This window comes from Nostocoides japonicum T1-X7, assembly GCF_001046855.1.
Taxonomy (GTDB): domain Bacteria; phylum Actinomycetota; class Actinomycetes; order Actinomycetales; family Dermatophilaceae; genus Nostocoides; species Nostocoides japonicum.
In genome coordinates, this window is record NZ_HF570958.1 from 735,714 (window position 1) to 787,796 (window position 52,083).

At 71.7% G+C, this 52,083-nt stretch carries 46 protein-coding genes and 4 tRNA genes; 28 read left to right on the forward strand and 22 right to left on the reverse strand.

Annotation, left to right across the window (positions count from 1 at the left end; translation table 11 throughout):
* Positions 1-710: 710 nt before the first annotated feature.
* Entirely contained in the window at positions 711-1,361 is a 651-nt protein-coding gene (locus tag BN12_RS03285) for a hypothetical protein (RefSeq protein ID WP_048550045.1), read from the reverse strand.
* A gap of 136 nt (positions 1,362-1,497) precedes the next feature.
* Between BN12_RS03285 and BN12_RS03290 the strand changes: the two genes are divergently transcribed.
* Together BN12_RS03290 and BN12_RS26660 are read left to right on the forward strand one after the other, a co-directional pair.
* A tRNA-Lys gene (locus BN12_RS03290) sits at positions 1,498-1,570 on the forward strand.
* 230 nt (positions 1,571-1,800) lie between these two features.
* Complete coding sequence (locus tag BN12_RS26660; RefSeq protein WP_407667776.1) at positions 1,801-2,205, forward strand: transposase; 405 nt, start codon at positions 1,801-1,803, stop codon at positions 2,203-2,205.
* On the opposite strand, the gene BN12_RS03300 is transcribed toward BN12_RS26660, so the two are convergent.
* The gene (locus BN12_RS03300; protein WP_200901132.1) at positions 2,147-2,614 is read right to left on the reverse strand and encodes an Lrp/AsnC family transcriptional regulator; all 468 of its coding nucleotides are present in this window, start codon (positions 2,612-2,614) and stop codon (positions 2,147-2,149) included. The genes BN12_RS26660 and BN12_RS03300 overlap by 59 nt on opposite strands.
* Before the next feature lie 88 nt (positions 2,615-2,702).
* On the opposite strand from BN12_RS03300, the gene BN12_RS03305 reads away from it, so the two are divergent.
* Positions 2,703-3,659 carry an EamA family transporter gene (locus tag BN12_RS03305; RefSeq protein WP_083454917.1) on the forward strand — a complete coding sequence of 319 codons (957 nt, stop codon included), beginning with the start codon at positions 2,703-2,705 and terminating at the stop codon, positions 3,657-3,659.
* Between the two features lie 233 nt (positions 3,660-3,892).
* Here the strand turns inward: BN12_RS03305 and BN12_RS03310 are convergent, their stop codons facing one another.
* The 4 genes from BN12_RS03310 to BN12_RS03325 form a co-directional block, all read right to left on the reverse strand.
* Positions 3,893-4,846, reverse strand: coding sequence for a phosphotransferase (locus BN12_RS03310; protein WP_048550050.1), 954 nt, complete (start codon positions 4,844-4,846; stop codon positions 3,893-3,895).
* 206 nt (positions 4,847-5,052) lie between these two features.
* A complete protein-coding gene (locus BN12_RS03315; protein WP_235432282.1) occupies positions 5,053-5,790 on the reverse strand; it encodes an SDR family oxidoreductase in 738 nt (245 codons plus the stop codon).
* Positions 5,791-5,960: 170 nt separating this feature from the next.
* Positions 5,961-7,244 carry a flavin-containing monooxygenase gene (locus tag BN12_RS03320; RefSeq protein WP_048550054.1) on the reverse strand — a complete coding sequence of 428 codons (1,284 nt, stop codon included), beginning with the start codon at positions 7,242-7,244 and terminating at the stop codon, positions 5,961-5,963.
* Positions 7,245-7,276: 32 nt separating this feature from the next.
* Positions 7,277-8,017 carry an SDR family NAD(P)-dependent oxidoreductase gene (locus tag BN12_RS03325; RefSeq protein WP_048550057.1) on the reverse strand — a complete coding sequence of 247 codons (741 nt, stop codon included), beginning with the start codon at positions 8,015-8,017 and terminating at the stop codon, positions 7,277-7,279.
* A 147-nt stretch (positions 8,018-8,164) separates the two neighbouring features.
* On the opposite strand from BN12_RS03325, the gene BN12_RS03330 reads away from it, so the two are divergent.
* On the forward strand, positions 8,165-9,130 hold the full coding sequence (locus BN12_RS03330; protein ID WP_048550060.1) for a LysR family transcriptional regulator: 966 nt from the start codon (positions 8,165-8,167) through the stop codon (positions 9,128-9,130).
* A gap of 124 nt (positions 9,131-9,254) precedes the next feature.
* Here BN12_RS03330 and BN12_RS03335 read toward each other — a convergent pair whose 3' ends face one another.
* Both BN12_RS03335 and BN12_RS03340 read right to left on the reverse strand, forming a co-directional pair.
* Entirely contained in the window at positions 9,255-10,256 is a 1,002-nt protein-coding gene (locus BN12_RS03335) for an NADP-dependent oxidoreductase (protein WP_048550062.1), read from the reverse strand.
* On the reverse strand, positions 10,253-10,732 hold the full coding sequence (locus tag BN12_RS03340) for a MaoC family dehydratase (protein WP_048550064.1): 480 nt from the start codon (positions 10,730-10,732) through the stop codon (positions 10,253-10,255). The genes BN12_RS03335 and BN12_RS03340 overlap by 4 nt, the downstream gene beginning before the upstream one ends.
* Positions 10,733-10,916: 184 nt before the next feature.
* On the opposite strand from BN12_RS03340, the gene BN12_RS03345 reads away from it, so the two are divergent.
* The 4 genes from BN12_RS03345 to BN12_RS03360 all read left to right on the forward strand — a co-directional run bounded on the left by BN12_RS03345 (position 10,917) and on the right by BN12_RS03360 (position 14,524).
* A complete protein-coding gene (locus tag BN12_RS03345) occupies positions 10,917-11,726 on the forward strand; it encodes an SDR family oxidoreductase (protein WP_048550066.1) in 810 nt (269 codons plus the stop codon).
* Positions 11,723-12,370: an HAD family hydrolase gene (locus BN12_RS03350; RefSeq protein ID WP_048550068.1), complete on the forward strand. Its 648-nt coding sequence runs from the start codon at positions 11,723-11,725 to the stop codon at positions 12,368-12,370. Before BN12_RS03345 ends, BN12_RS03350 begins: the two co-directional genes overlap by 4 nt.
* Positions 12,371-12,411: 41 nt before the next feature.
* Positions 12,412-13,629: an acyl-CoA dehydrogenase family protein gene (locus BN12_RS03355; protein ID WP_048550070.1), complete on the forward strand. Its 1,218-nt coding sequence runs from the start codon at positions 12,412-12,414 to the stop codon at positions 13,627-13,629.
* A 121-nt stretch (positions 13,630-13,750) separates the two neighbouring features.
* The gene (locus tag BN12_RS03360) at positions 13,751-14,524 is read left to right on the forward strand and encodes a glucose 1-dehydrogenase (protein WP_048550072.1); all 774 of its coding nucleotides are present in this window, start codon (positions 13,751-13,753) and stop codon (positions 14,522-14,524) included.
* Between the two features lie 2 nt (positions 14,525-14,526).
* On the opposite strand, the gene BN12_RS03365 is transcribed toward BN12_RS03360, so the two are convergent.
* From BN12_RS03365 to BN12_RS03380, 4 genes are all read right to left on the reverse strand, one after another.
* A complete protein-coding gene (locus tag BN12_RS03365; RefSeq protein ID WP_048550074.1) occupies positions 14,527-15,807 on the reverse strand; it encodes an amidohydrolase in 1,281 nt (426 codons plus the stop codon).
* A 344-nt stretch (positions 15,808-16,151) separates the two neighbouring features.
* Positions 16,152-16,778 carry a DUF2461 domain-containing protein gene (locus BN12_RS03370; RefSeq protein ID WP_048550076.1) on the reverse strand — a complete coding sequence of 209 codons (627 nt, stop codon included), beginning with the start codon at positions 16,776-16,778 and terminating at the stop codon, positions 16,152-16,154.
* Positions 16,779-16,850: 72 nt separating this feature from the next.
* Positions 16,851-17,033, reverse strand: a complete 183-nt coding sequence (locus BN12_RS03375; RefSeq protein WP_048550078.1) for a YegP family protein — start codon at positions 17,031-17,033, stop codon at positions 16,851-16,853.
* Positions 17,034-17,173: 140 nt separating this feature from the next.
* Positions 17,174-18,433, reverse strand: coding sequence for a DUF445 domain-containing protein (locus tag BN12_RS03380; RefSeq protein ID WP_048550080.1), 1,260 nt, complete (start codon positions 18,431-18,433; stop codon positions 17,174-17,176).
* A 44-nt stretch (positions 18,434-18,477) separates the two neighbouring features.
* On the opposite strand from BN12_RS03380, the gene BN12_RS03385 reads away from it, so the two are divergent.
* From BN12_RS03385 to BN12_RS03405, 5 genes are all read left to right on the forward strand, one after another.
* Positions 18,478-19,914 carry a GuaB1 family IMP dehydrogenase-related protein gene (locus BN12_RS03385; RefSeq protein ID WP_048550082.1) on the forward strand — a complete coding sequence of 479 codons (1,437 nt, stop codon included), beginning with the start codon at positions 18,478-18,480 and terminating at the stop codon, positions 19,912-19,914.
* Between the two features lie 60 nt (positions 19,915-19,974).
* Complete coding sequence (locus BN12_RS03390; protein WP_048550084.1) at positions 19,975-21,036, forward strand: PHP domain-containing protein; 1,062 nt, start codon at positions 19,975-19,977, stop codon at positions 21,034-21,036.
* Positions 21,037-21,587: 551 nt separating this feature from the next.
* Positions 21,588-21,660: transfer RNA gene (locus BN12_RS03395), tRNA-Glu, on the forward strand.
* A 21-nt stretch (positions 21,661-21,681) separates the two neighbouring features.
* Positions 21,682-21,755 (forward strand) — tRNA-Asp (locus BN12_RS03400).
* Between the two features lie 435 nt (positions 21,756-22,190).
* Positions 22,191-23,408, forward strand: a complete 1,218-nt coding sequence (locus BN12_RS03405; RefSeq protein WP_048550087.1) for a globin domain-containing protein — start codon at positions 22,191-22,193, stop codon at positions 23,406-23,408.
* A 213-nt stretch (positions 23,409-23,621) separates the two neighbouring features.
* Here BN12_RS03405 and BN12_RS03415 read toward each other — a convergent pair whose 3' ends face one another.
* Both BN12_RS03415 and BN12_RS03420 read right to left on the reverse strand, forming a co-directional pair.
* Positions 23,622-25,403, reverse strand: a complete 1,782-nt coding sequence (locus BN12_RS03415; RefSeq protein WP_048550090.1) for an ABC transporter ATP-binding protein — start codon at positions 25,401-25,403, stop codon at positions 23,622-23,624.
* Positions 25,400-27,190, reverse strand: coding sequence for an ABC transporter transmembrane domain-containing protein (locus tag BN12_RS03420; RefSeq protein ID WP_048550092.1), 1,791 nt, complete (start codon positions 27,188-27,190; stop codon positions 25,400-25,402). The genes BN12_RS03415 and BN12_RS03420 overlap by 4 nt, the downstream gene beginning before the upstream one ends.
* Before the next feature lie 469 nt (positions 27,191-27,659).
* Between BN12_RS03420 and BN12_RS03425 the strand changes: the two genes are divergently transcribed.
* The 8 genes from BN12_RS03425 (at position 27,660) to BN12_RS03460 (ending at position 36,740) form a co-directional block, all read left to right on the forward strand.
* The gene (locus BN12_RS03425; protein WP_048550094.1) at positions 27,660-28,721 is read left to right on the forward strand and encodes a FecCD family ABC transporter permease; all 1,062 of its coding nucleotides are present in this window, start codon (positions 27,660-27,662) and stop codon (positions 28,719-28,721) included.
* Positions 28,718-29,803, forward strand: coding sequence for a FecCD family ABC transporter permease (locus BN12_RS03430; protein WP_235432283.1), 1,086 nt, complete (start codon positions 28,718-28,720; stop codon positions 29,801-29,803). The genes BN12_RS03425 and BN12_RS03430 overlap by 4 nt, the downstream gene beginning before the upstream one ends.
* The gene (locus BN12_RS03435) at positions 29,800-30,720 is read left to right on the forward strand and encodes an ABC transporter ATP-binding protein (RefSeq protein ID WP_083454380.1); all 921 of its coding nucleotides are present in this window, start codon (positions 29,800-29,802) and stop codon (positions 30,718-30,720) included. The genes BN12_RS03430 and BN12_RS03435 overlap by 4 nt, the downstream gene beginning before the upstream one ends.
* Complete coding sequence (locus BN12_RS03440) at positions 30,717-31,844, forward strand: ABC transporter substrate-binding protein (RefSeq protein WP_048550096.1); 1,128 nt, start codon at positions 30,717-30,719, stop codon at positions 31,842-31,844. The genes BN12_RS03435 and BN12_RS03440 overlap by 4 nt, the downstream gene beginning before the upstream one ends.
* Before the next feature lie 54 nt (positions 31,845-31,898).
* A complete protein-coding gene (locus BN12_RS03445; RefSeq protein WP_048550098.1) occupies positions 31,899-32,951 on the forward strand; it encodes an ABC transporter substrate-binding protein in 1,053 nt (350 codons plus the stop codon).
* Between the two features lie 43 nt (positions 32,952-32,994).
* The gene (locus BN12_RS03450; protein WP_048550100.1) at positions 32,995-34,050 is read left to right on the forward strand and encodes an ABC transporter substrate-binding protein; all 1,056 of its coding nucleotides are present in this window, start codon (positions 32,995-32,997) and stop codon (positions 34,048-34,050) included.
* Between the two features lie 81 nt (positions 34,051-34,131).
* Complete coding sequence (locus tag BN12_RS03455; protein WP_235432284.1) at positions 34,132-36,504, forward strand: DEAD/DEAH box helicase; 2,373 nt, start codon at positions 34,132-34,134, stop codon at positions 36,502-36,504.
* Between the two features lie 162 nt (positions 36,505-36,666).
* Positions 36,667-36,740: transfer RNA gene (locus tag BN12_RS03460), tRNA-Phe, on the forward strand.
* Positions 36,741-37,357: 617 nt separating this feature from the next.
* On the opposite strand, the gene BN12_RS03465 is transcribed toward BN12_RS03460, so the two are convergent.
* The 4 genes from BN12_RS03465 to BN12_RS03480 form a co-directional block, all read right to left on the reverse strand.
* A complete protein-coding gene (locus BN12_RS03465) occupies positions 37,358-38,155 on the reverse strand; it encodes a cation diffusion facilitator family transporter (RefSeq protein ID WP_083454381.1) in 798 nt (265 codons plus the stop codon).
* Positions 38,152-38,544: an ArsR/SmtB family transcription factor gene (locus BN12_RS03470; protein WP_048550102.1), complete on the reverse strand. Its 393-nt coding sequence runs from the start codon at positions 38,542-38,544 to the stop codon at positions 38,152-38,154. The genes BN12_RS03465 and BN12_RS03470 overlap by 4 nt, the downstream gene beginning before the upstream one ends.
* 60 nt (positions 38,545-38,604) lie before the next feature.
* Entirely contained in the window at positions 38,605-39,576 is a 972-nt protein-coding gene (locus tag BN12_RS03475) for an IS481 family transposase (RefSeq protein ID WP_083454382.1), read from the reverse strand.
* Between the two features lie 388 nt (positions 39,577-39,964).
* Positions 39,965-40,267: a metal-sensitive transcriptional regulator gene (locus BN12_RS03480; protein ID WP_200901299.1), complete on the reverse strand. Its 303-nt coding sequence runs from the start codon at positions 40,265-40,267 to the stop codon at positions 39,965-39,967.
* 175 nt (positions 40,268-40,442) lie between these two features.
* Between BN12_RS03480 and BN12_RS03485 the strand changes: the two genes are divergently transcribed.
* From BN12_RS03485 to BN12_RS03500, 4 genes are read left to right on the forward strand one after another with little or no spacing between them, the layout of a single operon-like run.
* Complete coding sequence (locus BN12_RS03485; protein WP_048550108.1) at positions 40,443-40,661, forward strand: heavy-metal-associated domain-containing protein; 219 nt, start codon at positions 40,443-40,445, stop codon at positions 40,659-40,661.
* Positions 40,658-41,584 carry a hypothetical protein gene (locus BN12_RS03490; RefSeq protein ID WP_048550110.1) on the forward strand — a complete coding sequence of 309 codons (927 nt, stop codon included), beginning with the start codon at positions 40,658-40,660 and terminating at the stop codon, positions 41,582-41,584. The genes BN12_RS03485 and BN12_RS03490 overlap by 4 nt, the downstream gene beginning before the upstream one ends.
* A 55-nt stretch (positions 41,585-41,639) precedes the next feature.
* Positions 41,640-43,949 (forward strand): heavy metal translocating P-type ATPase, encoded by a 2,310-nt coding sequence (locus tag BN12_RS03495; protein ID WP_048550113.1) that lies wholly within the window; start codon positions 41,640-41,642, stop codon positions 43,947-43,949.
* A 1-nt stretch (position 43,950) separates the two neighbouring features.
* Positions 43,951-46,068: a heavy metal translocating P-type ATPase gene (locus BN12_RS03500; protein WP_048550116.1), complete on the forward strand. Its 2,118-nt coding sequence runs from the start codon at positions 43,951-43,953 to the stop codon at positions 46,066-46,068.
* 76 nt (positions 46,069-46,144) lie between these two features.
* Here BN12_RS03500 and BN12_RS03505 read toward each other — a convergent pair whose 3' ends face one another.
* Positions 46,145-46,753: a TetR/AcrR family transcriptional regulator gene (locus BN12_RS03505; RefSeq protein ID WP_048555947.1), complete on the reverse strand. Its 609-nt coding sequence runs from the start codon at positions 46,751-46,753 to the stop codon at positions 46,145-46,147.
* Positions 46,754-46,884: 131 nt separating this feature from the next.
* Between BN12_RS03505 and BN12_RS03510 the strand changes: the two genes are divergently transcribed.
* From BN12_RS03510 to BN12_RS03520, 3 genes are all read left to right on the forward strand, one after another.
* Positions 46,885-48,321: an MFS transporter gene (locus BN12_RS03510; RefSeq protein ID WP_083454383.1), complete on the forward strand. Its 1,437-nt coding sequence runs from the start codon at positions 46,885-46,887 to the stop codon at positions 48,319-48,321.
* Positions 48,322-48,589: 268 nt separating this feature from the next.
* Positions 48,590-48,832 (forward strand): hypothetical protein, encoded by a 243-nt coding sequence (locus tag BN12_RS03515; RefSeq protein WP_048550120.1) that lies wholly within the window; start codon positions 48,590-48,592, stop codon positions 48,830-48,832.
* A 60-nt stretch (positions 48,833-48,892) separates the two neighbouring features.
* Positions 48,893-49,147: a hypothetical protein gene (locus BN12_RS03520; RefSeq protein WP_048550124.1), complete on the forward strand. Its 255-nt coding sequence runs from the start codon at positions 48,893-48,895 to the stop codon at positions 49,145-49,147.
* A 29-nt stretch (positions 49,148-49,176) separates the two neighbouring features.
* On the opposite strand, the gene BN12_RS03525 is transcribed toward BN12_RS03520, so the two are convergent.
* From BN12_RS03525 to BN12_RS03535, 3 genes are all read right to left on the reverse strand, one after another.
* Complete coding sequence (locus BN12_RS03525) at positions 49,177-49,902, reverse strand: F510_1955 family glycosylhydrolase (protein ID WP_157635323.1); 726 nt, start codon at positions 49,900-49,902, stop codon at positions 49,177-49,179.
* Positions 49,903-50,008: 106 nt separating this feature from the next.
* Positions 50,009-50,620: a DUF305 domain-containing protein gene (locus BN12_RS03530; RefSeq protein ID WP_235432286.1), complete on the reverse strand. Its 612-nt coding sequence runs from the start codon at positions 50,618-50,620 to the stop codon at positions 50,009-50,011.
* A gap of 100 nt (positions 50,621-50,720) precedes the next feature.
* On the reverse strand, positions 50,721-52,083 hold a 1,363-nt coding region (locus BN12_RS03535), incomplete at its 5' end, for a multicopper oxidase family protein (RefSeq protein ID WP_157635662.1).

Consider the following 52,083-nt stretch of genomic DNA (forward strand, 5'->3'; position numbering starts at 1 on the left):
GGGCGAGAGAGTGACCGTCCGGCGCGGGCGAGAGAGTGACCGCCCGCGCAGGAGAGGGTGGTGGTGCCGGGCCGGGAGCGCCTCACGGCGCGTGGCCGCTCGTAGCGGCTGAAATTGGGACCCGGGGCTGCCGCAGCCCGGCACCGCCCACGACTCTAACCCGATCGGGTGGTCCGATGTTCCCGGAAGGGCTGGTTGCCGCCCCCGATCGGGTGCGTGACGTCCCCACGTCACCCTTGCGGCAGGTGCGGGCATTCCGTGGTCGGAACGGCTCCGCGACCACGACAACCCCGCACCTGCCGACTTGATGCCGTCCCGACGCGACGCGTCGATTCCTTGTGGGGAAGATGGTTAGCGTCATAGCTCTAACCATCTTCCCCACAAGGAATCGGCAGCGCCGAACGACTCGGTCCGGTTCACGCCTCCTCCCGCACGTGCCGAGAAGATGTCGCCGAATCTCGACCTGGACAGCAACAACTCGGCACGTACGGGGTTGTCGTGGTCAGTCGGCCAACTCGACCACGGAAAGCCCACACCTGCCGGGCCTCCTCCCGCACGTGCCGAGAAGATGCCGCCGAATCCCGACCTGGACAGCAACGACTCGGCACGTGCGGGGTTGTCGTGGACAGTTGGGCAACTCGACCACGGAAAGCCCACACCTGCCGGGCCGGCTCCCGACCTGGAGAACCCCCACCTGGCCCTTCCTGGTGTCAGATGAGCTCACCGGCGCGCCACAACTGGGCGCAGGCGTGCAGATCGTGGCTCGTCTGGAGCATCGAGGCCGCTCGGCGGGTCAGCGAGCTCGCGGCGAGGCCGGCGTCGGTGGGGCCGTGCGCGTCCCCGGCGATGTCGGCCCGCCCCGCGGAGATCACCGCGCAGAACGCGGACGCACGGTCGAGGGCGATGGCGAGGTCGCCTTCGAAGACGCCGGCGAGGACGTCGTCGGTCAATCGGCGAACCTCATCCGCCCCGGGCGGCTCGGCGACGCCGGCGACGGCATGGCTGACGTCGGTGAAGCGGATGCCGGCCGCATACTCCCTGCTCACCTCGGTCGGTGACCGGCGCACCCACTCGCGGATGGCATACAGGCGCCAGAGCGCACCGGGCAGTGACCGGGCCGGCCGGTCGCTCCACAGGTCGGCGATCGTCGAGAGGCCGAGGTCGTCGACGAGGTCGACGAGCCGCCTGGTGATGGCGGGGTCGTGGGCGGCCCGTCCGGCACCGACGATGGCGGCGGCGGTCTCGTGGGCGGCCTCGGTGATCTCCGCGGGGCCGCGGGCGATGCCGCCGTACTCCTCGATGGCGTCCGGACCGAGCGGAGCTGGTCGACGGGGGACGGCGCGTCCGGGATCACTGGACATGTCGTTCAGTCTGGCACTCCCGCGCCGGTGCGCACTCTTTGGTCAGGAACAGCCTGGCGTCGTCATGGTCCTCCCGAGGCTCGGTCTGTCGCCGACGAGGGCCCGCGCCCCGGCCTGCCGTAGGCTTTCGGGCCGAGGGCCTCTAGCTCAACTGGCAGAGCTGCGGACTTTTAATCCGTAGGTTGTGGGTTCGAGCCCCACGGGGCCCACACAAACCTGCAGGTCAGGGGCCCTTCACGCGTGAAGCCGAGGGTTCGGAGGCCTCGGCGAACTGCACCAATCAATAATCTGCGGCGCACGTCTGCGTCGCTTGGCGTCTCTAGCGGTCTCGCCGACGCAGTCTTCCAGCGAGAGCCAGCAGGGCTGCTCGGGACTGCTTCACGGATAGGTGACACCGAGTCCGTGGTGCCGTGAGGTGCCGCGGGAGAGGATGCGCACCATGCCCAAGCCCCATCCGAAGGAGTTCCGCGACGACGTCGTCCGGGTCGCCCACCAGCATCAGCGGGGGGTGACGTTGATGCAGGTCGCGAAGGACTTCGGGATCTCCGAGTCCTGTCTGAGGAACTGGGTCGCCCACGCCGATCGAGACGCCGGGCTGCGCCCGGAGCAGGACCGCGCCGAGTCCCATGAGCGGCGGGGGGGCCAAGCGGCGACGTGGTCGACGAACTCGACCAGCAGCGCGACCACGTCATCGGTTGCTCGTGAGCCCATAGCGACCAGGTCCGACACACGGCTCCCCCGCATGGTCGGCCGGCCATCTCCGGGCACACCGGCCAGGCCCGGTGCTACCTGGAGAGCGGCAGGGGCCGGGGCGGGACAGGGGTGGAGACGACGAGAGAGGTGACCGTCTGCCCGTGGGCGAGGAACTGGTCGAGGACCGATTCGAGTCCTTCGACCGACGGGGCATGGACCTTGAGAAGGAAGCAGTCCTCGCCGGTGATGCGGTAGCACTCGCTGACCTGCTCGACGGACCGCGCGAGCGCGGCCAGCTTCTCGAGCCGTCCGGGTGCGGGCCGGATCCGGACGAACGCGGTGACCGGGAGCCCGAGGGACGCGGGGTCGACGTCCATGCGGAAGCCGGTGATCACGCCACTGGCGCGCATCCGCTGCACCCGCTCGGTCACGGCCGGCGCGGACATCCCGACGCGCCGCGCGAGCTCGGACATCGTGATCCGGGGGTCGGCGTGCAGCTCGGCGAGCAGGCGGGCGTTGACATCGTCGATCCGGTCATCATGGAAGCCACGGTCAGTCACGCATCTCACCTTCATATCGTTGAAGCAACGCAGTCTAGACCTACAGGATCCTATGGCATACCGAGCGTATGCCTTCGACAATGGGGAGATGGCCACCGACCGGGCCGCGACGGGCAGCGGACGACGCACCGGCCGAGCCGGCCTCGTGGAGCGGTTGCCGCCGGTGTCGTTCTTCGGGGTCAGCGCGGTCTTCCACTACCTGGGCCCCTCGCTCGCGGTGCTGCTGTTCGCCCATGTCGGGGTGCTCGGCGTGGCCTGGCTGCGGATCGCGTCGGCCGCGGTCGTGTTCGGCTGCTGGCGCTCACCGTGGCGGCTGTGGCAGCGCCTCGACATCTCCCAACGGCGCGTCCTCGTCGGGCTGGGTGTGGTTCTCGCCGCCATGAACTCGCTGTTCTACCTGGCGTGCGACCGGCTCCCGCTGTCCACCGTCGGGGCGATCGAGTTCCTCGGCACGGTCGCGCTGGCCACGCTCGGAGCCCGGACGCATCGCAACGCGCTCGCCCTCGCCCTGGCAGTCGGTGGCGTCTTCGTCCTCACCGACCTCCGCATCACCGGCGAGCCGCTCGGGTTCGTCTTCGCCTTCGGCAACTGCGTCCTGTTCATGCTCTACGTGATCCTCGGCCACCACATCGCCACGACCCCGATCGCTCCGATCCAGGACGCCCCTCGGCGTGACCCGATGAGCGGGATCGACCAGCTCGGGGCCTCGATGCTCATCGCCGCCCTCGCCGCCACTCCGATCGGCGTCGCGGCCGCCGTGCCCGCCCTCACGCACCCGTGGTGGCTCGCCTGGGGCGTCGGGGTGGGTGTCTGCAGCTCGGTGATCCCCTACGTCACCGACCAGCTCGCCATGGCCCGCCTGCCTCGCGCGACCTTCGCCCTCATGCTCGCCCTCCTGCCGGCGATGGCCACGGTCATCGGCCTCGTCGTCCTCGGCCAGGTCCCCGGGTGGCGTGACCTGCTCGGGATCGCCCTCGTCGTATGCGGCGTCGCGCTCCACCATGACGGGGTGCCTGCCCGTGACGAACAGCGACGGCCTGGTTGAGATGGACGATGGGGACCCGGCCGGCTGAAGGGCACCGGCGCCGCGGATCGCGGCGCCGGTGACATGGCCCTGACCACTGTGAGGGCAGTTGGCTGAGCACGCATGCGACTCGGACTTCGCGGTGCTGTCGATCTCCGCAGATCATGCGATCGCCGCGTCGGCACTGCCTCCGCATCACTGTGACCCATTCGACGGGATGATCGGCCAGGCGCTCGTCGAAGGCTTGACGGTGGTCAACCGTCGGCGAGTCTGCCGTCTCGCGCGCGCAGCCACAGCAGAGCCGCCACCGCCTGTCGACGCTGGAAGTCGCGCACGGTCGGCAGGCCGGGCGGCGCGGGAAGCAGGCAACGACTGGCGAAGAAGCCGGCGACCGCGGCGATGAGCGCATCGATCGCAGGGGCTTCCACATCGCGGGTGAGTGGGTGACGGCGCACGACATGTTCCGGGTCCAGCCCCAGCAGCGCGAAGCTGGGCAGTGCGAGCACCAGGTCGACCCAGGGCCCGCCGACGCAAGCCTCGGGCCAATCGACGACAACGACATCGCCGGTCGCGGTGATCAGCATGTTGTCGGCCCGTAGGTCGCCGTGGAGCAGGCAGGTCCCGGCGCTCGCTCGCGCCCAGGCCGCCTCCAGCTCGGCGAGCCGTGGGACCGTTCGCGGTATCCAGGAGCCGAGGTCGACCAGACCGGGCGGCACACCCTGGCGACAGAAGGCGGCCCAGTTGCCGAAATCGTCCGCGCAGGCCTCAGCGAAGGTGGGCGCCCGAAGCGGGGCCGGGTCCAACGACGCCGCCAAGCGCGAATAGACGTCCAGGACGGCGACCGCATCATCCGGGCGGCTGAGATCCGGAGGTCGACCGTCGACGTGCTCGAAGGCCAGCACCACCCAATCGGCCAGTTCGAACCACCACCGGAGCCGAGGAGCAGGGGCCGCGGACGGCAGTGCGGCACTGACGGTCGCCTCGCGACGGTACATCGCAGGTCCTTCAGGCGTGACCGCCGCGGAGATCGCCTTGACGAAGACCTGGAGACCGGAGTCGGACTCCAGCACGCTCGCCAGCCCCGGGGTGAACCCGCCCGGCATGCTTGTCGCGCTTCGGACGGAGCCTCCGAGCCGCTCCTCGACCTCGGCGCGGACCACTGCCGGCAGGTCCGCCCACGAGACCCGGTTGCGACCACCGACGACCATGGGCTGCTCCTTGCCTCGGGCGCTCCGTCAGGAGCGGTGACCATGGCTCCAGTGTCGCTCCCACGAGGTTCTCTTGTGGTGAGCCGAGGTCGCGGCGGCGAGCGGTCCTCCGACGACGAGGTGCCGGTTCACGGGGGCATACCCAGGAGGTCTGGTGATGGCGGCCGGCGCAGCGGCGCCACGAGATGGCCGACGCGGCGTTCCCGCTAGAGGCCGCCCGCGACGCGGATCGTGGCGCCGGTGACATAGCGCGCCTCGTCACCGAGGAGCCACGTGATCGCCGGAGCGATGTCGGACGGCTCGGCGGCGCGTCCCAGGGGAACCCGCGCGGCGACGCGGTCGGCCCGGCCGGGGTCGCCGGCGGCCGCGTGGATCTCCGTGCGCACGATGCCCGGCGCGACAGCGTTCACACGCACCCCTTCGGTGGCCAGTTCGCGCGCCAGGCCGACGGTGAGCGCGTCGACACCCGCCTTGGCGGCGGCATAGTGCACGTACTCGTGGGCGCTGCCGAGCGTCGCCGCCGACGACGAGACGTTGACGATGGCTCCGCCGCGCCCGCCGTGACGCGTCGACATGAGCTGCGCCGCCCGCCGGGCGCACAGCACCGTGCCGAGGAGGTTCACGTCGATGACCCGCCGGATCACCTCGACCGGTGTGTCGGCGAGATCGCCGATGTGCAGCGTGAGCCCCGCATTGTTGACCAGACCGGTCACCCCTCCGAAGCGCTCCACGGCCGCGTCGAACAACACCTCGGCGCCCGGCTCGGTGCTCACCTCGGCCCGCACGACGAGGCATTCCGCACCGGCCCGTCGAGCCGCGGCCGCGGTGCGCTCGGCGGCGTCCTCGTCGCTCAGGAAGCCGACGACGAGGGCATGACCGGCGGCCGCCAGCAGCTCGACGGTCGCTGCGCCGATGCCCCGCCCGCCGCCGGTCACGACGGTCACGGGCCGCCCGCCTGGTCCGGTCATGCGCTCCTCGCCCTCCGCGCGGACAACACCGCTCGCTCGGTCGCCATTGTCCACGATGGCGGTCCCGGCTCCCCGGGCTCCCGACGACGGCCCGCGACGGTCGGCGAGGGTCCCGGCGTCGGGCCGGATCAGGGGGCGACGGCGGCTCAGCCGGCGACGGTGGCGGGCTGGTGCTCGAGGGCGTCGAGGAGACGCTCGGTGTCGGCGAGCTGGCCGAGCCACACATCGCGGACGATGTCGATGCGGTCCTCGGGCTCCTGGAGGCTCCCGAGGTATGCCGCGATCCCGGCTCCCGCACCACCGACCCGTTCGTGCAGCCCGATCATGCGGGCGACGACCTTCGCCTGGACGCCGTAGATGGGGATCTGCGGCCCTCGTGGGGCGATGAGGCCGATGAAGTACAGCTTCTCCAGCCCCTCCGGGACGATGCCCGCGCCGTAGCGCACCGGCACCTCGCGCTGCCGGCGCAGGAGGGACTCGTCGAGGAACGGCACGCTCGCGTGGAAGCCCGTCGCCCAGAGGATCGTGTCGTAGTCCCGGGAGGTGCCGTCGGCGAAGTGGACCGTGCGCCCGTCGAACCGCTCGATCCCCGGGCGAACCGTGACCCGGCCGTGGTGGATCCAGTAGAGGAGCAGGTCGTTGACGACCGTCGCCCCCTCCGCGAGGCTGCGATGCTTGGGAACCGGCAGACCCGGGTAGTCCTTGTTCTCGCCGATCGACACGCGGGCGAGGAGCCGGGCGATGAGGTCCTGCTCGGACGGGGAGAACTCCGCGAGGAAGTCGAGCTGCTGCCGGGGGCGGCCGAAGTACATCTTCGGCTGGAAGTACCTCCCGTCGCGGACGACGATGTCGGCCTCGAGCCGGTGCTGGGCCACGTCGACGGCCAGGTCGCAACCGGAGTTGCCGGCGCCGACGACGAGGACTCGGGTGCCCTCGATGTCGTCGGTGTTGGAGTACTCGCTGGAGTGCAGCTGCTTGCCCGTGAACTCGCCGGGCACGTCGGGGATCTTCGCGTCCCACAGGTGGCCGTTGGCGACGAGGACGCCGTCGTACGTGCCCGTCCCGCGGCTCGTCGTGACGACCCAGCCCGCCGACCCGACGGGGCCCTCGGTCGGCACGGGGGTGACCGACTCGACCGCCGTGTCGAACTGGATGACGTCGTAGAGCCCGCGCTCCTCGGCATACGACTCGATGTAGGCGCGCACCTGGTCCCGCCGCGGGAAGTGCGGGTACTCGCCGGGCATCGGGAAGTCCTCGAAGTGGGTCATGTCCCGGGAGGTGATGAGGTGGAGCGCGTCATAGTCGGTATGCCAGTGGCCTCCGACGCGGTCGGTCTTCTCGAAGCAGTCGGCCTCGTGCCCGGCGGCGCGCAGCTCGTGCAGGGCGGAGACGCCGGCGGCTCCGGCGCCGATGACGCAGTAGCGGGGCATTCGAACGGTCCTTTCGGTGCGTGATGATGGGGTCAGCGGATGACGTCGCCGCCGCTGAGGACGACGGTCTCGCCGGTCATGAAGCCCGCGTCCGGGCCGGCCAGCAGCTCGACCCAGTGGGCGATCTCGCGCGGCCGGGCGACCCGGCCGAGGGGGATGGCGGCGGCCGCCTCGGCCATCCGGCCGGTCGCCGCATTGCCCGGTGTGTCGACCCACCCGGGAGCGATGGCGTTGACCCGGATGCCGCGGCCGGCCAGCTCGAGGGCGAGGGACTTGGTGAGCATGACGACCGCGGCCTTGGACGCGCCGTAGAGCAGCTGTCCACGCGAGACGGTGAAGGCGTCCACGGACGCGAAGTTGACGACGGCCGACCCCTCGCCGAGGTATGGCGATGCCTCGGCGGTGACGTTGAGGACGCCGAGGACGTTGACGTCGAAGATCCGGCGATAGGTCGCATCGTCGAAGGTGTCGAGCGTCGTCGGCGGATAGACCCCGGCGATGTTCGCGACGAGCTGGATCCTCGGAGAGGAGTCGCCATCCGTCGCCGCCGGTCGCGACGCTCCCCCGGCCCCGGCGAGGTATGCCGTTACGGCGTCGGCGACCTGGCGCCGGTCGGTGACATCGACGGCGACGGTCTCGAGCGTCCGGCCGCCCGTGGCATACCTCGTCGCCACCCGGTCGAGAGCCAGGACGTCCCATCCGCCCTCGGCGAGGACCTCGGCCGTGGCCCGACCCATGCCGCTCGCTGCTCCGGTGACGACGGCTGTCGGCATGGGTCTCCTCGGATGCGGTGGCGGCTCGGGTGGACTCCCGTTCAGGGCACGGTTGTCGGCTACCGGACAAGTATCGACGCGACGATGCGTGCCCGTCGATGGCGTTCTTCCGAGCCCAGCCCAAGGCTGCGCCTATAGCCTGGGGGGATGAGCGACGGCCCGACCCTGCGCCAGCTGTCGTACTTCCTCAGCTCGGTCGAGCACGGCTCGTTCTCGGCCGCGGCGGAGCACGAGCACGTCGCCCAGCCGAGCCTGTCCGAGCAGATCCGCCGCCTCGAGCGCGCCCTCGGCGCGACGCTGTTCGTCCGGACGAACCGGTCGCTCCGGCTCACCGACGTCGGCCGGCTCCTCGTCCCCCTTGCCGAGGCGACGCTGCGCAGCGCCGACCTCGTCGCCGCGACGGCCCGCGAGGCGACGACCCTCACCGGCGGCCTCGTGTCGTTCGGCACCTTCAGCAGCGCCCACCGCTACCTGCTCACGCCGCTCATCACCGAGTTCCACGAGCGCTACCCCGACGTGCGGATCCAGATCGTCGGACTCAACTCCTCCGAGGTGGCCCGGGCCGTCCGCGCGGGCGACCTCGAGGCCGGCCTCGTCCAACTGCCCGTCGACACCCAGGGCCTCGTCGTCGGCAGGACGCTGCTCGTCGACACCGTCGTCTACGTCAGCGCCGATGCCCGCCGGACACAGCGGCCGGTCACCATCGAGGACCTCGCCCGCGCCGACCTCGTGCTCTCCGAGGCCAGGTGGCGCGCGGACGACCCCCTCCGACGCAGCATCGCCGAGCGGGCTCGAGCCGCCGGGGTCGTCGTCGAGCCCTTCGTCGAGGTCGAGGTGCAGTCCGCCGCGATGGAGCTGGCGGCGAACGGGGTCGGCGACACGCTCGTCTCCTACCTCGTCGCCCGCTCCCACGAGAGCGCGAACCGGGTCACCTGGGCGACCCTCGACCCGCCCTTCGAGGAGCGCTTCGCCTTCGTGACCCGGGCCGGCGGCGGGCTGTCGCCGGCGACCCGGCAGTTCATGGTCCTCGCCCGACGGCACATCTCGGCCCTCCAGGAGGATGCCCTCCGCGCTCGCGCGAAGCACGCCACCGGCACGGGCCCGACCGACTGACGCCACCCGACCGGCGGACCTTGTGGGGAAGATGGCCAGAGCTATGACGCCAACCATCTTCCCCACAACGGCCCGAGACCCCGCACGGGGTCGCGTCGACCGGTCGCGGGGTGGAGGGAAAACGTCAGAGGGCGAGGACCAGCTTGCCGGTGTTGATGCCGCGGTAGATGCCGAGCAGCGCCTCGGGGAAGGCTTCCACGCCTCCCTCGACGATCGTCTCGCGGGCGACGAGGTCGCCGCTCCCGATGAGCCGGCCGATCTCGGCGACCCCCTCGGCATACCGGTCCTCGTAGTCGAAGACGAGGAAGCCGGTCATCGAGGCGCGGAACACCAGGAGGGACATGTAGCGGCGCGGCCCGGGCGGGAGACTCTCGTCGTTGTAGCTGGCGATCGCGCCGCAGAGGACGACCCGGGCGTGCATCCGCAGGTTGGCGAGCGCAGCGTCGAGGATGTCTCCACCGACGTTGTCGAAATAGACGTCGATGCCTTCGGGTGCAGCGGACCGCAGCGCCTTGAGGACGTTCGTCGACTTGTAGTCGATCGCGACGTCGAAGCCGATCTCCTCGAGCCAGGCGCACTTGTCGGGGCCACCCGCGATGCCGATGACGCGGCAGCCGTGGGCCTTCGCGAGCTGGCCGACGACACTGCCGACCGCGCCCGCGGCGCCCGAGACGACGACGGTCTCGCCGTCGCGCAGCCGCCCGACGTCGAAGAGGCCGAAGTATGCCGTCATACCGGGCATTCCGAGGGCCCCCAGCCAGGTGGCCGGCGGGGCGACGTCGAGATCGATGACGTCGACGCCCCGGCCGTCGGACACCGCATGGGTCGTGACGCCGAAGGTGCCGCGAACCCGTTGCCCCACAGGGAAGTCGGGGTGAGCGGACTCGATGACGGTGCCCGTCGCGGCCGCGCGCATGACGGCGCCGATCTTCACCGGCGGCACGTAGGAGCGGACGTCGCTGAGCCAGCCCCGCATCGCGGGGTCGATGGACACGTGGTCGATCTCGACGATGAACCGGCCGTCCTCGGGTGCGCCGAGCTCCTCCGTCGTCAGCTCCCACGTCGACTCGTCGGGGAAGCCGACGGGACGAGAGGCGAGACGCACCTGCCGCGCCGTGACGCTCACTCCGCGCTCCTCACGGTGAACCGGCCGATCGACTGCGCGACGCACACCGGCTTGTCGATCCCCTCGCATTCGAACACCTGGGTCGTCGTGACCTGGGCGGAGTCGTCGCCCACCCGGGTGACGTCGGTGATCGTCGCCCGCATCCGCACGCGGGACCCGACCGGTCGAGGATGGGGGAAGCGCACCTTGTCGTAGCCGTAGTTGAGGGCGTGCGCGAAGCCGTCGAAGGCCATCAGCTGCTCCGTCATCGCCGGCCCGAGCGAGAGGGTGAGCAGGCCGTGCCCGATCGTCCCGCCGAAGGGTCCGGCGGCCGCGCGCTCGGGGTCGACGTGGATCCACTGGTGGTCGCCCGTGAGGTCCGCGAACGCGTCGATGTCCTCCTGGGGCAGGGTATGCCAGTCGGTCGGCCCGAGCTCGGTGCCGACGAGCTCCTCGACGTCGGCGATGCTCGTCGGGCGCAGGGGTGTCGAGGTCATGGCGCTCCTTCGCGATGGATGGACGTCGTCCGGTCGTTGAACCTGAGGTTAGGTTCAGAATAGGGTCACAGCCTACGACGGCACCGCGAGCACGTGCGTCGGCTGCTCCCAGCGGGAGAACCGCGAGGCGAGCAGGACATGACGGAAACGGCTCGATCATCTCGAGCGGAAGGAGCGCCATCGCATGCGCCTCGACGGAAAGGTCGGCATCGTCACCGGAGCAGGGGGCGGCATCGGCGCGGCTCTTGCCGCACGGTTCGTCGCCGAGGGTATGCGGGTCGCCGTCACCGACCTCGACGAGGCGGCCCTCGCGGCGACGGCCGAGCGGATCTCCGCCGGGAACGCGGACTCCGTCGTCGCGCTCGCCGGCGACGCCTCCGCGACCGACCACATCGTCGCCGTCCGGGACCTCGCGGAGCGCACCTTCGGGACGCCGGTCGACCTGTATGCGGCGAACGCGGGCGTCATGGGGGGCCGGGAGCTCGGGACCCCCGAGCAGTGGGCCACCGCCTGGGACGTCAACGTCATGGCTCACGTCCGCGCCGCCGAGGTGATGGTCCCCGGCTGGGTGGAGCGGGGCAGCGGCTACTTCCTCGCGACGGCCTCCGCCGCCGGCCTGCTCACCCAGATCGGGTCGGCGATCTACTCGACGACCAAGCACGCGGCCGTCGGCTTCGCCGAGTGGCTCTCGGTCACCTACGGCGACCAGGGCGTCACCGTCAGCTGCCTGTGCCCGATGGGCGTCCGGACGGCGATGCTCACCGGGGGCGCCGAGTCGGACAACGCCCTCGACCGGCAGAGCACCCGGGCGGTCACCGAGGCCGGCGACGTCCTCGAGCCCGACGAGGTCGCGGAGATCGTCGTCGCGGGCCTCGAGGCCGAGCAGTTCCTCATCCTCCCCCACCCGCAGGTGCTCGAGTTCTTCCGCCGCAAGGCCTCCGACCACGACCGATGGCTCGCCGGCATGCGTCGCTACCAGGCGTCCCTTCGATGACGTCGTCCACCTCGGTCCGGGGCGTGCTCTTCGACTTCGGCGGGGTGCTCACGACGAGCGTCCTCGCGGGCTTCTCGAGGTTCGGCGAGGACCTCGGCGGCGACCGCGGTCTCGTCCTGCGGCTGCTGTCCCAGGACCCGGCGGCCTCACGGGCCCTCGTCGACCACGAGGAGGGGCGGCTCGACGACGAGGGCTTCGAGGAGGCGCTCGCCGCCGCGCTCTGCGACGCCGGGATCGCCGTCGGTCCAGCCGGCCTCCTCGCCCGGATGCAGGGGTATCTGGGGCGCGATGAGGCGATGGTCGCCCTCGTCGCCGAGGTCCGCGCCCACGGGGTGAAGGTGGGCCTCATCTCCAACTCCCTCGGCCGCGACTGCTACGCCGGATACGACCTCGACGACATGTTCGACGCGCAGGTGATCTCCCGGGTCGAAGGCGTCCGCAAGCCGTCGCGACGGCTCTACGAGATCGCCTGCCAGCGGCTCGGGCTCGCGCCCCATGAGGTCGCCTTCGTCGATGACCTGCGCCAGAACGTCGAGGCCGCAACGCGACTGGGTATGCGGGGCATCCTGCACCGCGAGGCGTCAGCCACCCGGACCGCGCTCGTCGACGTCCTCGGGCTCGCCCCGGCCGCTCAGGTCCTCTGACCATCACCCCACCGTCCCTCCCCGAACAAGGCAGTCACCCCATGGACTTCGCACCGGACACCCGAACCACCGAGCTCGTCGAGCGGCTCACGGCCTTCATGGAGGAGCGGGTCTATCCCGCCGAGTCCCGGTACGAGGAGGAGCTGGCCGCCGCCCCGGACGCGTGGTGCCCACCGCCGGTCGTCGAGGAGCTCAAGGCGGAGGCGAGGTCGCGCGGGCTGTGGAACCTCTTCCTGCCCGGTGAGGAGGGCGCGGGCCTGACGAACCTCCAGTACGCACCGCTCGCCGAGATCACCGGGCGCAGCATCCATCTCGCGCCGGTCGCGACGAACTGCGCCGCCCCGGACACGGGCAACATGGAGGTGCTCGCGCAGTTCGGCACCGCAGAGCAGAAGGAGCAATGGCTGGAACCGTTGCTCGACGGGCGGATCCGGTCTGCCTTCGCGATGACGGAGCCGGCCGTCGCGTCATCCGACGCGACGAACATCGAGACCTCGATCGTCCGCGACGGCGACGAGTACGTCATCAACGGCCGCAAGTGGTTCACGTCAGGGGCGATGAACCCGAACGCGGCGATCATGATCGTCATGGGCAAGACCGACCCGTCGGCGGACCGCCACCGCCAGCAGTCGATGATCCTCGTCCCGCGCGACACACCCGGTGTCGACGTCGTCCGCGGGATGCACGTGTTCGGCTACACCGACCGTGACCACGGCGGTCACGCGGAGGTCGTGTTCACCGACGTCCGCGTCCCGGCGAGCAACCTGATCGCCGGCGAGGGCGACGGGTTCGCCATCGCCCAGGCCCGCCTCGGGCCCGGGCGGATCCACCACTGCATGAGGGCGATCGGGATGGCCGAGCGGGGGCTGGAGCTCATGGTGCGCCGCGCCGCCGGCCGGGTCGCCTTCGGTGGGCCGCTCACCGACCAGGGGGTCGTCCGCGACTGGATCGCCGAGTCGCGGGTGCGGATCGAGCAGCTGCGCCTGCTCGTCCTCAAGACGGCCTGGCTCATGGACACCGTCGGCAACCGCGGCGCCCACACCGAGATCCAGGCCATCAAGATCGCCACCCCGTCGGCCGTCGAGTGGATCCTCGACAAGGTCATCCAGACCCACGGCGGCGGGGGCGTCTCCCAGGAGTTCCCGGTGGCGGAGTGGTTCGCCCACGTGCGGACGCTCCGGCTCGCCGACGGTCCGGACGAGGTCCACAAGAGCTCGCTCGCGCGACGCGAGATCGCCCGGGTCCTCGCCGCCGGCTGACCAGGGTTGCCGCCCGCCCGCCGACCCCTCCCTGGCGGTCTGGCACCCGATCGGGGCCTCTGCACCAACCAACCAACCACCCGACCCCCACCGCCAACCCGCAGCACCGACTGGAGACACCATGGACACCAGCACCCTCTTCTCGCTCGACGGTCGCGTCGCGCTCGTCACCGGCGGGTCCCGCGGCATCGGACGGATGATCGCCGAAGGCCTCCTCCAGCAAGGGGCTCGGGTCTACATCACCGCCCGCAAGGCGGAGGCCTGCGACGCGGCGGCCGCCGAGCTGTCGGCATACGGGCCGTGTGTGTCGTTGCCCGCCGACGTCTCGACGACCACCGGGATCGCCGACCTCGTCGCCCGGCTCGTGGAGCGCGAACCCGTCCTCGACATCCTGGTCAACAACGCCGGTGCCGCCTGGGGTGCGCCCATCGACGAGTTCCCCGAGAGCGGATGGGACAAGGTGATGGACGTCAACCTCAAGGCGCCCTTCTTCCTCACCCAGGCGCTCCTGCCGCAGCTGCGTGCCGCGACCCGGACCCGGCCGGCCAAGGTCATCAACATCGCCTCGATCGACGGCATCTCGCCCAACCCGTGGGAGACGTACAGCTACCACGCCAGCAAGGCCGGCATCATCCACCTCACGAAGAAGATGGCGCTCCGGCTGGCGCCCGAGGGGATCGTCGTCAGCGCCATCGCCCCAGGGGCGTTCGCATCCGACATGAACCGCGCGGCTCGCGACCAGGCGGACGAGGTCGTCGCCGGCATACCCGCCCGGCGCATCGGCGAGCCGGAGGACATGGCCGCGGCCGCCATCTACCTCGCCTCCCGCGCGGGGGACTACGTCGTCGGCTCGACGCTCGTCGTCGACGGGGGCGTGGCCTACGCCCGAGGCTAGGGCTACCCCTCCTGCGCGTGGAGGTGCTCGGCGAGGACGCGGACGTGGATACGCAGGCAGTCCACCAGGGCGGCGTCGTCGGCGTAGAAGCGAGGGCTGTGGTTCGGCGCGATCCCCCGACCGTCGGGTAGCGGCACGATCTCGGACCCCACCACCTCGGTGTCCTGGACCCCGTAGATGAGGTAGACCCCGCCGAAGGCGGCCGTGAACACCGAGACGTCGTCGTACCCGAGCGTCGGCGGGACCTCGACGACCCGGTCCCGGCCGACGACCCGGCGCACGGCGGGGAGCACGCGTGCCAGCCACTCCTCGGTGTTGTCGACGGGTGGGACGTCCTGGTCGAAGACGACGGTCGCCGTGCAGCCGTACGCGGCGGCGTGATGCTCCGCGAGCCGACGGAGGTTGGCCTGGACGGTGGCCATGTCTCCAGGCTCGATGCACCGGGTCGTGCCCCAGAGGGTGACCCGTTCGCCGACGATGTTGAACCGGCCCTGGTCCTCGACGTGGCCGATGGAGACGGTGATCGGGTTGTATGCGGGGACCTGGCGGTAGATCTGCCCCGTCGCGGCGATGATCTCGGCGGCGGCCGGCAGGGGGTCGATGCCGAGCCAGGGCGTCGACCCGTGGGTCTGCCGTCCCTCGACCGTGATCCGGACCCGGCAGGAGGCGGCGTACTGGTGGCCCGCCCGGTAACCGACGACGCCGCGCGGCAGGGGCGAGACGTGCCTACCGAAGACCATCGTCGGCACCGGGTCGTCGAAGGCTCCGGCGTCGAGCATGGCCCGGGCGCCGCCCGGCTCGTCACCCGGCGGGCCCTCCTCGGCGGGCTGGAAGACGAAGAGGACGGTTCCCGGCAGCCGGTCCCGGACGGCCGCGAGGACGTGCGCCGCCGCGAGGGCCGTCGCCATGTGGCAGTCGTGGCCGCAGGCGTGCGCTACGGGGAAGGGACCTCCGGGGTATGCCTCGTCGACCACCTTGGACGCGAAGCCCACCGCGGACTCCTCGAGGACGGGCAGCGCGTCCATGTCCGCGCGGAGGGCCGCCACCCGCGACCCCGGCAGCCCGCCTCGGAGCACCCCGACGACGCCGTGGCCCGCGATGCCGGTGCGGACCTCGTCGAGGCCCGCCCCTCGGAGCCGGTCGGCGACGAAGGCGGCCGTCTGCTCCTCCCGGTTCGACAGTTCGGGGTGGGCATGGAGGTGATGCCGCCACGCGACCATGTCGTCGGTCACCTGCACGACCTGCTGCTCCAGCGCGTCGAGCAGTCCGTCCGCCACGTTCATCTCATCGCCTTCCGGAGGGGTGTGGGCGTCGTCGCCGTGGCCGCATCCTCCCACCCGGCTCCGGCGCGCGACCCGCATCCCGCGTGGTGCAGAGGCCCCGATCGGGAGATGTGCACCAACCGAGCCAGCCGACCGGCCCCGGCCCTGGCGATCTGGCACCCAATCGGGGTCTGTGCACCAACCAGCCACCCAGCCGGGCCACATCCCCAGTGGTGCAGAGCCCCCGATCGGGAGATGTGCACCAACCGAGCCAGCCGACCGGCCCCGGCGCCTGGCGATCTGGCACCCGATCGGGGCCTGTGCACCAACCGGCCGACCCGCCCGAAGGGCGGATTCCGTGGTGGTCAGTCCTCGCCGACGTGCTGGTCGAGCCAGACGACGACCGGCTCCATGGCGCGCCACTGCCGGCGGACCTCGGTGAGGGTGCGACGCGTCGGCAGCCAGGCCGGGAAGCCGAGGTCGCGGCCGACCGTCAGCGCCTTGCGCCGGAGGAGGTCGGCTCGCGGGTGGTTCTTGTCGAACCCGGACGGCACGCGGGTGAGCATCTCGCCCCCGACCTCGAGCCGCCGGACCGCCCGATCGGCGAGCGCGGTCTCCAAGGCCGCGCCGGCGACGTCGTCGGCGACCGCGCGCCGCAGCCGGCCCACCTGCGCCGACGACATGTGCCAGTAGCCGCCCGCGACGAAGAGCCCGGCGGCAGACACGTGGAGGTAGCGGTGCGACTCGCCGAACCACGCGCCCTGGTGTGTCTTGTAGGGCGTCTTGTCCTTGGCGAACCGGACGTCCCGATAGGGCCGGAACACCTTGGCGGGGCCGAACTCGTCCTCGAGCTCGGCCCCGAGCGCCTCGATGGGCGCCCGGACCTGCTCGTCGTAGACGTGCTTGTGCTCGAGCCACCAGGTCCTGGAGTTGTCGGCCTCGAGGTCCTCGTAGAAGTCGAGCGCGGCGAAGGGGATCCCGTCGAACGGCATACGCCTATCCTCGCGCACGCCGCCGACGTCCCGGCCCTGGCCGCTGGCCTACGGACGCGGGGGGGGCCGGGCTCAGGACTCGGTCTCGACGACCTTCGCGCCGGGCGCGTTGTTCTGGACCGAGGCCACACCGTTCATCGCGGAGGCCTTGCTCTCGTAGGCCTCGCCGACCGCGATGACCTGGCCGTTGCTCGCCTTGAGCCGGAAGCGGTACTTGCCTGCCTTGTCCTTGTACACCTCGAACGTGCCGGCCATCTCGGGGCCACCTCTCGGTCAGGCGTCGTCGACGACGCCGTTGCCAATCGACGCTGGGAGCCTAGACCAGGAGGGCGCCGTCTGGCTCGGCGGCGCGCGAGCCGCGCGCGAGCCGTGCGCCGAGCAGCGCGCCGATCGGCTCAGGTGAACACCTGGGTCAGGGCATGGATGACGACACCGGCGAGGGCGCCGACGACAGTGCCGTTGATCCGGATGAACTGCAGGTCGCGGCCGACGAACAGCTCGATGCGCTGCGCGGCCTCCTTGCCGTCCCAGTGCTCGACGGTGAGCGTGATGACGCCCGCCAGCTCGTCGCCGTAGGTGTTCACGGCGAACGACACGACGTCGGCGAGGTTGCTCTCCAGCCGGTCCCGCCACGCCGGGTCCTCGCCCGTCAGGTGCTCGGCGACATGGGTGAGCAGCTCGTCGCCGCGACGCCACAGATAGGACGTGCGGTCGTCCATCGCCGCGGTGATCGACGTCCGCAGCGAGCGCCACAGGCTCAGCGTCGTCGGGCCGACCTGGGGGTGGGTGAGCAGGCGGGTCTTGAGCGCCTCGGTGCGCTCCATGACGACGGGGTCGTGCTGGAGGTCGTCGGCGAGCCGGCGGAGGAGGTCGTCGAAGGCGATGCGCGCCGGATGATCGGGACGGGCGCGGATCTCCCCGACCCAGTCGAGGACCTGGCGGTAGCTCCACGAGATGACGCGCTCGTCGAGCCACGGCGGCGTCCACCACGGGGCGCGCTCGCCCATGAGGTCGTGGAAGGTGCCGGGGTTCTCCTCGAGCCACTGGTGCAGCTGCTCGAGGGAGAGGTCGACGAGGCCGTGGTGGGCGCCGTCGGCGACGACCCCCTCGAGGAGCGACCCCGCGATGGGGCTCACCGGCTCGCGGACGAGGCGCGGGATGAGGAGGTCCACGACGAACGCCCGGACCTCCTCGTCGCTCAGTCGATCGAGGGCCGCCCGCGCCGCGCGGAGTCCCTCGGTCATCACCCGGTCGCGGTGCCGCGGGTCCTCGAGCCACCGGCCGAGGCGCCGCCCGACCTGCGCGGCCGCGAGTCGCTCGCGGGCGATGTCCTCGGTGAGGAAGTTCTCCGTCACGAACGTCTGGAGGTTCCGTCCCAGCTCGTCCTTGCGCTTGGGGATGATCGCGGTATGCGGGACCGGCAGGCCGAGCGGGTGCCGGAACAGCGCCGTGACGGCGAACCAGTCGGCGAGCGCACCGACCATGGCCGCCTCGCTCGCCGTGTTGACATACCCCCACAGCGTCTCGTCCCGCACGTGCAGCGTCGCGAGGTAGACGACTGCCGCGAGGACGAGGAGGGAGAGGGCGAGGGTCCGCATCCGGCGCAGGCCTCGACGGCGCCCCGCGTCAGCGGCGGTCGGCGCCATGAGGCTCATGCGTCCGATCCTGCCCCATCGCCCTCACCGTAGACTCGACCGACGTGCAGTTCCTCAACGGTATGCAGCCCCAGGTCGACCTCACGTACGACGACGTCTTCATGGTGCCGAGTCGCTCCGACGTGAGCAGCCGGCTCGACGCCGACCTCTCGACGGTCGACGGGTCCGGCACGACGATCCCGGTCGTCGTCGCGAACATGACGGCCATCGCAGGACGCCGAATGGCCGAGACGGTGGCCCGCCGAGGCGGCATCGTCGTCATCCCGCAGGACATCCCGACCGACGTCGTCGCCGATGTCGTCGCGGGGGTCAAGTCGCGACACCGGGTCGTCGACACCCCGATCACCCTCGACCCGGAGACGACGGCCGGCGAGGCCCTCGTCCTCATCGACAAGCGGAGCCACGGCGCCGCCATCGTCGTCACCGATGGCCGGCCCGTGGGGCTGGTGACCAAGCGGGACCTCGGCGGGGTCGACCGGTTCACCCAGGTCCAGGACGTCATGGTCCGCGAGGTCCAGTCCCTGCGGGACGGGCTCGACCCGAAGTCCGCCTACGACGAGCTGTCCCGGATCCGGCACCGGCTCGCGCCGGTCGTCGACGACGACGGCAACCTCGTCGGGATCCTCACCCGCGCCGGTGCGCTGCGCGCCGGTCTCTACGAGCCCGCGGTCGACGCGTCCGGACGGCTGCGGGTCGCTGCCGCCGTCGGCATCAACGGCGACGTCGCGCGCAAGGCGAAGGAGCTGCTCGACGCGGGCGCCGACGTCCTCGTCATCGACACCGCCCACGGCCACCAGGAGCGGATGCTCGACGCCCTCCGACTCGTCCGCGGCCTCGACCCGCGGGTCCCCATTGTGGCGGGCAACGTCGTATCTGCCGCTGGCACAAGGGATCTCATCGAGGCAGGCGCAGACGTCGTCAAGGTCGGCGTCGGGCCGGGCGCCATGTGCACGACGCGGATGATGACCGCCGTCGGCCGCCCGCAGTTCTCCGCCGTCCTCGAGTGCGCCACCGCGGCGCGCGAGCTGGGCCGGCACGTCTGGGCGGACGGCGGCGTCCGCCACCCGCGCGACGTGGCCCTCGCGTTGGCGGCCGGCGCCTCGAACGTCATGATCGGGTCGTGGTTCGCCGGCACCCACGAGTCGCCCGGCGACCTGTTCACCGATGGCGACGGCAGGGCATACAAGGAGTCCTTCGGGATGGCCTCCGCGCGCGCCGTCCGCAACCGCACGGCGGGCGACTCGGCATACGACCGCGACCGCAAGTCGCTCTTCGAGGAGGGCATCTCGACGGCCCGGATGTACGTCGACCCCGCCCGGCCGGGCGTCGAGGACGTCCTCGACCAGATCGTCGCCGGACTCCGCTCGTCGATGACGTATGCGGGTGCCCGGACCCTCGAGGAGTTCCACGAGCGGGCGGTCGTCGGGCTGCAGAGCCTGTCGGGGTTCGCCGAGGGACGGCCGCTGCACACCTCGTGGTGAGGCGGGGGTCGGCCGCTCACTGGCGCTCGACGGTCGGCGGGCTCTGGTAGGAACGAGGACATGGCCGCCGAACCGGAGCCGCTCACCGCGCCCGTCGACCCGATCGACGCGCTGCGGCGCACGGCATACCTCATGGAGCGGGCGCGGGCGGGGTCGTACCGCGTCGACGCCTTCCGCAACGCCCTCGCCCTCCTCAAGGCGATGCCGCCCGACGAGCTCTCCGCACGGCTCGAGCAGGGGACGATCCGGGACGTGTCGGGGATCGGCTCCTCGACCGGCGAGGTCATCGAGCAGGCGTATGCCGGTGAGCTGCCGACCCGGCTCGCTCGGCTCCAGGCCGAGGCCGAGGCGCCGCTGGCCGAGGGCGGCGCCGACTACTGGGCCGCGCTCGTCGGCGACTGCCACAGCCACTCGACGTGGTCCGACGGCGGCTCGCCGATCGACGAGATGGTGCTCGCGGCCATCGAGCTCGGACAGTCCTGGCTCGTCCTCACCGACCACTCGCCGCGGCTCACCGTCGCGCGCGGGCTGACGGCCGAGCGGCTGACCCAGCAGCTGGGGGTCTTGGCCGCCATCGACCGGTCGCTCGACGGGACGTTCCGGCTGCTGCCGGGCATCGAGGTCGACATCCTCGACGACGGGTCCCTCGACCAGAGCGACGCGATGCTCGCCCGGCTCGACCTCGTCACCGCGTCGGTCCACAGCAAGCTGAAGATGGACAAGGCCGCGATGACGCGCCGGATGGTCCGCGCCGTGTCCGACCCGCGGGTCGACGTCCTCGGGCACTGCACGGGACGCCTGGTCACCGGTGGTCGCGGGAAGCGGCCGCAGTCGCAGTTCGACGCCGAGGCCGTCTTCGCGGCGTGCGCCGAGCACGGGACGGCCGTCGAGATCAACTCCCGCCCCGAGCGACGTGACCCGCCCGACGAGCTCATCCTCCTGGCGCTCGAGCACGACTGCCTCTTCGCCATCGACTCCGACGCCCACGCGCCGGGACAGCTGGAGATGAAGCGGTACGGCTGCGAGCGGGCCGCCCGCCTCGGCGTCCCCCTCGACCGGATCGTCACGACGTGGGACGTCGACCGCCTCCTCGAGTGGTCCCGGCCCGGCAAGGGCGCCTGAGCCCTCCGACTCCTTCGGGCGCGGGCTCCGCCGCGGTCGAGGTATCCGATGACCCCGCCAGGTCTGCCTCTACCTCCACCGCGCCAACCCCCACCACGATCGAGGTAACCAGCGACCCTCGCGAGGCCTCTCCATACCTCCACCGCATCGACCCTGCCGCGATCGAGGTAACCAGCGACCCCCGCACGGCCTCCCCATACCGCCACCGCGCCGACCCCCGTCACGGTCGAGGCAACCAGCGACCCCCGGACGGCCTCCCCATACCTCCACCGCGCCGACCCCCACCACGGTCGAGGTAACCGGCGACCCCCGCACGGCCTCCCCATACCTCCACCGCATCGACCCCGCCGCGGTCGAGGTACGCGGCGATCTTCGGAGGGTCCCTGCACACTCGACCCGGGTGCGGCCGGCCCGGCTCGGGCGTAGCGTCCGCCGGGTCCGGGTCGTTTTGGCGGGAAGGTGGGACGTCCCCTATGCTTTCGGAGTCCTCGACGGATCCGGGCGCTGCTCGCTGCGCGGCGAGGGGCTCCGAACCGCCGGCGGGCGACCAGGTCCCCATCGTCTAGCGGCCTAGGACCCCGCCCTTTCACGGCGGTAGCACGGGTTCGAATCCCGTTGGGGATACGCAGTTCTGGCCTTGCACAAGGCCCCGTAGCGCAGTTGGTTAGCGCGCCGCCCTGTCACGGCGGAGGTCGCGGGTTCGAGTCCCGTCGGGGTCGCTCTCCGGAAGAGGGGTATCGGCTGACGCCGGTGCCCCTCTTCCCGTCCCCGCGACCCAGCCAAGCCCCACCCGTCGGAGTCGCTCTCCGGAAGAGGGGTATCGGCTGACGCCGGTGCCCCTCTTCCCGTCCCCGCGACCCAGCCAAGCCCCACCCGTCGGGGTCGCTCTCCGCGACCCAGCCAAGCCCCACCGTCGCGGTCACTCTTTCCTTCCCGCGCCCAGCCATGTCTGATCGTCGAGCTACCCCTCCACCGACGAATCGTAGATGGAGTGGCAACCCCACGTACCGCTCAGTAGGCGGGCTCGGCAACGAACACCACTCCGCTCTCGCCGTGAACGACCCGGACGACCCAACTACTACGTCGTGTAGCATGCGTCCGCTTGTGGCGGTAATGACGGTTTAGGACGATGTCGTCCGGAGTGAGGAGTGCGCATGAAGCTGACACCAGAATCGGAGCAGATCGTCGCGGCGACCGCGGCCGTCGTCGCCGAGCACGCCGACGAGATCACGAGAACCTTCTATCCGTCGATGTTCGCGGCTCATCCCGAGCTGCTGCGCGTGTTCAACCAGGCCAACCAGGCGATCGGCGAACAGCCGAAGGCGCTCGCCGCGTCCGTCGTCGCATTCGCGACCCAGCTCGTCGACCCGAACGCTCCCGACTTCACGCCGGTCATGAACCGGATCGCGCACAAGCATGTCTCCCTCGGCATCTCCTCGACGCAGTACACGATCGTCGGCAAGCATCTGCTCGGAGCCGTCAAGACGGTGCTCGGCGACGCCATCACGCCCGAGGTCGCCGCCGCGTGGGACGAGGTCTACTGGCTGTTCGGCTGCAGCCTCATCGCCGAGGAGGCACGACTCTACGCGCTGGCGGGCACCGACCCGGAGCACCCGTGGCGGGACTACCGGGTCGTCGAGCGCTTCGAGGAGTCCGACGACGTGTTCTCCCTGCTTCTCGCGCCGGTCACCGGCGAGGTCCCCGCCCACAGCACCGGACAGTACGTCGCCATCGCCGTCGACCTCCCGGACGGCGACCGGCAGCCCCGGCAGTACACCATCTCCTCGGGTCCCCGAGGTGACACCCTGCGCGTCACGATCAAGCGCGTGCGCGGGACGGACGGCGCTCCGGACGGGCGGGTGTCGACGTGGCTCCATGGGAATGCGAAGCCGGGGACGATCCTGCAGGTGTCGCAGCCCGCCGGCGACGTCGTCCTCGACGGGTCGGAGGCACCCCTCGTCCTCGTGTCGGCGGGCATCGGCATCACCCCGATCGCCGCCATCATGGAGGACCTGTCGCGTCGCCAGCCGGACCGCCAGGTGCGCCTCTTCCACGCCGACCGGTCGCACGAGCACCACGCCCTCTACTCGGGCCTTCGGCGCCAGGTTCTCGCCATGTCCGACGCCCGGGCCCAGAACTGGTACGAGGCCGACGCGGACAGTGCGCCGACGCTCCACCCCGCGCGGGAGGGGCTCATGGACCTGTCCGACATCGCCGTGCCGGCCGACGCGGAGGTCTTCATGTGCGGGCCGCTCCCCTTCATGCAGATGGCCCGGCGGATGCTCGTCGACAAGGGGATCCCTGGCGAGAGCATCCACTACGAGGTCTTCGGACCCGACCTGTGGACGCAGAACGCCGACAACGCGAACTGACGGTTCGACGGCAGCCGCCGTCACGGGCTGAGGCCGGGACGACCCGGCCTCAGCCGGGCAGCTCGGCGTCGGTCCGATGGCCCGGCCTCAACCGGGCGGCCCGGCGGAGGTCGATGCCGACCCCGGACGTATGCGGTGTCTCCACCGGTGACCCGGCGGTCCGGTGACCCGGTGGTCCGGTGGTCCGGTGGTCCGGTGGTCCGCCGGCCGGGATCAGCCGTCGGACCAGGCGTCCCACAGCCGGGCGTAGGCGCCGCCCGCGGCGATGAGCTCGTCGTGGGTACCGCCCTCGATGATCCGCCCCTCCTCCATGACGAGGACGAGGTCGGCGTCGGCCGTCTGCGCGAGGCGATGGGCGATGACGACGGACGACCGGTTCCGGGTCACCCGCGCCGCGGCGACGTCGAGGTCTCGGGCAGCGTCGCTGCCCGCCTCGGCGGTGGCCTCGTCGAGGACGACGACGGGCGGGTCGAGGAGGAGGATGCGGGCCAGCGCCAGCTGCTGGGCCTGGCCGGGGGTGAGGGCGTGGCCGCCGCCACCGACGACGGTCTCCGGGCCGTCGGGGAGCGTGGCGAGCCAGGCACTGGCACCGACCGTGGCGAGCGCCTTGTCGACGGCCTCGGCGGACGCGTCGGGCCGGGTGAGACGGAGGTTGTCCGCGATGGTGCCGATGAAGACGTGTGTCTCCTGGGTGATGAGGGCGACGTGGCGCTGGGGGGCGTCGAGGGTCGTCAGCGCGGTGCCGCCGAGGGTCACCGAGCCCGACCTCGGATCGCGGACTCCCGCCAGTAGGGTCGCGAGCGTCGACTTGCCCGATCCGCTCGTCCCGACGACGGCGACCTTCCGCCCCGGGGCGAGGTCGAGGCTGACGTCGTGGAGGACGTCGGGCCCGTCGGCATACCCGAACCGAATCCCACGAGCGGTGAGAGCGACCTCCCGCCGTGGCGCGACCGCCGGCCCACCAGGAGGACGAGGACGGGCCGGGCTGACGCCGGTCGGAGTCTCGGCGCCGGCGAGGGTGGTGATGCCGACGAGCCGACCCAGCCCGGCGGCGGCCTGCTGGATGCTGTCGAAGACGCCGAGGACGGTGTTGATCGGGTCGAAGAGTCCGGCGAAGAAGAGCGCCGCCGTCGTCGCGGCACCGATGCTCGCCTCGCCGGAGCGGACGAGGAGGAAGCCGACGAGCAGGATCGATCCGAGGCCGACGAGCTCGGCCGCGTTGAGCCGCCCGTAGAAGCGGGTCGCGGCTCGCGTCGCGGCGAACTCGTACTCCATGGAGTCGGCGGAGGCGCTCTCGATGAGCGAGCGCTGACGGCGTTCGAGGCGCAGCGCTCGCAGGGTGGGCAGCGCGGTGAACCCGGTGAGCAGAGCACCGGCCCGGCGACCGTCGGCCACCCGGCCGGCGGCGTAGATGGGGCCCGAGGTCCGCAGGTACCAACGCAGGGTATGCAGCTGGATCGGCACGGCGAGCAGCCCCGCGAGGGCGAAACGCCAGTCGAGGGTGGCCAGTCCGACGAGGGCGGACAGGATGGTCAGCCCCGAGCTGAGGAAGCTCCCGAGCGCGCCCGTGGCGGCGTCGGTGACGATCTCGACGTCCCCGGACACGCGCGACACGAGGTCCCCGGTGCCACTGGACTCGACGGTGTCGAGGGGCAGCTCGGCCGCGGTCCGGACCGTCTCCTCGCGCAGGTGCGCCACCGCGGGGACGACGACGCGCGCGAGGAGCACCGTCGACGCCCAGCCGGTGAGCGCCCCGAGCACGGCCGCCGCGACGAGGAGTGCCACCGGTCCTCCGAGGGCCGATGTTCCACGGTGGTCGACGATGGCCTGGGTGATCCAGCCGATCGCGACCGGCCCGGCCAGCGCGAGCGCGCTGTCGACGACCGTCACCCCGAGCGCCGCGAGCAGCCACAGCCAGCGGCCGGCCATGAGCCCACGGAGGTACCGGCGAACCTGTCGCCCGGACGCGACGGGCAGGAGCTGGACCGAGGTCATCGGGAGACCGCCGTCCGGTATGCCGCGCTGGCCCGGGTGAGGTCGGCGTGGGTTCCCTGCGCGGAGCCCATGGGGTCCCAGAGCACGACGCGGTCGCATCGGGACAGCCAGGCGGGGCTTGACGTGAGGACGAGTGTCGTCCGTGCCGCCCGCAGCTGCTGCACGCGCTCGGCGATGCCGATCTCGGTCGCCGCGTCGACGCCCGTCGTCGGGTCGTGGAGGACGAGGACGGGCGGATCGGCCGCGAGTGCGCGAGCCAGCGCGACCCGTTGGCGCTGCCCACCGGAGAGCCGCTCGCCGCGGTCGCCGACCGACGTGTCGAGGCCGTCCGGCACCGTCTGGACCACCTGGTCGGTGAAGGACGCGTGGATCGCCGACGCGACGGCGTCCTCGCCGACCGCTCGGACCCGGACGTTGTCGGCGATCGTCCCCGGGAGCAGCACCGCGTCGTGAGGGCAGACGAGCATCCGGCTGCGCAGGTGCTCCGGGGCCAGGGACGCGAGGGCGGCCCCGTCGAGCCGGGCGGTGCCCGCGGTGAGGGTCCGCTCCCCACCGAGCAGCGCGGCGACGGAGGCCGCGTCGACGGGGTCGGAGCAGACGAGCCCGAAGAGCTCTCCCGGAGAGGCCGACACGGTGAGCCGCGACGACCGGCCGACGACGACGTCACGGAGCTCGAGCACTCCCGAGTCGCGGGCCCCTGGCGTGACCGCGCGTGGGGGAGGGTCCACAGCCGCCGCGCCCTCGACATCGGCCGTGCCGGCGCGTGGGGAGCTGTCCAGAGGCGCGGCGAGGACCTCCTGGACGCGCCGCGCCGAGGCGAGGGCTCTGGCATACGTCGCGGCGGCCCCCGAGACCGTCTCCATGGGTCCGATGACGAAGCGGGCCAGCCCGAGAGCGGCGACGAGCTCCCCCAGCCCCAGCTGTCCGTCGAGCGCGAGCCAGCCACCGACGCCGGCGATGAGCGCCAGGTAGCCGCCGGCGAACAGGGCGGCGACGGAGGAGAGGCTGGCCTCCGACGACGTCGCATGGAGGGCGGCTCGGGCCGCCTCCTGGCTGACCCCGGCGTAGCGTTCCGTCGCGGCCCCGCCCGCACCGATCCCCTTGAGGACCCGCAGTCCACGGACGAGGTCCTCGGCGAGGACGGCGGCTCTCGCCTGCTCCTCCTGCTCGACGAGGCTGCGGCGTTCGAGCAGATGCCACACCCGCTGCTGCGCGACGAGCTGGGCGATCGTGCCCAGCACGATGATGAGGCCGAGCACCACGGAGACGCGCAGCAGGAGGACCGTCGAGGTGAGGAGCACGACGACCGCCGCGATCGCATACGCGAACTGGCTCGCGAAGGCGCCGACGCGGCCCGCGTCGCTCGAGGCCCGGCTCAGCAGCTCGCCGGGCGGCATCCGGGCGTCGCCCGTCGTGGCGACGACCCGCTCGGTGAGCCACATCCGCAGGCGGTGGGCGGCGTGCTGGCGCGCCCGGGTCGCGGCGCGCGCCCCGAACCGGTAGGAGAAGGACAGGAGGGCGAAGTCGGCGGCGAGGAGTCCGAGCCACAGCGCCATCGTCCTCGCGTCGGGACCCTCGACGGCCCGGCCGATCGCCGCTCCGACGATGACGGGCACGAGGGACTCGCCGATCTGATGGGTGCTGAAGAGCACGGCGCAGGCGACGAGATCCCGGCGCCGGGCGCGGATGGCGCGCCACAGCAGGCGGCGGGGTGACCCGGGTTCCGGGCTCCCGGGCGCCGGCAGAGTGGACGACGCCGTCGAGGTGCGCGCGACGGCGGACGGCATCGGCTCAGGCTAGGTCGGTGCAGATGGCGGAGTAAACGCCGTGGAGCGTCAATCGGTGTCGAGTACCCGCCACGGACCGACACGAGCCGCGCGCCAGGGACCGACCAGTGGTGCACAGGCCCCGATCGGGTGCCAGACCGCCACCAGCCGGGCCAGCCAGCCGGGTCCGGGACCGACCAGTGGTGCACAGGCCCCGATCGGGTGCCAGACCGCCACCAGCCGGGCCGACGGGTGGTGCACAGGCCCCGATCGGGTGCCAGACCGCCACCAGCCGGCCGGGCGAGCGGTGGCGGACCTCGCGTCCCGTGGCGGCCGGGCGACATCGATTGGCGTGCCACAGGGCTTGTCGGCGGGCCAGGCGCGGACTACCGTCCCTGAGGCAAGGCTTGCCTAACCTGTGAAGCTCCTTGCCGCGAACCTGACCGGGATCGGAAGACTGAGGACGCACGATGGCCCAGGCCACGCCGGCATGAGCGCCGGGCTCGACACGGCACCCGCGACCGGAGGGACGACGGCCCCGGCAGCGCGACGCGGCGTCACCGCCGCCCGCCTTCTCGGCCTCGTCGTCGCCGGCGGCCTGCTCCTGCTCGTCGTTCTGCTGAGCATCGCGGTCGGCGCCAAGCCGATCCCGCTCAGCGGGGTGATCCATGCCCTGACCCATGGGGAGGGCTCGGTCGACGGCGTCGTCATCCTCGACCTGCGCCTGCCCCGCACCGTGCTCGGGGTGGCCGTCGGTGCCGCCCTCGCCGTCGCCGGTGTCCTCATGCAGGCGCTGACCCGCAACCCGCTGGCCGATCCCGGCATCCTCGGCGTGAACGCCGGCGCTGCGGTCGCCGTCGTGTTCGCCATCTGGATCTGGCGGTTCAGCGACCTCACCGACTACGTGTGGTTCGCCTTCCTCGGGGCCGGCGCCGCGTCGGTGCTCGTCTATCTCCTCGGCTCGCGGGGCCGATCGGGCGCCACCCCGGTGCGGCTCGCGCTCGCCGGCACGGCGGTGAGCGCCGTGCTCGGTGCCGTCATCTCCTTCATCACCCTCCTCAACCCCCGCGTGTTCGACCAGTTCCGCTTCTGGGGTGTCGGGGCGCTCTCCGGCGTCGACGCGGACGTCATCTGGCAGGTCCTGCCCTTCCTCGTCCTCGGGACCGTCCTCGCGCTCGGCATGTCGGGATCCCTCAACGCCCTCGCCCTCGGGGACGAGACCGCGAGGGCGCTCGGCAGCAACGTCGGCCTGACCCGGGCGCTCGGCGCCGTCGCCGTCACGCTCCTGTGCGGCGCCGCGACGGCGGCCGTCGGACCGATCGGGTTCGTCGGCCTCACGGTCCCCCACATGGCCCGGGTCGTCACCGGCCCGGACCACCGGTGGCTCGTGCCCTACTCGATCCTCCTCGGCCCGATCCTCCTCCTCGGCAGCGACATCGTCGGTCGCGTCATCGCCCGCCCCGGCGAGATCCAGGTCGGCATCATCACCGCCTTCGTCGGCGCTCCCGTCTTCATCGCCCTCGTCCGCCGGCGCAGGATCCCCGAGCTGTGAGCGCGCCGACCGTCGCGTCCCCGCATACCGGGGACACCGTGCTCCGGGGCCGCGTCCTGCGCGACCCGGACGACCGGTTCTCGGTGCGCTGGCATCCCCGCACCCTGCTCGTATGCGGCGTGCTCACCGGGATCGTCCTCGTCGTCGCCGCGTTGAGCCTGTCGACGGGCGACTACCCCGTCCCGCTCCGGCGCGTCGTGGAGACCCTGCTCGGTGGCGGACGGACCATCGATCACTTCATCGTCGTCACGTTGCGGCTGCCCCGCCTCGTCGCGGGCCTGCTCATCGGCGCCGCCCTCGGCATGAGCGGCGCGGTGTTCCAGAGCCTGTCGCGCAACCCGCTGGGCAGCCCCGACATCGTCGGGTTCACGAGCGGCGCGGCGACCGGCGCGGTCCTGGAGATCCTCGTCTTCCACGGCGGGCAGTTCGCCATCGCCTCGGCCGCCATCCTCGGCGGGCTGGCGACCGCGATGGTCGTCTACCTGCTCTCCTTCACGCGCGGCAGGGTCGCCGGCTACCGGCTCATCCTCGTCGGCATCGGGATCGGCGCGATGCTCGACTCGGTCACGGCATACCTCCTCACCCGGGCCACCCTCTACGACGCGCAGAACGCCCAGGTCTGGCTCATCGGGAGCCTCAACGGCGTCGGCTGGGAGGTCGTCGTCCCCCTCGGACTCGCCCTCGTCGTCCTCACCCCGGTCACCGTCCTCGCCGGTCGCACGCTCGGCTGGCTCGAGATGGGCGACGACGTCGCGAAGGGACTCGGCATCCCCGTCGAGCGCACCCGGCTCGTCCTCGTCGTCACGGCCACGGCGCTCGCCGCCGCGGCGACGGCCGCGGCCGGCCCGATCGCGTTCGTCGCCCTCGCCGCGCCCCAGCTCTGCAAGCCCCTCACCCGCGCCTCCGGGGCCCAGATCGTCCCCGCGGGGATCATGGGCGCCGCGCTGCTCACCCTCAGCGACTACGGCGCCCAGCGCGTCATCCCGTCGACCCAGCTGCCGGTCGGCGTCATGACCGGCGTCGTCGGAGGCGCCTACCTGTGCTGGCTGCTCGCCCACGAATGGAAGACCGGACGCGCATGAAGACCCCTTCCCCCATCGCGACGAACCCGCCGACCCGGGCGGCCGACCCGGCCCCTGGTCGACCCCGCCGTGCGGACAAGCCGCGGTTGTATGCGGACGACCTCACGCTCGCCTACGACGAACGCGTCATCAGCACGGCGCTCGACCTCCTCGTCCCCGACGGCTCCTTCACCGTCATCGTGGGCGCGAACGGCTGCGGCAAGTCCACCCTGCTGCGCGCGCTGTCGCGGATGATCAAGCCGAGCCGCGGCGCGACCTACCTCGACGGCAAGGCCATCACCGCGATGTCCTCCAAGCAGGTCGCCCGCAAGCTCGGCCTCCTCCCGCAGAGTCCGATCGCCCCCGACGGCATCACCGTCGCCGACCTCGTCGCCCGGGGCCGGTACCCCCACCAACGGCTGCTGCGCCAGTGGTCCCGCGACGACGAACGCGTCGTCACCGAGGCGATGGCGGCGACCGGCGTCCGGGACCTCGCCGACCGCTACGTCGACGAGCTGTCCGGGGGTCAGCGACAGCGCGTCTGGGTCGCGATGGCCCTGGCCCAGCAGACCGACATCCTCCTGCTCGACGAGCCCATCACCTTCCTCGACATCGCCTACCAGGTCGACGTGCTCGACCTGTGCGCCGACCTGCACGAGCGGTCGGGCTACACCCTCGTCGCCGTCCTCCACGACCTCAACCACGCCTGCCGGTACGCCTCCCACCTCGTCGCGATGCGCGACGGCGCCATCGTCGCCCAGGGTGCGCCCTCCGAGATCGTCACCGCCGATCTCGTCGAGGACGTCTTCGGTATGCCGTGCGAGGTCATCACCGACCCACAGAGCGGGACGCCGCTCATCGTGCCGATCCACCGCCGCAATCGACGGCCCGACAACGTCAGGTCGATCAGCGAGCACAACCCGAAGGACCACGGATGACCACCACCCTGCTCTCGCCGCCGCACTGCTCCATGTCTCGCACGACGTCCCGCTCGATGCTCACGCCGAGGCCCGGCCCGGCATACGAGCGCCTCGGTGTCCGCTCACACCCGGACGCCCGTATCGACGTCGAGTTCGCCCGCATCGTCGACGAGCTGACCCGTCGGGGCTTCCTCGCGGGAGGGCTCTCCGGCGCGGCGGTCCTCGGCCTCGCGGCGTGCGGATCGGGCACTCCCGGCGACGGCGGGAGCAGCGCGACGACCCGCACGATCGAGACACCGGTGGGCACGAGCCTCACGGTGCCCAGCACGCCCAAACGCGTCATCGCGCTCGGCGCCTCGATCAGCAACCTGTGCGAGCTGGGGGTCCCGGTCGTCGGCACGTGGACCAACGCCGAGAACTCGGTGCCGGCCCGCTACCACGACCAGGTCGCCAAGCTGCCCAAGGTGCAGGCCGCCGACGGCACGATCGACGTCGAGGTGATGGCGGCGCTCCGGCCCGACCTCATCTTCGTCTGGTCGGGGATCCCGACCCTCTCCAAGGTCCAGCAGATCGCGCCGACCTTCGTCTACGACAGCTCGAGCACCATCACGTGGCAGCAGCGGGCCCAGCAGACCGCCTACGCCGTCAACCGCGTCAACGCCTTCGCGACGGCGCAGCAGAAGTACCAGGCGGAGGTGCAGCGGATCCGCACGACGTATGCGAGCCAGCTCACCGGTCACACGTGGTACGTCGTCACCCCCTGGGACGCGGCGAACTTCCAGCTCGAGGCGGTCACGACACCCGGGCCGGCCGCGCTCAAGGCTCTTGGCGCGAGGTTCGGCACGCAGCAGAAGAAGGCGGATGCCGCCGACAACGGCGGGGCCGAGCTGTCCATGGAGCTCATCTCCGACCTCTCGGACGCCGACGCGATCGTCCTCGACGACAACGGCTACGGCTCCACCGACGGCACGCTCGTCAGCGCCAACGGCCGCCACCTCGTCGGCCAGCCCACGTGGAAGAAGCTGCCCGCCGTCGCCGCGGGACACCTCGTCACCTTCAACGCCTTCAACATCGACAGCTTCACGAGCGGCACGGCATACCTCGACGCGATCGAGACCCTGTGCAAGAAGCTCCAGGCGTAGCCCCGCGCCCGCCCCCATCGCCCACCCCCTCGACAGCTCCACGAAGGGTCACCGATGACGATCACTCCCCTCGACCCGGCCGACACCGACCGTCGCTTCGCCGAGATCGTCGACGAGGTCACCCGCCGGGGCTTCCTCGGCGCGTCGATCGGTGCGGCGACCCTGGTGGGTGCCTCCGGATGCGGCGCCGACGGCGACACCACGAGCGGCAGCTCGGGGACCTGGTCCTTCACCGACGACCTCGGTCACACGATCACGCTGCCACACCGTCCGACCCGGATCGCCTCGATGTGGGACAGCATCACGGCGAGCCTCTGGGCCGCGGGCGTGCGCGACATCGTCGCCACACAGCTCGCGCCGACACAGGCGCACGTGCTGTCCGGCTCGCACGTCGCGACGAGCGGCATGGCCAAGGTGAAGAACGGCGACACTCCCGAGGTCCGGATCGAGGAGCTGGCGAAGGCGAACCCCGACCTGATCCTCGACTCCGCCGATGCCGACGGCACCCTCTCCTCCGCCTCGACGAACAGCCGGATCGCGCAGATCGCGCCCATCGTGGCGTTCAACGAGTCGACCGGTGACGTCGAGACGCAGATCCGCCGGTCGGAACGCTTCGCGGCCGCCCTCGGGATCGCCGGCGCGGACGACGCGGGGCGGGCGCAGTACCGGAGCGCGTTCGAGCGTCTGCAGCGAGTCACCGCCGCCAAGCCGACCCTGCGGGTGGCGTTCTGCTGGGGATACGACGACGGTCTCTACATCTACCCGCCGAACGACTTCAGCGTGTGGATCCCGACACTCCGGTCGGCGGGCGTGAACTTCATGCCCGCGAAGCCGACCGCGGGACCCGACTCCGGCGGCTTCCACGTCGTCGCGTGGGAGCGCGCCCTCGACCTGCCGGTCGACCTCCTGCTCGAGAAGGGCGGCCCCTGGCCCATCGACAACCCGGGATGGCGCAACATGCCCGCCGTCAGGGCCGGCCAGGCCTACGACACCGACGACTGGGGCGCGGCCGGGTGGGACGCCTACAGCTACGCCAACTACGCCACCCTGCTCGACCGGACGGCCGAGGTCATCGGTCGGTCACGCCCCGGCGTCGGCCCGCGGTGACCCTCACCCACCACCACCCGATGCACCGACGAAGGATCACGACATGGCCACTGCACTGCTCACCCGCCCCTCCGTCGACGAGGAGTTCGCCGCGATCGTCGACGAGCTGACTCGGCGTGGACTCATCGCCGGCGGACTCGGCGGGGCCGCGCTCCTCGGTCTCGGCGCGTGCACCGACGAGAGGTCCTCTGCCGCACCGTCGAGCAGCGAGCCGACGACGCGGACCATCGACACTGCATACGGGCCGGTCCAGGCTCCGGCGAACCCGAAGCGCATCGTGTGCGTCGACACGTACACCGTCAGCGCCCTCCTCGACGTCGGCGTCACGCCGGTCGGGGTCGGCGACGGGGGCGCCGACCTCATGCTCGCGGCATACGAGCCGACGTATGCGTCGATCCCGAAGGTCGCCTCCGCGGACGACGAGATCTCGCTCGAGAAGATCGCCGCACTGACGCCCGACCTCATCCTCGGCGTCGACTACCCCTACATCGCGAAGGCCCGCACGAAGCTCGCCGCCATCGCGCCGACCGCCATCTTCACGTGGGACAGCTCCGGCGACTGGGCGGCGATGGTCCGCTCCGCCGCGACCGCCGTCGGACGCGCCGGCCAGGAGGGCAGCCTCGAGGCCGGCTACCGCGCACGGGCGGCCGAGATCAAGAGCACGTATGCCGACGTCCTCGCCGCGACGACGGTCGAGCTCGTCACCGCGGGTGGCGGCCAGGCCTACGTCTGGCTGCGCGGGTCCGGCGTGGCAGCCGTCCTCACCGACGCGGGGGTGCGGCTCGGCTCCGCCTCCCAGGGCCCCGGCGTCAAGGCGACGTCGGATGACCAGGCGAGCGGGTTCAAGGCGCTGTCCTACGAGCAGCTCGACGTGCTGTCCGACGCGACCGAGATCATCACGCTCGCGACGCCCGACGGGGCGATCGATCCGGACAGCAAGGCGATGACCGAGCGTCCGGTCTTCACGCGGCTCCCGGCCGCCAAGGCCGGCCACGTCGACGCGCTCGTCAACTTCTTCCCCTTCAGCTACGGCCAGGCGAAGGCGGCGCTCGACGAGCTCGCCGGCGTCCTGGAGCGCCTGCGCACGAGCGCCTCGTAGCTTCGTCGCACCAACCCGTCGTCGAGGCTCCGCCTCCCGCACGAAGGCTGCCGTGTGCGGTCCAGGGTCGAGGATGGTGGTGTGTCCGAACGTGAACCGGGCGAGAGCCTTCCGCTCCTGCTGATGCCCTCTCCCGAGAAGGAGATCGCGGAGCTCCGCCGGGAGAACACGCGGCTTCGGCGACTGCTGACCCTCACCGAGCAGGAGGCGAAACCGGCTCGCGGCACCCAGACAGCATGGTTCGAGCGGTCGCCCGGCCCGGTCACCCGTGACTCGTCCCCGCGGGACAAGGTCGCGTTCTACGCCGCGCTGTTCACGGCTCGTCGCGACGTGTATGCCCTGCGGTGGGACAACACGCGCACGGGCTCCGGCGGCTGGCTTCCTGCCGTCGAGGGGCGCTGGCGCAAGGGCATGCCGGCCGAGCACCAACGCCTGCGGCCCCTGACGCCCGAGGTCATCGACGCCCACCTCCGTGGGGACATCCGGATCGGCCTCTACCCCATGCTCGCCGGCGACCGGACGTCGTGGCTGGCGGCCGACTTCGACGGGCAGTTCGCGATGCTCGACGCGTTGGCATACCTCAAGGCGGCCCGCGCCGTCGGTGTGCCCGCCGCTCTGGAGATTTCGCACTCGGGCGTCGGTGCGCACGTGTGGGTCTTCTTCACCGAACCCGTCCCTGCCGCAGCCGCCCGCCGGCTCGGCACGAGCCTCCTGCGTGAGGCCATCGCGCTGCGCGGTCGGATGGACCTGCGATGCTACGACCGGCTCTTCCCCTCGCAGGACGTGCTGCGCCCCGGCGGCATCGGGAACCAGATCGCCGCACCCCTCCACGGCACGAGCCGCAAGGAGGGACGGACCGTGTTCCTCGACCTCGCGACGCTCGAGCCGCACGAGGACCAGTTCGCGTATCTCTCCAGCCTCGACCGGCTCGCCCCGAGGCGGCTCTCGACACTCCTGACGACCCTTCGCGCCCCGGCCGTCGGAACGACCGTCGACCGCCTCCTCCGCGCGGACTCCACGCGCACCCAGCCCCCGGCCGCGCCGGTCGTCCATCTCACCCTCGACGGTGGCATACGGATCCCTGGCGAGGAGCTCAGTCCGGCCCTGTATGCGACGTTGAAGCACGCCGCATCGGTGGTCAATCCCGAGTTCTACGACCGCCAGCGCCGGCGACAGCCGACGTGGAACGTGCCGCGCTTCATCCACTCCTTCGACGAGACGATCGACGGCCGGCTCGTCCTGCCGCGCGGGCTCCTCGGGAAGGCGACACAGCTCGTGAGGGAGGCCGGCAGCGCCGTCGCCCTCGACGACCAGCGCGTGCCCGGCTCCCCCATCGAGGTGGCGATGACCGCCGAGCTCACGCCTCCTCAGCGGTCCGCCGTCACCGACCTCGTCGCCCGGGAGATCGGCGTCCTCGAGGCGCCGCCGGGGTCGGGCAAGACGGTCATGGCCTGCGCCGTCATCGCCGAGCGGCGCGTCTCCACCCTCGTGCTCGTCGACAGCAAGACGCTCGCCGACCAGTGGCGGACCCAGATCGACACGCTGCTCGGCATCAGGCCGGGGCAGCTGGGTGGAGGTCGCCGCAAGCTCACCGGTGTCGTCGACGTCGCAACCCTGCAGACCCTCGCCCGGCGCGACGATCTCGGTGACCGGCTCGCGGCATACGGTCTCGTCGTCGTCGACGAATGTCACCACGTGCCGGCGGCGGCGTTCGAGGCGGCCGTCCGCGGGATCCCTGCGCGGCACTGGCTCGGGCTCACCGCGACGCCGTACCGGCGGGACGGGCTCGACGACCTCATCGGCTTCCAGCTCGGGCCGATTGCGCACACGTTCGTGCCGGACGGCCACGACACGCTCGTGGGCTCGATGACGGGTCGCCCGACGCCGCGGCTCGTCGTCCATCCCACGACGTACCGGTACACCGGCGACGCCGACCTCTCGACGACGTCCGGCTTCACCGACGTCGTCGCCGCCCTCGTGGCGGACGAGGCGCGGAACACGCAGATCGTGTCGGACGTCGTCTCGGCCATCGGCCGTGGCCGGAACTGCCTCGTCCTCAGCCGCCGAGTGGCCCACGTGGAACTGCTCGCGCGGTTGCTGGCCGAGCGGGGTCTGGAGCCGGTCGTCCTCACCGGCGGCCTCGGTGTCCGGGCCCGAGCTCGGGCGCTGGGCCGGCTCACCGGTCCCGGGCCCCTCCTGCTCGTCGCCACGACGAGTGTCGTCGGCGAGGGGTTCGACGCCCCGGCGCTGGACACCCTGTTCCTCGTCACGCCCGTGTCACACAAGGGCGGGATCGTGCAGTATGCCGGTCGCATCCTGCGCGTCCACCCCGGCAAGGAGACCGCCGAGGTCCACGACTACCACGACGTGTCCACTCCGGTCCTCGCCGCGACGCTCGCGAAGCGGGCACCCGGCTACGTGAGCCTCGGCTTCCCGGATCCTCGGCGTGGGTGAGACTCGTCCTGCACCCTGGTGGGTCGGCCGTGGAACCGGACGCCTCGGCGCCCGTCGCGCTCCCTGGTCGCCGGTGACCCGTGGGCCTCGGTCTCGGCTATAGTGTGTGCGCGCCAGGGCGACCTGGCGCTCTGTCTGCCCAGCGTGTTCGGGCCGGCACCCGGCCAGGTAGCTCAGTTGGTACGAGCGTCCGACTGAAAATCGGAAGGTCGGCGGTTCGACCCCGCCCCTGGCCACAAGTAACACCGCAGGTCACCGACGTCCAGCACGCTCGGAACCTCCCTACGCGTAAGGGCCATTGCTAACACTTTGCTAACTGTCCCGTCGAAGGGTAGCAAGGAACGACGCTGGGCCTGTTTGGCCGGGAGTTGGCGTTGGGTCATCAGCGACATCACACAACCCTCATTGCATCGCCGCTCATGTTGGGCGGCGCGCCTCTCTGTGGCCGAACTCGAATACTCCACCAGCGGACCGACGTTAGCGCAGGTGGGCATGCTCACGTGCTGGCCGACCGAGGGGGAGCCTGACCGGCTTTTCCGGACATCTGAGCTGAGGGGATGCAGATCCGGCGATGCCCACGCTGCTGAGCGCTGTCCTCGACCGACTGGGGGCGTGACCACCGGGGTTAGAGTGCACAGGCGCAATCGACCCGGCGAGGGCGTGGCTCGTCGCGTGCGAGCTCGCTGCAATAGCCGGAAGTCACTCTCAGGACGCAGCCAAGGTCGACGACGCGACGCAGCGTGAGTTTGATCATCTCCGCTGCCGCAGTCATGCCGACTCTGCGCGGCGACCGCGAAACATCCGTCGTGGCAGCCTCGCGCGGATCGCCCGGCAGCTCCCCACGAGAGGCAGGTCAGGCCGACGTGTCCGCGTTCGACCCGGGCCGGGTCGCCGGCCAGAGAGGGGATCGGCCCTCGGGGCCGAGCGGGGCCGGAGTGGCCGCGCAGCAGCCGTCGGTGCAGTCCTCCGGGGCGTCGGTGCAGGCGCAGGCCGCCTCCGTCGAGTCCCCGCGAGCCGACAGCGGGCCGCAGCACCCCTCCCCGCGCCAGGCGTCGCGTCCCTCGCGGACGGCGACCGCGGCGATGACGAGACCGGCGACCGGGTCGGCCCAGAACCACCCGAGGGTGGCGTTGAGGACCAGCCCGAGGAGCAGCACGGCCGACAGGTAGGTGCACAGCAGGGTCTGGGTGCCGTCGGCGACGAGGGCGTTCGAGCCCAGCGCCCTCCCGGTGCGGCGCTGCGCCCACGACAGCCACGGCATGACGAGCAGCGACACCGCCGCCAGCACGATGCCCACCGCCGAGGAGTCCGGCTCGTGGCCGGAGACGAGGGCGCGGACCGACTCGACCGAGACGTAGGCCGCCAGGACGAAGAACGAGATCGCCATGAGCCGCAGGGCCGTTCGCTCCCGCGACTCGGGCATCCGGTGCCGGAACTGCCAGAGGACGATCAGCCCGGAGGAGACCTCGACGACCGAGTCGAGGCCGAACCCGACGAGCGCCACCGAGCCCGCGACGACCCCGGCCGTGATGGCGATGACCGCCTCGACGACGTTGTAGGTGACGGAGGTGCCGGCCAGGAGCCGGGCACGCCCGCCCAGGCGGTGGCGGTCGGCATCGGACAACGGGGTGCGGCGGGCCACGGTGGTCATCGGGCCCCGTCCCCGGCCGGCAGGGTGTCGGCGCCATAGGTCTCGCAGAGGACGACGCGCTCTCCGGTGAGGGCGAGCAGCCGCTCGGCGGCCGCCCAGAGGTCCATCAGCCCGGCGGCGTGGGTGAGGGCGTAGACCGACGCCCGGCCCTCCGGCCGCGACGTGACGAGGCCGCAGTCGCGCAGGCAGGCGAGGTGCTTGGACACGGTCGACTGGGCCAGCCCGAGGTGGGCGGTGAGGTCGACGACCCGGTGCTCGCCGAGGGCGAGGTGCTGGAGGATGGCGATGCGGTGCGGGTCGCCGAACCCGTGGAAGAGGCAGGCCGCGGCGACCCGGGCGTCGACGGCACCCTCTTCGGACCGAACACTCAGCGCAGATGTCATCGTCATACAGCGATGATGGCGCAGAGCCCGAGAGTGCGTCAACCCAGGCCTAGGTGTACCCGGCCATCAGGTTGGTAGCAGCCGGCTGATCGGCGGTCGACCTCCGAGGGCGGTGTGGCGTCGTTGAGTGTTGTAGTGCTCGAGCCAGGGTGCAAGGGCTGCGGTGCGGTCGTGGTTGGTGGTGAACGCTTGCCGGTAGGCCCACTCGGTGGCCAAGGTGCGGTTGAACCGTTCGACCTTGCCGTTCGGCCAGGGGCAGTGCGGTCGGATGAACTTGTGGGTAGCGCCCAGGGCGGCGATCGCTGCTTTGACGTCGTTGCTCTTGCGGTAGCTGAAGTGGTTGTCGGTGATCACCCGCTCGATCGAGGTAATGCCGTAGCGGGCGAACGCGGCCGCTGCCCGCTCGATGAACCCGCCGCAGGTGGCGCCCTTCTCGTCGGACAGGATCTCGCTGTAGGCCAAGCGGGAGTGGTCATCGACCATGGAGTGCACGTAGTCGTACCCGATCCGGGCCTTCTTCTTCGCGGAGGTCGATCCCATCGAGCGACCGTGCGCGCGCCACCCGCCGCCATCGGGGATCTTGCCGATCTTCTTCACGTCGACGTGGACCAGTTCGCCTGGCCGGTTGCGTTCGTACCTCGTCGCGGTCTGCTTCGAGGACCGGATGACCTCACCGGTCATCGGGTCGCAGTGGCGCAGGTACGGCACACCGTGACGGCGCAGGATCCGCGAGACTGTCCGGGCCGGGACGCCGACCTTGGGTGCGAGCACGTCCGGGCCCTCGCGGTGCTCGGTGCGGGCGGCCAGGACCTTTGCCTCGACTTCGGCACTGGTCTTGGTCGGCATGGTGTGCGGCCGCGACGAGCGAGTGACCAGACCGGCGTCACCCTCGGCCGCGTACCGCTCGATCCAGGTCTTGACGCACTTGCGGGACACACCCATCGCCGCGGCGATGTGAGCTTGTCGCCAGCCCGCCTGATGGCGCTGGACGATCAGCCGCCGACCGTGGACCGTCAATCGAGCACTACCGTGAGACACGAGAACCTCCGGGTTGGAGTGGGCCTTAGACAAGCCACATCCCACTCGGGGGTTCTCGTTCGTTCAACCGGGCTCGCCGCTACCAACGTCCTGGCCGGGTACAACTAGACGCGCGAAGGTCCAGGCTTGCTGCAGTCCAGCCGCCGACACTGCACATCCCGATCAGACGTAGTCCAGTCGCGAGTAGTTGACGAAGCCCGAGGTCCTCACTCTCCCGACCCCCTCGGCGTCGAGCACCAATAAGCCGCCATCGCTGTGGCGCACCCTCACCGGCCGTCCGAGCGGTATCACCGGCCTCCTCGCCGACCACCCCGAGGCAGGGGGGGCTCCGTCGTCGGCGGGGTGCTCACCACACGTCGATCTGACCCCTGCGCCAAGGGTCGCACCCTCAGGAGCGGACGAGCCGCGCGATCGCCTCGGATGCCTCGCGGACCTTCGCGTCGGCCTCCGGTCCCCCGGCCCGGGCGGCGTCTACGACGCAGTGCGAGAGATGCTCCTCGAGCAGGCCGAGGGCGACCGACTGCAGCGCCTTCGTCATCGCGCTCACCTGGGTGAGGATGTCGATGCAGTACTTCTCCTCCTCGACCATGCGCTGCAGACCACGCGCCTGACCCTCGATCCGCCGCAACCGCTTGAGGTAGTCCTCGCGGTGCGCGTAGTGGACGTAGCCGTGCTCGTGGCCGGCGGGCATGGCTGAGGTCGGGGTCGAGGCAGTTGGTGCGGTCATGTCTGACCCTCCCATGTTCGTTGCGCGCCGTTCCGCTGGCCCGCCGTCGGAATGCAGCATACCCCCTCCGGGTTTACATGTGTACCCTACAGGGGTATGGTTCACCGGACCGTTCATGACAACTTCTTGGAGGCTCACCATGACCCAGCAGCCCAACACCGTCGCCACCTACGCCGTCACCGGCATGACGTGTGGCCACTGCGCCGCCTCCGTGTCGGAGGAGGTCCGTGAGATCTCCGGCGTCACCGACGTCTCCGTCGACGTCCCGACCGGTGCCGTCACGATCACTAGCAGCCAGCCGCTCGAGCGCGACGCCGTCCAGGCCGCGGTCGAGGAGGCCGGCTACCAGCTCGCATGAGCACCCCCGCCACGCTGACCGGCTTCGCCGCGGCGCTGGCGCTGACGTTCGGCGGCGCCTGGGCGCTCGGGTCCTCCACCGGACCCGTCGCCCCGGCCGCCGCCCACGGCGCCGAGCACGCGACCGACCCGACGAAGGAGGACCCCATGGCCACCGACACCCTCCCCGCGGGCCTCGCGGCCTCCCGCGCCGGCTACACCCTCGAGCTCGGCGACGACGCCCTCGACGCCGGCACTCGCGAGCTCGCGTTCACCGTCCATGACGCCACCGGCGCACCGGTGACCTCGTTCGACGTCGAGCACGAGAAGCGACTCCACCTCATCGTGGTGCGCCGGGACCAGACCGGGTTCCAGCACGTGCACCCCGTGATGGACGAGCACGGAACGTGGCGTAGCGCGATCGACCTCACCCCGGGGAGCTGGCGGGTGTTCGCCGACTTCACCCCGACGGGCGGTCCGGCCCTCACCCTCGGCACCGACCTCGCCGTGCCGGGAACGACCACGCCACCCGCACCCTCCGCGCCGACACGGACCGCGCAGGTCGACGACGGCTTCGAGGTCACCGTGACCGGCGACCTGCGCGGCGGCGAGGACTCGACCCTGCGTCTGCAGGTCAGCCGCGACGGGCGGCCCGTCACCGACCTCGAGCCCTACCTCGGCGCCTACGGCCACCTCGTCGCCCTGCGCGAAGGCGACCTCGCCTACCTCCACGTCCACCCCAACGGTGCGCCGGGGGACGGTCGCACGACCGCCGGTCCCGCCGTTAACTTCACCGCCGAGGTCCCCACCGCGGGGAGGTACCACCTCTATCTGGACTTCAAGCAGGGCGGCGTCGTACGGACAGCCCACCTCGTCCTCGACGCCGCCCCGGCCCCCGCCGGCTCGACGCCGAGCCGCACCCCCACGGGCGGGCACGGGCACTGACCCAGGGTCCGCGCGACCGCACTCCTCATTCCACTGCTGCACTGGAAGGACCGTCATGAGCTCGACCACCGAGCACCCCACCACCAGCGCTGCCGGCGCCCGCGACGTGGAGCTCGTCCTCACCGGCATGACGTGCGCGTCCTGCGCCAACCGCGTCGAGCGCAAGCTCAACAAGGTGGACGGCGTCCGTGCGCAGGTGAACTTCGCCACCGAGAAGGCCCGCGTCGTCGTCGACGCCCCCGGTGTGACGGATGCGGACCTCGTCGCCGCCGTCGAGGCGGCCGGCTACGGCGCGGCCGTCCCGGCCGTCGAGGCGTCCCCGCGTTCGTCCGGGGACGCCGCCGACGACGAAGCGCCAGAGGTCACCTCGCTGCGCCGCCGCCTGCTCGTGTCCGCGGCTTTGGCCGTCCCCGTCATCGCGATGGCGATGGTCCCCGCCCTGCAGTTCACCTTCTGGCAGTGGCTGTCCCTGACCCTGGCCGCACCCGTCGTGGTCTGGGGCGCGCTTCCCTTCCACCGCGCCGCCTGGACCAACCTGCGTCACGGCGCCGCCACCATGGACACCCTCATCTCGATGGGCACCCTCGCCGCCCTCGGCTGGTCCCTCTACGCCCTGTTCCTGGGCGACGCCGGGATGCCCGGCATGACCCACCCCTTCGAGCTCACCATCGACCGCAGCAGCGGGACGGCGAACATCTACCTCGAGGTCGCCGCCGGCGTCACGACGTTCATCCTCGCCGGGCGCTACTTCGAGGCACGCTCCAAGCGTCAAGCCGGCGCCGCCCTCCGGGCCCTGCTCGACCTCGGCGCTAAGGAGGTCGCGGTGCTGCGCGACGGTGTCGAGGAGCGGGTTCCCGTCGACCAGCTCGTTGCCGGTGACGTGTTCGTCGTGCGTCCCGGGGAGAAGATCGCCACGGACGGCGTCATCGAGTCCGGGACCTCCGCCGTCGACGCCTCGATGGTCACGGGGGAGTCGGTGCCTGTTGAGGTCGCCCCCGGTGACTCGGTCATCGGGGCCACCGTCAACGCCGGCGGCCGGCTCACGGTCAGGGCCACCCGTGTTGGCGCCGACACCCAGCTCGCGCAGATGGCCCGGCTCGTCGAGGACGCCCAGAACGGCAAGTCCGCCGCGCAGCGGCTCGCCGACCGCGTATCGGGAGTCTTCGTCCCCGTCGTTATCGCCCTCGCGGTGGGCACCCTCGGCTTCTGGCTCGGCTCGGGGGCGGGCGCCTCCGTCGCGTTCACCGCGGCCGTCGCCGTCCTCATCATCGCCTGCCCCTGCGCCCTGGGCCTCGCCACGCCGATGGCGCTCATGGTCGGCACCGGACGCGGCGCCCAGCTCGGCATCCTCATCAAGGGCCCCGAGGTGCTCGAGCAGACCCGACGGGTCGACACGATCGTCCTCGACAAGACCGGCACCGTCACCACCGGCACGATGACCCTGCAGGACATCATCGTCGCCGACGGCGAGAACCCCGACGAGGTCCTCCGGCTGGCCGGCGCCCTCGAGGACGCCTCCGAGCACCCCATCGCCAAGGCTGTCGCGAAGGCCGCCACGGCGCGTGTCGGCTCCCTCCCGTCGGTCGACGGCTTCGCCAACGCCGAAGGGCTGGGGGTGCAGGGCGTCGTCGAGGGTCGGGCCGTCCTCGTCGGTCGACCGCAGCTGCTCGCCGACTGGTCCCAGCACCTGGACGAGGACCTCCAGCAGGCCCTCGCCGATGCGCAGGGCGCCGGGTCGACCGCCGTCGCCGTCGGGTGGGACGGCCGGGCACGAGGCATCATCACGGTCGCCGACGAGGTCAGAGCGACCTCGGCCCAGGCCCTCGCCGAGCTGCGCGCCCTCGGGCTGCGGCCCATCCTGCTCACCGGCGACAACGCCGCCGTCGCCGCCGACGTCGCCGCTGTCGTGGGCATCGATGCGGCCGACTTCATCGCCGACGTCATGCCTGCCGACAAGGTTGACGTCGTCAAACGTCTCCAAGGAGAGGGGCGCGTCGTCGCCATGGTGGGCGACGGCGTCAACGACGCCGCCGCGCTCGCCCAAGCCGACCTCGGACTGGCCATGGGCACCGGGACGGACGTCGCGATCGAGGCCAGTGACCTCACCCTCGTGCGTGGGGACCTGCGCGTCGCCGCCGACGCGATCCGGCTGTCGCGACGCACCCTCGCCACCATCAAGGGCAACCTGTTCTGGGCGTTCGGCTACAACGTCGCTGCCCTCCCCCTCGCCGCCGCCGGACTGCTCAACCCGATGCTCGCCGGCGCCGCCATGGCGTTCTCGTCGGTCTTCGTCGTCGGAAACAGTCTGCGCCTGAGGGGTTTCCGAACCTCCACCCCGTCCGCCGACACCTCCGGGAGGGCCTGATATGAGCCCCGACAGCACCACGCACGACGGCCACCACGACCACACCGGTCACCCCGAACCGCTGGAGCACGCCGGCCACACCGGCACGACGAAGCACACCTCCGCCACCCAGAGCAGCGGTGACGGGCACTCCGGGCACTCGGGTCACGGAGGGCACGGCGACCACGTCGGGCAGTTCCGTCGCCTCTTCTGGATCATGCTCGTCGTGGCCGTGCCGGTCGTGGGCCTGTCCGGGATGTTCGCGATGCTCGTCGGCTACGACCTGCCCCACGGAGGCTGGGTCGCCTGGGTCTCCCCGGTCCTCGGCACCGTCATGTACCTCTGGGGTGGGCGTCCCTTCCTCACCGGCGCCGTCTCCGAGGTCCGCTCCCGCACCCCCGGGATGATGCTGCTCATCGCGCTGGCCATCACCGTCGCCTTCGTCGCGTCGTGGGGCGCCAGCACCGGTGTGCTGGATCATGAGCTCGACTTCTGGTGGGAGCTGGCCCTGCTCATCGTCATCATGCTGCTCGGCCACTGGATCGAGATGCGCTCCCTCGCCCAGACCACCTCCGCCCTCGACTCCCTGGCGGCGCTGCTGCCCGACGAGGCCGAGCGCGTCGAGGCCGGACGGACCGTCACGGTCAGCCCCTCCGAGCTGCGGGTCGGCGACGTCGTCGTCGTCCGGCCCGGCGGGTCCGTCCCCGCAGACGGGCGCATCGTGGACGGTCGCGCCGAGATGGACGAGTCGATGGTGACCGGTGAGTCCCGCACGGTCGCGCGCACCGTGGGCGAGCCGGTCACCGCCGGCACCGTGGCCACCGACTCGGGGCTGCGGGTCGAGGTGACGGCCACCGGCGACGACACGGCCCTGGCCGGCATCCAGCGGCTCGTCGCCGACGCCCAGGCGTCCTCCTCGCGCGCGCAGCGGATCGCCGACACCGCGGCCGGTTGGCTGTTCTGGTTCGCCCTCGCCTCGGCGGCGGTCACCATCGTCGTCTGGACCCTCGTCGGCCTCCCTGACTCCGGTGTCGTGCGCACCATCACCGTGCTGGTCATCGCCTGCCCCCACGCCCTCGGCCTGGCCATCCCGCTCGTGGTGTCCATCGCGACCGAGCGCGCCGCCCGCGGCGGGGTGCTCGTCAAGGACCGGCTGGCGCTGGAGAGCATGCGCACCGTCGACACCGTCCTGTTCGACAAGACCGGCACCCTCACCAGGGGCGAGCCCACGGTGACGGCACTCGCGCCGGTCGACGGCCTCGACCCCCGGGCCCTCCTCTCGCTCGCCGCCTCCGCCGAGGCCGACAGCGAGCACCCCCTAGCCAAGGCGATCGTCCGTCACGCGTCCGACGAAGGTGCCCCGACCTCGGCAGCGACCGGGTTCTCCTCGTCCCCGGCCGTCGGGGTGACCGCGACCGTCGACGGCCGCGAGGTCCGCGTCGGCGGACCACGGCTGCTCGAGGATCTCGGCATCTCCGAGGTCCCCGAGGCCGACGTATGGCGCCGCGAGGGCGCGATCATCCTCCACGTCGTCCGCGACGGCATCCTCGTCGGTGGCCTCAAGCTGGCCGACGAGATCCGCCCGGAGTCCCGTCAGGCGGTCGACGCCCTGCACCGCCGCGACGTCCAGGTCGTCATGATCACCGGGGACGCCGAAGCGGTCGCCGCGTCCGTCGCCACCGACCTGGGAATCGACCGCCACTTCGCCGGCGTCCGCCCCGAGGACAAGGCAGCCAAGGTCAAGCAGCTCCAGGACGAGGGCCGCAAGGTCGCCATGGTCGGCGACGGCGTCAACGACGCACCCGCCCTCGCCCAGGCCGACGTCGGCATCGCCATCGGCGCCGGCACCGACGTCGCCATCGCCTCCGCCGGCGTCATCCTCGCCAGCGACGACCCCCGCTCCGTCCTCTCGGTCATCGAGCTCTCCCGCGCGTCCTACCGCAAGATGAAGCAGAACCTCTGGTGGGCCGCCGGCTACAACCTGCTCTCCGTACCCCTGGCTGCAGGAGTGCTCGCTCCCGTCGGGTTCGTCCTGCCGATGTCCGTCGGGGCGATCCTCATGTCCGCCTCCACGGTGGTCGTGGCGCTGAACGCGCAGCTCCTGCGACGGCTCGACCTGCGTCCCGGCAGCGTCCACTGACGACCTGAGACCGGCTGCGGCAGAACCGTTCTACCGCGTTCGCCGCGACAGGTCCGATCCGGTCGGAGGGCGCGGCTCAGCCGCGGGGCTGCGGAGCGTAGGCGGCGAGCAGGGTGGCCTGCAGTAGGGGGCCGGCCCGGTTAGGCTCGAGGCGGCCAGCCGCGATCTCGTCGGCCGCTCCGTGCATCAGCGCGTGCATGGTGGCCAGGAGCCAGTCGACCGGCAGGTCGTCGCGAAAGGCCCCCTCATCCTGACCGCGGACGACGAGGGCGCGCACCCGGGCCTCGACGACGTCGTGCAGCTCACGGACCCGCCCTTGCGGGAGCTCTCGCTGAGCTGCAGCCAGCAGCGACCGGGACTCCTCTAGCAGCGACCAGCTCGAGTCGACCAGTCGCGCCAATGCTTCCGGGGGGGCTGCGTCGAGATCGAGAGCGGACAACGCTTCGTTGCCGCGGTCAAGCACGTCGATGAGTGCGGCCTCGACCAGCTCGGCACGGGAGGCGAAGTGGCCGTAGAGGGTGACCCGTCCGACGCCTGCGGCCTGCGCGATCTCGGCCACCGACGCGTCAGGATCGGCGCGCAAGGTGCTGATGGTCGACGCCACGATCGCCGCGCGGTTTCTTCGCGCGTCGGCACGGCGCGGCTCGGCCGGCCGCTGCCCGGAGGCTCGTGGTGCGGCGGCCATCCCTTCCCTCGCCGGCCTGCGCACCACGGGAACCCCCTCATTTCTCGAACAGGAATGTACAGGTTACTGTAGCCGTTGAAGAACTCGTACAGGCATGTTCGGTTTCACTCTCGATCATCGAAGGAGGGGTCATGTCGACCTCAACCGGCCGCGCTTCAGGCAACACCCGCCCACGAGACCCAGGAGACCAGGACGCTCCCGGCACCGAGGCACCCTCTTCGCGACGCTGGCAGGTGCTCGGACTGCTGGCCGTCGCCCAGTTCATGCTGATCCTCGACGTCACCGTCGTCGCGATCGCGCTGCCCCTCATGGGCGCTGAGCTCGGCCTGGGCAGGGAGACCCTGACCTGGGTGGTCAGCGCGTACACCCTGACCTTCGGCGGGCTGATGCTGCTGGGCGGCCGGCTCGCCGACCTCATCGGCCCGCGCCGGTTGGTCCTGGCCGGGATGGTGGTCTTCACTCTCGCCTCACTGGCCACCGGAGCCGCTCAGGACAGCGTGACCGTCCTGGCCGGGCGGGTCGGACAGGGCCTCGGTGCCGCGATGCTGTCCCCGGCCGCACTCTCCGTCGTGGTCCGGATGTTCGAGGGCGACGAGCGCAACCGCGCCCTGGGCATCTGGTCGGCTCTCGGCGGCGGAGGCGCGGCAGCCGGCGTCCTGATCGGCGGAGCCCTCACCGCCGGTCCCGGTTGGCCGTGGGTGTTCTGGGTCAACGTCCCGATCGGCGTCGTGGTGGTCGCCGTCCTGACGAAGATCCTTCCCGACCTCCCCCCGGTCGAGACCGGCTCGAGGGGCCGGGTCGACGTTCTGGGCGCTCTCCTGGTCACCGCGGCGACGGGCACGGCCATCTATGCCCTGGTCGGCGCGGGCGAGTCCGGCTGGTTCGAAGCGCGCACCCTGGGGCTGTTCGCGGGCTCGGTGGCGCTCTATGTGCTGTTCGTGCTCCGGCAGCGGGCGTCCGCCTCCCCGCTGATGGATCTCGGTCTGCTGTTCCGTCGTCCTGTGTTCGCCGGCCTGTTCGTCATCGGGATCGCCACCGCGCTCATGGTCGCGGTGTTCTTCCTCGGTTCGTTCTACCTCCAGGAGTACGCCGACCTCGGACCACTGGCCACCGGACTGCTGTTCCTGCCCGTCGCGCTGTTCACGATGGCCGGAGCGAACGTCGGCGGCCGCATCATCGGGCGCACCGGTGGCCGCGGCCTCGGCATCATCGGGCTGGTGATCGCTGCGATCGGGCTGTCGATTCCCGCGGCGTCGACCTCCACCCTCGGCGTGGTCGCGGGCATCAGCCTCGGCGCAGCCGGCATCGGCACCCTCTTCGTGGTCGCCGCTGCCACCGCCTTGGGCAACGTGGCTCCGCACGAGGCCGGCATCGCCTCGGGCGTGCTGTCCACCTTCCACGAGTTCGGCGCTTCCTTTGGCGTGGCACTCGTCTCCAGCGTCGCGGCCGCCAGCCTGGCTGCGCAGACCACCGACGGGTACGCCTCTGCCTTCACCGCCGCAGCAGCGGCCGCCCTGGTCTCCGCCGGCGTGGCCGGCATCGCGATCCCGGGTCGTTCGACGCCCTGAGCAACGCCCTCGAGGCGCGTGGCGGTGGGCGTGAGGGAAGGCCCCTCCCGCCCACCGCCACAGCGTGTCCTTGACCGAACCTTCACAGAAGTCGCTGGTCGACCTTCAGCACGGCCCTCGATGCTGCGGGGATGAGCGGAACGGACGTCCTGTGGGCCATGGCGCTGGTCCTGGGTGCCGTCCTCGGCCTGGGCCTCTTGGTGCGCCACGCGCTTCGGGACGCCAGGCCGGGACCCGATGACCGAGAGCTGGATGAGCGGGGGCCGCAGTGATCGGCGACCAGGACGGTTCGCGCGACGTCCGGTCCGAGTACGCCCGCCACCGTCGCCGAGTCCGTGTCGGCCAGGTCCTGCTCGCGCTGGCGGCGATCATGGCCGCGGTCCACCTCGTGGCTCACCTGACCTCCAGCCCCTCCGGGTCGGTGGACCTGCTGGCCGGCTACCCCATGGCGGCCATGCTCTTCCTCGTCGGAGCGGTACTGGCCGGTCGCGCCGACCCCACCCGCGGCTGAGGGGTGCCCGCCCACGTTCTCCCACCAGCGGGAGCCCTCGTCCTAGCCACGTTTCTTCTGGTGGCCAGCCACCGCTACCGCCTCCCGAAGCCGTGGTGGCCGGTCGCCATCGGCTGCGGGCTCGGGGCGCTCCTCTTGCCGTCGCTGGCCGACCACTACGCCTCCAGCAGAGCGGACCTCGCGGCCCTGGTGGCGCTCACGGTCGCAGCGTTCGAGGCCGTCGGCTTCGCGTCCCGCACCCGGACCGCCCAGCTTCGCCCGGGATCGCTGCGACGCCTCGACGCCGAGCTCCGGCTGCTGACGCGAGAGCAATGACCGCGTGGCCGTGCGCTCGCCGCGGCTCCTCACGCGGTCCCGTCGGCCACCCAGGGTTCGAAGGCGCGACCGTCTCGTGACACCACGAGCCCGGCCTCGGCGAGAACCACCACGGTCAGGTCCTCCACCGGCCCCCACGCGGTGACGGCCACCGGGCCCGGAGCCCGCGCCCCGGACGGGGTCCACTGCGTGCCCGCGGCCCGGCCGAGGTGCATGGCTCCGTCGGCCGTCACCGCGACGACCGCCTCGCCTGCCCGCGCCAGGAGAGCCGGCCCCGGCGCCTCGGGCATCGACTGCCACGACCGGCCCCCGTCGTCCGAAGCCCACAGCGACCGCCCGTCGCTGGCCAGGACGCGGTCGTCGCGTTCGGAACCGATCAGCGAGATGGGCGCGAAGGACGCGGACGAGGGCGTCCACTCCAGCAGGTCGGGGCTCGTCCGCCACGCGCCGTCGAAAGCGACCAGGCCGCGCCGGGTGGCGGCGAGGACGTGGAAGTCGGACTCGCCGCCACGGGAGAGCACCTGCCAGGTGCGTCCCTCGTCCCGGCTCTCGATGAGACCGACCGGCTGAGGGAGGTCGGTCCCGGGCTGCGGGTGGCCGGAGGCCAGGTACCGTCCGGGACCGGTCACGGTGAACCCCATGAGGTCGATGGCCGGCCCGACCTGCTGGATCCCGCGGGCGTCCGCGCGGTAGAGGCCGCTGTGCGAGGCGATGAGCAACGCCCCCGATCCCGGGTCCGTGGCCAGGGCGTGCACGTGCCCGACCCCTGGGGGGAGGGGGGTCGCGGAGCGTTCCGGGGTCGGGCGCGCTGCGTCGTCGGGTCCACCCTGTGGGCTCCACCAGGCCACCGCCGCAGCGCGGTCACGCCAGCAGCTGCTTCATCGTGGTGATCTCGGCCTGCTGCCCGTCGACGATCGACTGGGCCAGGGTGCGGACCTCGGCGTTGCTCGTGGTTCCCAGGACGTCCTGGGCCATGGTGATGGCGCCCTCGTGGTGGGCGACCATCATCGTCAGCCACTCCTTGTCGAACTCCGACCCACTCAGGCCGGCCAGCCTGGTCATGTCGCCCTCGCCCATCATGCCGGGCATGGAGTGGTCCATCGGTGCGCTGGTGCTCGCCCCCCACGTCGTCAGCCAGGACGTCATGGTCGCGATCTCCGGGCCCTGAGCCTTGGCGATCTGGTCGGCGAGGTCGCGGACCTCCGGTGAGGCCTGGGCCTTGTCCTGCAGGGCCAGGTCGGCCATCTCGACCGCCTGCTGGTGGTGCGGGATCATCATCTGCGCGAACATCACGTCCCCCGATGCGGCGGAGGACGTCGGGGAAGCACTCGAGCCCATGCCGGACATCCCGGACATGCCGGACATCCCCGAATCGGCACCGCTGTTCCCGCAGGCGCTCAGGCCGAGGGCGACCAGGCCCGCTGCGGCAGCGGTGGCCACGGAGCGACGGATGGGACGGTTGGGACGGGACACGAGCTCTCCTCACAGAACGGCTTGCACGAGGTTCCACCCTGCGGCACGAGCCCGGGTGGTTCCGGCAAGGGCCCATGAAGGTTCGATGAAGGTCCCCGCGTCAGGTCACGTACGAGAAGGTCGTCATCATCCCGGCCTCTGCGTGATAGGCGTTGTGACAGTGGGCCGCCCACTGGCCAGGGTTGTCCGCCTCCACGTCGAGCAGCACTCGCTGCATGGGTCGCACGATGACCGTGTCCTTGCGCACCCCGGTCCCGACCACCGCGAAGGTGTGGCCGTGCAGGTGCACCGGGTGGAACATCATCGAGGCGTTCGTCACCTCCAGGCGGGCCCGCTCGCCCTGCCGGACCGGGAGAGGGTCGGCATCCGGGTGGGCCTTCCCGTTGACGGTCCAGCGGTAGGGGCTCATCGACCCGCCGAGGACGAACGGGAGTGTGCGGTCGACGGCTCGTCGGGTGAGCCTGACGGTGTCGACGGGGGCCAGGTCGGCCACCGTGAGGACTCTCCCGCCGAGCTCGACCGCTGCCGAGCCGGTGGGGGTCGGTCCTGAGGCGGTGCGCACGACGGCCATCGCCAGACCCGGCTTGCCCTCGGGGCGCGCCACCAGGGGGAACGCGCCGTCGCCGACGGTGACCAGCAGGTCGTATCTTTCACCCATCCCCACGAGCAGGGCGTCCCCGACGACCGGTTGCACGGGGAAACCGTCGGAGTGGGTGACGGTCACCCGGTGCCCACCGACGGCGACGCGGAACGCGGTGTCGGCGGCGGCGTTGACCAGCCGGATCCGCACCCGCTGCCCGGGCCGGGCGGTCAGCGTGGCGGGAGCGGACGGTACCCGGCCGTTGACCAGGTAGTGGGGGTGCTCGACGTCGCCACCGGTCCCGAGCAGCGGGGAGCCGCCGACGCCACCCATCGGCATGCCACCCATGGGCATGCCGCCCATGCCGTCCATCGGCATCCCGTCCATCCCGCCCCTGGCGTTCCCGCTGCCCCCGGCCGAGACCAGGGCGGCGAGCGCGTCGTCGGGTGTGGTCCCGGTACCGTCGAGCCAGTCGTCGAGGACGACGACCCATTCTGTGTCGTAACCCCCCGGGTCCTGGGGGTCCTCGACGACCAGCACGCCGTACAGACCACGGTCGAGCTGGACACCGACGTGCGGGTGGTAGAAGTACGTGCCCGGATCGGGGGCGGTGAAGTCGTAGCGGAAGGAGTCTCCCGGCTGCACGGCGGCCTGGGTGAGGCCCGGGACGCCGTCCATGTCGTTGCGCAGGGCCAGCCCGTGCCAGTGGATGCTGGTCGGGACCGGGAGGTCGTTGGTGAGCTCCACCCGCAACGTCTCCCCCGCCGTCATCCGCAGCAGCGGGCCGGGCAGGGAGTCGTCGAAGGCCCAGCTGCGCACCGCCGGCCCGCCCAGGTCGAGGGCCGTCGGGGCCGCGCGCAGCGCCGCCGACACCACGCGCGTG

Bases quoted from the DNA above. Each gene is read 5' to 3' on its own strand.
- BN12_RS03285 (WP_048550045.1), bottom strand. From the start codon at position 1,361: ATGTCCAGTGATCCCGGACGCGCCGTCCCCCGTCGACCAGCTCCGCTC.
- BN12_RS26660 (WP_407667776.1), top strand. From the start codon at position 1,801: ATGCCCAAGCCCCATCCGAAGGAGTTCCGCGACGACGTCGTCCGGGTC.
- BN12_RS03305 (WP_083454917.1), top strand. From the start codon at position 2,703: ATGGCCACCGACCGGGCCGCGACGGGCAGCGGACGACGCACCGGCCGA.
- BN12_RS03310 (WP_048550050.1), bottom strand. From the start codon at position 4,846: ATGGTCGTCGGTGGTCGCAACCGGGTCTCGTGGGCGGACCTGCCGGCA.
- BN12_RS03320 (WP_048550054.1), bottom strand. From the start codon at position 7,244: ATGCCCCGCTACTGCGTCATCGGCGCCGGAGCCGCCGGCGTCTCCGCC.
- BN12_RS03325 (WP_048550057.1), bottom strand. From the start codon at position 8,017: ATGCCGACAGCCGTCGTCACCGGAGCAGCGAGCGGCATGGGTCGGGCC.
- BN12_RS03330 (WP_048550060.1), top strand. From the start codon at position 8,165: ATGAGCGACGGCCCGACCCTGCGCCAGCTGTCGTACTTCCTCAGCTCG.
- BN12_RS03340 (WP_048550064.1), bottom strand. From the start codon at position 10,732: ATGACCTCGACACCCCTGCGCCCGACGAGCATCGCCGACGTCGAGGAG.
- BN12_RS03345 (WP_048550066.1), top strand. From the start codon at position 10,917: ATGCGCCTCGACGGAAAGGTCGGCATCGTCACCGGAGCAGGGGGCGGC.
- BN12_RS03350 (WP_048550068.1), top strand. From the start codon at position 11,723: ATGACGTCGTCCACCTCGGTCCGGGGCGTGCTCTTCGACTTCGGCGGG.
- BN12_RS03355 (WP_048550070.1), top strand. From the start codon at position 12,412: ATGGACTTCGCACCGGACACCCGAACCACCGAGCTCGTCGAGCGGCTC.
- BN12_RS03360 (WP_048550072.1), top strand. From the start codon at position 13,751: ATGGACACCAGCACCCTCTTCTCGCTCGACGGTCGCGTCGCGCTCGTC.
- BN12_RS03365 (WP_048550074.1), bottom strand. From the start codon at position 15,807: ATGAACGTGGCGGACGGACTGCTCGACGCGCTGGAGCAGCAGGTCGTG.
- BN12_RS03370 (WP_048550076.1), bottom strand. From the start codon at position 16,778: ATGCCGTTCGACGGGATCCCCTTCGCCGCGCTCGACTTCTACGAGGAC.
- BN12_RS03375 (WP_048550078.1), bottom strand. From the start codon at position 17,033: ATGGCCGGCACGTTCGAGGTGTACAAGGACAAGGCAGGCAAGTACCGC.
- BN12_RS03380 (WP_048550080.1), bottom strand. From the start codon at position 18,433: ATGAGCCTCATGGCGCCGACCGCCGCTGACGCGGGGCGCCGTCGAGGC.
- BN12_RS03390 (WP_048550084.1), top strand. From the start codon at position 19,975: ATGGCCGCCGAACCGGAGCCGCTCACCGCGCCCGTCGACCCGATCGAC.
- BN12_RS03405 (WP_048550087.1), top strand. From the start codon at position 22,191: ATGAAGCTGACACCAGAATCGGAGCAGATCGTCGCGGCGACCGCGGCC.
- BN12_RS03415 (WP_048550090.1), bottom strand. From the start codon at position 25,403: ATGACCTCGGTCCAGCTCCTGCCCGTCGCGTCCGGGCGACAGGTTCGC.
- BN12_RS03420 (WP_048550092.1), bottom strand. From the start codon at position 27,190: ATGCCGTCCGCCGTCGCGCGCACCTCGACGGCGTCGTCCACTCTGCCG.
- BN12_RS03425 (WP_048550094.1), top strand. From the start codon at position 27,660: ATGAGCGCCGGGCTCGACACGGCACCCGCGACCGGAGGGACGACGGCC.
- BN12_RS03435 (WP_083454380.1), top strand. From the start codon at position 29,800: ATGAAGACCCCTTCCCCCATCGCGACGAACCCGCCGACCCGGGCGGCC.
- BN12_RS03440 (WP_048550096.1), top strand. From the start codon at position 30,717: ATGACCACCACCCTGCTCTCGCCGCCGCACTGCTCCATGTCTCGCACG.
- BN12_RS03445 (WP_048550098.1), top strand. From the start codon at position 31,899: ATGACGATCACTCCCCTCGACCCGGCCGACACCGACCGTCGCTTCGCC.
- BN12_RS03450 (WP_048550100.1), top strand. From the start codon at position 32,995: ATGGCCACTGCACTGCTCACCCGCCCCTCCGTCGACGAGGAGTTCGCC.
- BN12_RS03465 (WP_083454381.1), bottom strand. From the start codon at position 38,155: ATGACCACCGTGGCCCGCCGCACCCCGTTGTCCGATGCCGACCGCCAC.
- BN12_RS03470 (WP_048550102.1), bottom strand. From the start codon at position 38,544: ATGACGATGACATCTGCGCTGAGTGTTCGGTCCGAAGAGGGTGCCGTC.
- BN12_RS03480 (WP_200901299.1), bottom strand. From the start codon at position 40,267: ATGCCCGCCGGCCACGAGCACGGCTACGTCCACTACGCGCACCGCGAG.
- BN12_RS03485 (WP_048550108.1), top strand. From the start codon at position 40,443: ATGACCCAGCAGCCCAACACCGTCGCCACCTACGCCGTCACCGGCATG.
- BN12_RS03490 (WP_048550110.1), top strand. From the start codon at position 40,658: ATGAGCACCCCCGCCACGCTGACCGGCTTCGCCGCGGCGCTGGCGCTG.
- BN12_RS03495 (WP_048550113.1), top strand. From the start codon at position 41,640: ATGAGCTCGACCACCGAGCACCCCACCACCAGCGCTGCCGGCGCCCGC.
- BN12_RS03500 (WP_048550116.1), top strand. From the start codon at position 43,951: ATGAGCCCCGACAGCACCACGCACGACGGCCACCACGACCACACCGGT.
- BN12_RS03505 (WP_048555947.1), bottom strand. From the start codon at position 46,753: ATGGCCGCCGCACCACGAGCCTCCGGGCAGCGGCCGGCCGAGCCGCGC.
- BN12_RS03510 (WP_083454383.1), top strand. From the start codon at position 46,885: ATGTCGACCTCAACCGGCCGCGCTTCAGGCAACACCCGCCCACGAGAC.